The following is a 57,120-nucleotide window of genomic DNA, read 5'->3' on the forward strand; positions in this document are numbered from 1 at the left end:
TGGCTTCCGGCCGGAAGATCTCGAGGTTGTGGCTGGAAGCCAGCAACATATCGGCGGGTTGCTATTGGACCTGACCGTTCGCGGCGTTGAGCCGGTCGGTGCGGAGAGCTACGTCTACGGCGATATAGGCGGTGACAAAGTGGTTGTGCGGGTGGCCGGGCGATCCGTCGTTGAGCCAGGCGATCATTTGCGGGTGATCGTCCCAAAGGAAAAGCTCCACCTGTTCGACGCCAAGGGGAAGCGCATCTGAGGCGAGGCGCCTCCTTTTGGGAGATGCCTCTATTTGGTGGATTACCAGCTGGGAACAGCTGCACCCTTGTACTTGTCGAGGATGAACTGCTTGACCGGATCGGAGTGGTAGGACTCGATCAGGGTCTTCACCCAGGGCTTATCCTTGTCGGCCGTGCGAACCGCGATCAGGTTGACGTAAGGCGCCTTTTCACCTTCCTTGAGGATGGTGCCGTTCATCGGATCGAGGCCAGCCTCGAGCGCGTAATTGGTGTTGATCGCTGCCGCATCCACGTCGTCGATCGAGCGCGGCAATTGCGCGGCGTCGAGTTCGACGAACTTGAAGTTCTTCGGGTTCTCGGCGATATCGTTGACGGTGACCTTCAGACCGGCGCCTTCCTTCAGCTTGATCGCACCCTTGTCGGCAAGGATCAGCAGAGCCCGGCCGCCATTGGTAGGATCGTTCGGAATGGCGATCGTCGCGCCTTCGGCGAGTTCATCGAAGCTTTTGACCTTCTTCGAATAAACGCCCATCGGGAAATTGACCGTGTAGGCGACATCGACAATGTCAAACTTGCGATCGGCGATCTGGTTGTCGAGATAGGGCTTATGCTGGAAGGAATTGGCATCGAGTTCGCCGTCGTTGAGCGCCTGGTTCGGCACGACATAGTCTGAAAACTCGAAGATTTCGATATCGAGACCCTTCGGCTTGGCGATCTCCTTGACCTTTTCCATGATCTGCGCGTGCTCGCCCGGCGTGACGCCGATCTTGATCGTTTCGGCCCAGGCGCTGGATGCACCCAGAACAGCCGCGAAAGCAGCGGTGGCAAGAAATCTCTTCAACATTTCTAACTCCTGTCTTTTGAAGAATAACAAGCTCAGCGCGGACGCGTGCGCTTGTCGAACTGGCGCGCCAGCCTGTCGCCGGCGCTTTGGACGAGTTGCACGAGGACGATGAGAACAACGACGACAACGGCCATCACATCGGGCATGAAACGCTGGTAGCCATAGCGGATGCCGAGGTCGCCAAGTCCGCCGCCGCCCACGGCTCCGACCATGGCCGAATAGCCGATCAGGCTGACGACGGTGAGCGTCAAGGCCGAGGCGATACCGGGGCGCGCTTCTGCAAGCAGAACCTTGAATACGATCTGTATCGGACTTGCGCCCATGGCGCGGGCAGCTTCCGTCAGTCCGGGATCGACTTCGCGGATCGCCGTCTCAACGAGGCGGGCAACAAAGGGGATGGTCGCAATAGTCAGGGGAACGATCGCGGCGCTGGTGCCGATGGAAGTCCCCGCCACAAGGCGCGTGAACGGAATGATCGCGACGACGAGAATGATGAACGGCGTCGAGCGGGTCGCGTTGACGATCGCGCCCAGAACCTTGTTGACCGAGGGCGCGGGAAAGAGTTCGCCCCGCCCGCTCGTGGCCAGAAATACGCCGAGCGGAATGCCAAACAACGAGCCGACGAGACCGGCAACCGCAACCATGTAGAGCGTCTGGCCCGTCGCCTTGACGATAAGCGCGATAATATCAGGCGACATAGCCAACCACCTCCGATGCCAGGCCATGTTCGGCAAGGAATTGCCGCGCCTCGGCGATCTTCGCCGCGTCGGCACGCAGCGAAACGACGAGCATGCCGAACGGACGCCCGGCGATTTCGTCCACGGCGCCAGCCAGAATGTTGACTTCGATGCCAAGATCGCTTCCGAGCCTCGCCAACATCGGCTCGGTGGCATTTTCGCCCTTGAAGATAACGCGCAATATCGTGCGCGAACCATCATGCGGTTCGCTCGACATGCGCTTGGTCAGAAATTCGGGAAGGCGCATGCCGGCAAGACCGCCAAGCAATGCCCGGGTCGTTGCATGGGTATGGCCGGTAAAGACGTCAAATGTCGGCCCTGACTCGACGATTCGGCCGCCGTCGATCACTGCGACATGGTCGGCAATCGTCTTCACGACCTCCATCTCATGAGTGATCAACAGGACGGTCAGGCCGAGCTCCTTGTTGATCTTCCGCAGGAGGTCGAGAATCGAGCGCGTCGTTTCCGGATCGAGCGCCGAGGTCGCCTCGTCGGAGAGTAACAGCTTCGGCTCGGTCGCAAGCGCTCTGGCAATGCCGACGCGCTGCTTCTGTCCGCCGGAAAGTTCCGATGGATAACGGTCGCGCTTGTCGGAGAGTCCCACGAGCTCAAGGAGCGGCGTCACCCGCTTCTCGATGGCTTGCCTGTCCACACCCGCGATTTCAAGCGGCAAAGCGATGTTGTCGAAGGCAGTGCGCGACGACAGCAGATTGAAATGCTGGAAGACCATGCCGATGGCGCGGCGCACGGAACGGAGGTCCTTCTCGCCTAACCCCGCAACATCAACGCCGTCGACAAGCACGCGGCCGGCGGTCGGCCTTTCCAGCCCATTGACGAGGCGGATCAAGGTCGACTTGCCAGCGCCGGAACGACCGATGATTCCGGTCACCGACCCGCGCGGCACGACAAGGTCAACATTGTCGAGCGCGACCACTTCGTTGCTGCTGCGGCCGGCCGCGAAGCGTTTGGAGACCTGCTCGAATGCGACCATCGGTTTGGTGGCTTGCGTGGCCGGCTCATCATTTGCCGCCACGGCAACCGGGCCGTTAGCCCTGTTTTTCACAATTGCCATGTTCATTTGCGGTGCTCGCACACCCGCCCTGTTGCCTGTTTGCGACCGTCTATACAGACCATCTGCAATTTTCGATAGAGGTTGAACACGGGCATGAACATTTCAGGTTGAGCGACCAGGCAGGTTGGAATGAGATGGCGCGGCATTTGCCGGTGCCCGAACATAAGCAAAGGCCGCCTCAGACGACACGAAGCCTGTTTCATATTTTGGCAGGTTTCAGGATTCGCGTTCTAAAACAACCGAAGAGCTTATGGTTTTCAATGCGCAAGCGCAGAGCCAGCAGCTGCGTCGGGGAGAGCCCCCCGACCGTGGCAACGGCCTTGTTCTCGAATCTGGGGGCATCGCTTCGGTTTTCGCCGTTCGGCGTCACTCTAACCCGGACGAGTCGGCAAGCCACAAACCGGGCAACTTCCAGAAAGAGAGGGACGGGCGAAAGCTCGTTCCTCTCTCCGAAGCCTGGTCACGACACTGCGTTTCCAAGCATCCCAGGATCTAGTCGCAGAGCTCGCAACGGCTATGCCGCCCGGTAGCGATTGAGCCAATGCGCATAGGGCGCTGGCAGAATCCAGGCAGGCTTTTCTACGCCGAGTTCCGTCGCCGCCTTGTACGGCCAGTGCGGATCGGCGAGCAATGGACGTGCCAGCATGACGAGATCGACCGAACCATCGCGCACAAGCCCCTCGGCCTGTTGCGGCGTGCTGATGTACCAGGAGGTCGAAGCCGGCAACGCCGTTTCGCGGCGCACGCGCGCTGCGATCGGACCGAGGAACGCCGGTCCCCAGGGAATATCGGCCTTGCCTAGGGAGAAGCCGATGCTGACATCGATGAAATCGAGCCCTTCCGCCTTCATCTGCTTGATCAGCTCAATTGCCTCGCCCAGGGTTTCCTCGTCATTGCCGTCAAACTCGATGACGCCGAGACGCGCAGCGAGCGGCAGGTTTTCCGGCCAGACGGCGCGCACTGCCTTCAGTGTCTCAAGCAGGAAGCGGCTGCGGTTTTCAAAACTGCCGCCATATTCGTCGGTGCGCTGGTTCGAGTGCTTGGAAAGAAAGCTCTGCGCCAGATAGCCGTGGGCGAAATGCAGCACCAGCCATTGAAAGCCGCTCGCCAACGCGCGCTTGGCGCTATCGACGAATGCCTGCTTGACGCGTTCGATATCGGCCTTGGTCATTTCATGCGGAACCTTGCTGAGGCCTCCGCCATAGGCGATCGGTGATGGCGCGATTGTTTCCCAGCCACGCGGATCGCCGGCCGGGATATGGTCGTCGCCTTCCCAGGGCCGGTTCGCACTGGCCTTGCGCCCTGCATGACCGATCTGGATTCCCGGAACAGCACCAGCATCCTTGATCAACTGCACATTCGGTGCGAGGGCAGCGGCTTGTTCGTCGTTCCACAGACCCACGCAATTCGGGGTGATCCGCCCTTCAGGCGAGACGCCGGTTGCCTCGACCAAAACGAGACCTGCGCCACCGCGCGCGAGCGACCCGAGATGCACGTTGTGCCAATCGTTGACGAGACCGTCATTGGCGGAATACTGGCACATGGGCGATGCAGCGATGCGATTGCGCAGCGTGACGTCCTTGAGGGTGAATGGGTCAAAAAGCGATGCCATATATTATTCTCCAATCTGGCTTGCCGAATTTCTTTGATAGTTCGATAATATTCGAACAATAGCAATACACAAAATTTTGTGGTACTTTATCGGCCATGAGACAGTTCCGTCATCCATCAGTTTCCGAATTGCAGGTCGCGTCAGTTCTATATGCCCTGAGCGACCCGGTGCGCCTCTCCATAGTGCGGCAACTTGCGCGCGAGGGTGAGGCGACATGCGCGGCTCTTGACGGCGGGCGCCCCAAATCCAGCATGTCGCACCATTTCCGGGTGCTGCGCGAGTCGGGCATCGTCCACACCCGCAATGATGGGACGTCACACATGAATACCCTACGCCGAGACGATCTGGACAGCGCTTTTCCAGGACTGCTGGGGGCCATTCTCTCGGTCCCGCGCTGAACAAAATGATATTTCTGCGAACAAAGGTCTATAATTTATCAGACCTTGGGGCGGCCGAACTTCATCGGCGATCAAATGACCAATTATTAATGAAGTACACGCGAACGCTTACAGCTAGTTGTGTTATCTCATGGTCGCGACGCCAGCCACCCATCGACGCGCTTCGAAAATACAAATCCAATCAAATGGAACATTCTACAATGTTATACTTATATAATTAATAGATATACCAAATCAATATGAAATAGTACTTTTTAGAACTGGAACCACATATTTTTTCATACATGACTTGAAAATATCATCTTAATGAAAATGTACTATGAGGCGATAAAGACATTGGTAACTATTAAAAAAAATGCTAAGTACATTAACGAATGCCGAACGTAAAAAATCTAACATGGGGAATTACGAACTCACGTATTTGAGGGCTTTGCGTGTCGTCCAAGTTCCACACAGTTGACGCGATCCGATCGATCTTCGGAATGCGCGGCGCCATAAATCCGGCAGTCAAACGCCGTGTTTATGCCGAGCAGATGGACGTCGCCCTGCGACTGGCGCCATTCACGGTGCTTGTTGCGATGTGCGTGGTATTTGTCGTTGCCTATGTCTTCTGGAATCTCGGACCCCGCCCGTATCTCGCCGGTGTCGCGACGGTGGTGGCGCTGTTGACCGTTGGTTCGCTGTTCGCGTGCACGCAATGGTACAAGCTGCCGAAGGTGAAAGAGCTTGGCTTCGATGCCATCAAGTACCTTATTATCGTCTCGGCGCTCTACGGTATTTGCCTCGCCAGCATACCGCTTATGCTGTTCCTCGACGCCGACCCATATCACCGGTTGTTGATCGCCTGTACTGCGGCGGGTCTCATGGCCACGGGTATCGGTGTCGCGGTCGTGCCGCTTGCGGCAATCGCCTATTCCGGCACGATCATCACGGGGTCCTTCTTCGCCCTCGCCTCTACCGGCGAAGATTTCTTTCTTTTCATTGCAATCCTGCTCGCGTTCTACGCGCTTTTTATACTGTTCACGATCGTGCACATGAGCAACCTCATCGTCATGCGCACGCTGGATCAGATCAAGGTTGAACAGCAGAAGGAAGTGATCAGTCTCCTGCTCTATGATTTCGAAGAGAATGCCAGCGACTGGATTTGGGAAACGGATGCTGACCTCAAGCTGCAGCACACCTCCCCCCGCCTTGCCCAGATCGCCGCCAAGACGACGAAGGAATTGCAGGGCATGCCCTTCGCGCAACTTTTCAAGGTCGATCAGTCGCATGCGGAAGAAGCGACGCAGGTCGGTTCCATCTGGCAGGCCATCGAGAACCGCACCACATTCCGCAACCATATTCTCCCGGTCAATATTCGCGGCGAGACACGCTGGTGGTCACTGACTGGCAAGGCCATATTCGATAATGCCGGCAAGTTTGTCGGCTACCGCGGCGTTGGTTCCGATGTGACGGCTGCCAAGCAGTCCGACGACCAGCTTTCCTATCTTGCCCGCTACGATGTGCTGACCGACCTGCCGAACCGCACGCTGTTTACCGATCAGCTCGGCCAAGCGACCAAGGACCTCGAGAAAGGCCTGCGCAGCTTCGCCGTATTCTGCATCGATCTCGACGAGTTCAAGACTGTCAATGACAGTTTCGGTCACGGCATTGGCGACCAGTTGCTAAAGCAGGTGGCCGACCGGCTGCGCGGCACCTCGCCAGCCACCTACACGGTGGCACGCCTTTCCGGAGATGAATTCGCGCTGCTTGCGCGCGGAGCGGACCAGGCCGCGGCGACTGAACTTGCCGAACAATTGGTGCAGAGCATCTCCCAGCCCTTCTGGATCGATGGTATCCAGATCAACATTCACATCAGCATCGGTATCGCGATAGCGCCGACCGACAGCGTCAACGACATCATGCGCTGTGCTGACCTTGCGCTCTATCGCACCAAGAACGAGGGCCGCAACAGCTACCGGTTCTACGAAGTCGAAATGGATGCACGCATCGAGGCAAAACGCGCCCTGGCCATGGATCTGCGCGGGGCGTTGGCCCGGCAGGAATTTATCCTGCATTTCCAGCCCATCGTTTCGGCCCAGACGCTGAAGACAGTCGGCTTCGAGACACTCTTGCGCTGGAAACACCCGGTTCATGGCTTCATCTCGCCAACGATCTTCATTCCGATCGCGGAAGAATCGGGCAATATCATCCCGCTTGGCGAATGGATCATCCAGGAAGCGTGCCGCATCGCCGCCGGTTGGCCACAGGATATCCACGTGGCCGTCAATATTTCAGCGATCCAGTTTCGCCATTCCGATCTCGCCTCGATCGTTCGCGACGCGCTCAGCAAGAACAACCTCAAGCCGAACCGTCTTGAGCTTGAAATCACGGAATCGGTCTTTCTCGAAGCCAATGTCGCCGCGATCTCGCTGCTGCGCCAGTTCCGCGCCATGGGCGTCAGCATAGCGCTCGACGATTTCGGTACCGGCTATTCCAGCTTGAGCTATCTGCGCAAGATGCCGTTCGACAAGATCAAGATCGACCAGTCCTTCGTGCGCGATCTACCGCACAATCGCGGAAGTCTCGCCATCATCCGGGCGGTGATGGGCCTTGGCGCCAGCATGGGCATGAAGATCACCGCCGAGGGCGTCGAAACCCGCGAGCAGCTCGCCTGCCTGCAAAAGGAAGGCTGCGATCAGGTACAGGGCTTCCTCTTCAGCCCCGCCGAGCCGGTGGAGAAGACCTTCGAACTCCTGACGTTCGACAGCGAGCGCTATCAGGTCGCAAGCTGAGCAGCGTGATCGTTGAGCTTCCCGCTAAGCATTCCCTGTTAAAATAGAAACAATTCTGTTTCCCGGATGGCTAGACAATCCACGCGGAAGGCAGCAAAGCCGATGTTCACGCATCGGACAAAGGCACCTCGGAAAGTTGCAGAACGCCAGCCGGAAACCCGGAGGCCCGAGACCGCCCCTCCCCCGGTTGAATAGGAACAACCTACTCGACGCCTCTGTGCGGACACTGATGTCGTTGCGCACTCTCAACTGGAACGAACAAGCCGGCAATGCGACCCTTGGGGCTATCGCAGGGATGATTGAGTTAAGCCTGCCGCTTTGCCTTGACGTCAGCGATGTTCGGCCGGTGGTTGGGTGACAGGCGCGAGTCTTTCGGCCAATAGGCAAGGAAACCCTTGATCACTTCGCCCGGAATATCCAGTGGGCTGTAGTTCTCCCGATCGACGAACATCAGCGATTGCTCGCCATGGCCGAGCAGGCCCTGCGTCGCGCTGTGGATCTCATGTTCGAGCGTGACGAACTTGCGATTGTGTCTGGCGATCTTGATGCGCACGCTGATCTGCTCGAACTCCTTCGATTCACGCCGGTAATCATGAGTGAACGAGCGCGTCAGGATATAGAAGCGTGTCGTCGCCAGGTCGAAATCCGGCATGCAAACATTGAAGAAAAGTTCGCGGGCCTTGCCAACCCAGCGCACATAGTTGGCGAAGTAGACGTTGCCGACCGAATTCGTATCGTCATAGGTGGGAATGAGTTGCATGACGAACCATTCGCCGTCGAACCCATGCGAAGGCGACATCTCATCGCCCTGGGCGACAGGCGTGCCAATCGGCGAAGGCGACATCATGCGGATTGGCTGATCGACAATCTCGACCGGTATCGCCTTCGAGGCCGGACCGAATATTTCGATGATCACGGGTAGCGCGCCGATCAAGCCGATCAACGGCGAAAGGGCCAGGAATTCCGGTATTGGCTGGACATAACCGATTACGAAGATAACCGCCGATCCGCAGCCGATCAGAAAGCTCAGAACCGGATCAAACTTCGGCTTCGCGCCCAATGCCTCACAGGCGAGATTTGCCGCAGCGCTCACGAAAAGCGTCGCGAACGGCATCATGAAATACATGAGCGAGAAGTTCGCGGGTACGGCCGTAAAGGCAACCCAGACAGCACCGATCAGCAGCCAGAGCGGCGACGAAGCAATCCCGTCGGGGATTAGGGCCAGCAACGGACTGTTGCTGCGCATGTTCTTTCCCTTCAAGAACCATGCCGTCGCGCAGTAGTAGCTGTCGACAGTCGAAGCAAGAGCGATCGTCGTCCAGATGACAAAGGCAATGGCGAGATAGGACTGGCCGTTTTCGGCGGCGAGTACCGTCGCTGCCGATACAGCGCCCTGCGCGCTCGGCAAGCCGTCGATAGAAAGAATGCTGCCGATCGGGCCGACTGCCGACGCCGTCAAGGCGTTCAGAAACAGAAAGCCGAAGAATATGAGGGCGCCGACGCCATAGGCGAGGCCGACATTCCCGCCTTCACGCTTGATTGTGACTGCACGCTGCCAATGCTGGATATCGAGCCAGGGCCCGAGCAGGAAGCCAATGATCGTGGGCAGGACCAGGCCGTAAAAGCGGCTATCGAACTGGGCAAGCGGCACGCCGGGATAGGTGGACGTTTCACGCAGGCCAACAAGAAGAACGATCCCAGCGGAAACGCCGACGACCGTATAGACGATGTGCAAGAGTTTGATCTGCTGCAACGTCAGCGCGTGGCCGATGGCGCAGGCAAAGAGCAACAGCATCGCAACACCGATCGACGAGCCTTCGCCGACGATCGGCTGCCAGAGATAGGCCACGAAGCCGAAAATGGTGACGACGAGCGCCGCCATCTGGAAGAGGAGGAAAACCCCCGCGTAGCGGCCCTCTATGTCCTTCATGATCTGGTCCGGCGAGCGCTTGGTGCGCCCCAGGATAAAGCCGAACAGCCAAAGGCCCGCGACATTGGAGATGGCAAAGCCGAAGAATCCGAGCCAGCCATAGGTGAGGGTCACGTGGATCGAATAAAAGAACCCCAGACCCCATAGCCAGGACAAGCCAATTGTTGGCGCCCACAAAAGATTCCGCACGACTGTCATGACTATCCAGCTTTAAAAACGCAACTCTACAGCTTCAAACTTTAGTCGATGTTATTCGCTCCGATAAGTCAATGATCGTGCTTGTTGTGGCAAGTTGGAGAACCAGAATTTCTCGTCCTGTTCAGCGAAGCACCATCAACGACCCGGCGGTAATGTCGACCGGTGCAGCATAGGATCCATTAGTGTCAAAATCGTTGCAATCGATCTCGGCGGAATTCGCGTATGAGTTGCAGTGCCCGCCGGATTTTGAGCGAGGGCTAAAGCCCGGCGATTGCCCGCAGGTCGTCCACGGCGCCCTCGGCGGCGGCAAGCACCGGCGATCCCTTGGTCAACGCCTCGCCTTGAACCGGGAAGGGGTGATGCCAGCCCCCCGCCTCCTTGACGAGGCAATAACCCGCCATGCAATCCCACGCATGCATATAGGGCTCATAGTAGCCGACGAGGCGTCCGGCCGCGACATAGGCGAGCATCAGCGCACCCGAACCGTTGCGGATGAAATTTCCCCCGGCATCAAGCAGGCGCTCCACGATCCCCGCCAGCGCTGCTGGCGCAACGTGACTGTTGGCTCCGATGCCCGTCACCGCATTGCGGACGGTCCGGTCGGAGCCGAGTTTCAACGGCCGGCCGTTGAGGGTAGCGCCGAGCCCCTGAGCCGCAGCGTATAATTCGTCGTTGCACGGGACATGAATGACGCCTATCGCGATCTCTTCTCCTGCAAGGACGGCGATGGAGACGCACCAGGTCGGCATGCCGTTGACGAACGGGCTCGTGCCGTCGATCGGATCGACGACCCAGGTGAAACCGGAGGCTCCCGCGCTCAGGCCATGTTCCTCGCCGAGGATCGCATCTTGCGGAAAAGCGGCTGCGATTTTTTGGCGGATGAGATCTTCAACCTCGCGATCGGCGATCGAAACAACGTCATGCGGATCGGCCTTGGTCTCGATCACGAGCCGTTCCCGCGCATTGAAGTAGGCAAGAGCCTTCGCTCCGGCCTCTGCGGCCATTGTCTTGGCAAGGGCAAAGCGAGCCTCAAGCTCCGCTTGGGTATGCGATGTCATGTCTTTTCCTCGGTACGAGCGATCAGTTGTTGATAATGGCGATTCCGCGGTGATGGAAGCCGATGCTCACATTGGTCGCCGGTGCAAGATTCCTGTCGATTGCCGGATCGACGACGAAAAGCGTTCCGGCTTCGGTTTCAACCTCATACTCGACGTGGTCGCCGAGATAGGCAGCATGGCGGATGCTGCCCGGAAATGCCGCCTCCTCCGCCGCTTCAAGTGTAATGGCATTGGGGCGTACGGCAATCCTGGCCGGCCCGGGACGCGCGCTGCGCGCCGGCACCCTGTGTTCCAACCTGGCGACACGGATGATCGCCTCTGTCCCGTCATTGCCCAGCACCTCGCAAGGCACCACATTGGCCTCGCCGATGAAATCGGCGATGAACGACGACGCCGGCGCCTCGTAGAGTTCGCGTGGCGATCCCTGCTGCGCGATGACGCCATCCTGCATCACGATGATACGATCGGAGACCGCGAGCGCTTCTTCCTGATCGTGCGTCACGTAGACGGCAGTGAATCCAAGCCTTTGCTGAAGCTCGCGAATCTCCGTCCGCACGCGGCGGCGAAGGCGCGCATCGAGGTTGGACAACGGCTCGTCAAGCAACAGGACCTGTGGCTCAAGCACCAGGGCGCGGGCAACGGCGACGCGCTGCTGCTGTCCGCCCGAAAGCTCTGCCGGCAGGCGCTGGCCGTATCCGGCGAGACCGACCTGCGTCAGCCCCTCTTCCGCCCGTTGCCGCGCTTCGCTCTTCTTCATCCCGGATGACTCGAGCCCGTAGGCGACGTTCTCGAGCACCGACATATGCGGGAACAAGGCATAGGATTGGAAGACCATGGAGACGTCGCGCTCATTGGCGGGGAGCATCGTTACGTCCTTGCCGCCGATGAGAATGCGCCCCGAAGTCGGGTGCTCGAGACCGGCCAGCATGCGCAGCGTCGTCGTCTTGCCACAACCTGACGGTCCCAGCAGCGTCACAAGGGTTCCCGGCTCTATATCGAGCGACAGGTCGTGAATGGCGGTGAAGCTGCCAAATTGCTTCTTGACGTTGGTAAAGACGACTGACCCGGTACGATTGTTCATGGCGTGGCCTTTTCTTGCGGCACGGCGGCAGGAACGAAGGCGGTGGCGACACGATTCTCGCGCCGCAGCCGGCGTTCCCCGACGAGAAGTTGGAAACCGGTGATTATGACGATCATCACCACGATAAGCATAGACGAATAGGCGACGGCCACGCCGTACTCGCCGTTTTCCACGAGGCCGACGATATAGGACGTAGCCATATTGTACTGTGCACTTACCAGGAAGATGACCGCGCTGATCGAGGTAATGGCCCTCACGAACGAATAGACGAGAGCGGCTACGATTGCCGGGCGCAGCAGCGGCAGGATGACCTTGCGGATGGTGCGGAAGCTCGTCGCCCGCAGGGTCAGCGACGCCTCGTCGAGGCTCTTGTCGAGCTGGCTCATCGCGGCAACCCCGCCGCGTACGCCCACCGGCATGTTGCGGAAGACGAAACAGGCTATCAGGATCAGGGCGGTGCCCGTCATCTCAAGCGGCGGCAAATTATAGGCCATGACATAGCTGATGCCGATGACGGTGCCGGGGATGGCAAAGCTCATCATCAGTGCAAATTCAAAGACGCTGCGTCCGAAAAAGCGCTGGCGAACGATGAGATAGGCCGTGAGCAAGCCGACAGCTGCCGTGAGCGGCGCGGAAATCAGCGCGATCTCCATCGTCGTCCAGAACGAATTCCAGGCAACGCCGGTCCAGGCGATGGCGCCATTCTCGAAAGCGAACGAAAAGGCGCGCTGGTAATGTTCGAAGGTCAAGGTGTTGTCGAGACCCCAGGTCCGGACAAAGCCGCCAACAAGGATCATGCCATAGACGACAAGGGTGAACAGCGCCCATGGGATGACGATGGCGTGGACCCCGATCGACAGGGAACGCGGCAGCGCGATGTGCGCACCGGAGTCGGCCTTGCCGGTAACAGTGGCGAAACTCTTGCCCGCGAGCCAGAGACGCTGTGCCAGGAATGCCGACAGCGTAAAGACCAGCAAGATGATCGCGAGGACAGCGGCGCGTGAAGGATCGTTTTGAGAGCCGACGACGGCGAAGAAGATTTCCGTCGAAAGCACGCCGTGGCTGCCGCCGAGAACGAGCGGGTTGCCGAAATCCGCCATGCTCTCGATGAAGCCAATGAGGAAGGCATTGGCGAGGCCCGGCTTCATAAGCGGCAGCGAAATCCGCCAGAAGGTGCGCCAGCGGTCGGCGCGCAATGTCTGCGACGCCTCTTCCATGGAAGGACTGACCCCTTCGACGACGCCGATGAGGACGAGGAAGGAGATCGGCGTAAACGAAAGGACCTGCGCGATCCAGATGCCAGTCAGGCCGTAGAGCCAGCGGCCGGGCTCAACACCGAAGATATGCGAGATTTGCTGGGTCACGACCCCGGCACGGCCGAACAGAAGGATAAGCGCGAGGCCGATAACGAACGGCGGCGTGATAATCGGCAGAATCGTCAACAGGCGCAGGCCCTTCTTGAAGGGAAAGCGGGTGCGCGTTGCGACAAGTGCGAAGCACAGTCCGAGAATGGTGGATCCCGAGGCGGTGAGGACCGCCAGAAAAAAAGTGCGCCAGGCAATGCCGCACCGATTTCCGCCCACGAGGCAATCGAGGCTCCATATCGATGGATCCTGGATGTTTCGGACAAAGCCCGAAGGATCGAACGACCCGTCAAAGCTCTGGAAAGCGCCGACAAACATGCTGCCGACCGGATAGAACACAAAAATCGCGACAAGGAACACGAGCAGCGTAATCGACGCGACCACGAAGGCATCGCCGCGAAGAACGCCGCGTTCGGCAAGGCCAAAGGCGAAAAAGAGAACAAGGGCCAAAGCCGTCAACCCGGCGCCGGCGCCCATGGATGGCTGACCGTCCGCCAGCGGTCCGAACAGCGTCTCGTTGATCGTCCACGACCAGCCCGTATATCCAATCGCAAGGCCTTGCCAGACAAGGAAAAGGATGCCGGCGCCGCCCGCTGCAATCAACAGGTTCGAACGAAGCGCCGAGACCCTCAAAAACCTCGCGGCAATAGCCACGGCGAAGATCAAGGCAATCAGCGCCAGGTTCCAACGACCGAATTCGAAGGCCTGCAAGATGCCGGGTGCTTCGGCGGAACCCGTCGGAAAATTCTTGAGCCAACTCAGCCCATAGAATCCCGCCTCGATCCTGTACCAGGGCACGAGGACAAGCCCTGCGAGCCCTATGCCGAGCGCAATGTTCAGTCTCCGGTCGCTACGCTCCATCACGCCACCCGCTCATCCCAAACTCATACTTTTATGCACCATATGTCCGGATAAGGCCGGACATATGGTTGACAAGGCGAAGGTAGATCAGTTCGCGCTCGCGCCGATCTCCTTATCCCAGCGATCCAGCAGTTCCTTGCGCTTGGCCGGGTCACCATAGGTCTTGAAGTCGTAATCGATGAGCTTGATGTCTTCGAATTTCGGTGCTTCGGGTGGGACCGTCGCCGACTTGTTGGATGGCAACTGGAAGGACTTGGCATCCTTCATGTGCGACTGCACATCGGCCGTCAGGGCCCAGTCATACCACTTCTTGGCGGCATCGAGATTTCGTGCGCCCTTGATGATCGACATCGAGCCGATTTCGTAGCCCGTGCCCTCGCAGGGAGCCACAGCCTTCACCGGGAAGCCCTCGGCGATCTGTGCGACGGCATCGTGCATGAAGACCACGCCGAGCGCTGTCTCGCCGCGTGCTGCCGCTTTCACCGGAGCCGAACCCGACTTGGTATATTGGGAAACATTGGCGTTGAGCTTCTTCAGATAGTCGTATGCCTGGTCCTCGCCCATGATCTGCACGAGCGACGCAAGCGCGGTGTATGCCGTGCCTGACGAATTGGGATTGGCGATCTGAATTTCGCCCTTGTAAGCAGGGTCGATCAGGTCCGACCAGCACTTTGCTTCCTTGAGGCCCTTCTTCTTGACGATATCGGTGTTGTAGCCCCAGCCGAGCGCGCCGGCATAAACGCCGACCGTCCTGTATCCCGAGCTTTCCGCCTGTTTCTTAGCCCAATCCTGCAATTGATCGAGCATGGGCGACTTGTACTCCAACGTCAGCCCTTCGGATGCCGCCTGCAAATGCGGATCGCCGGTTCCAGCCCACCATATGTCGGTCTTGGGATTGCGCGCTTCGGCACGAATTTTGGCATAGGTCTCGCCCGATGACAGGCGCACCATATTGACCTGGATACCGGTCTCTTTTTCGAACATGCCCTTCATCAATTCGCAGATGACGACGTCGGCAGAGCAGATCAGGTTGAGATTATCTGCGGCGCGCACTTCGGTTGGCATGACTTGCAGGCCCACGGCGAATGCAGCAGCAATGGCGAATACAGAACGCATATCTTTCCTCCCTAGAAAGCGGCACCTCCATGCCGCACGCCATTTTGCAAGCGTGTGCAAAACTTTCACGAGCGCGTCCAATCTGTCAAGCCGGCTCATCAATTATAACCTTTAAATGTTTTGAATGAGGGAGATTGCGAAGGCGCGCAATCGCGTGCAAACTGCGCCGCAGAACTGAAATATGGGTCCTTTGCTTGAACAAGACGTTCGTCAGCGCCGACGATGTGGCAAAACGCGCGGGCGTGTCCCGCTCGGCTGTATCACGCACCTTTACCCCTGGGGCAAGCGTCTCGGAAGAAACGCGTCAGCGTGTCATGCAGGCAGCCGAGGCGCTCGGTTACCACGTCAACCAGCTGGCGCGCGGCCTCATGCGCAGCGAGAGCGGCATCGTCTGCCTCGTCGTCTCCGAAATGGATACGCCCTATCGTGCCCGCCTCGTACGCGCCCTCACCCATGAATTGCAGTTGGCCGGCAAGATCTCGATGCTAATCAACACCGACCGGTCGGACGGAAGCGTCGATACCGCCTTGCGGCAGACACTTCATTATCGTGCGGATGCGTCGATCCTGCTGTCCGGGCTGCCCGACAAGGCGATCACCAAACTCTGCCTCGATAGCGGCCAGCGCATCGTCCTGATCAACCGCGACGATGAGATCGAAGGGCCGTTTCGGATCAACCTCGATGATGGAGTGGCGGCGCGGGTCGCGGTCAGTGCCTTCCTGCGCGCTGGCTGCCGCCGATTGGCTTTTGCAAACTCGGCCGTAGGAACACCAAGCCTCATGGCGCGCGAGCAGGGCTTCGTGGCAGCGGCGAGGGACTTTGGCCTTGATGTAACTGTCGTTCGGCACGGCAACACCGTCTACGAAAGCGGAAGGACGATCGGCAGGACGCTGTTTTCCGGCCTTGAGCCTCCCGATGCGGTGTTCTGCGTCAACGACCTCATGGCGTTTGGCTTGATGGACGCGGCGCGCCATGAATTTGGACGGCGCATTCCTGACGATCTTTGCGTTGTCGGCTTTGACGATATCGAGCAGTCAGGATGGTCATCCTACGCCCTGACGACCTTCACCCAGCCCGTCGACGAGATCGTCAGAAACAGCATTGCCTGGCTGGTCAACGGCGACGCAAGCAGCCGCTCTGCTTTCCTCCATGCCCCGCTGATCTGGCGGAAAACCATCAGGGGCACGCGTAGAAACGGATAGAGCCAACGCCAGGCTAGCTGTCGGACGTCCCGGCGATGGTCAATCGCGCGCGGCCACGATGTTTGGATTGGTAGAGCGCACCATCGGCAAGATTTAGCAACTCTTCCGGCCCCTGCGGCTTCAGGCCCATTGGGGGATCGAACATCGCCATGCCTATGCTGACGGAAATTGCGCCCTGAGGACTTGCGGCGTGTTCGAGTTTCATGGCCGCCACGGCGTCGAGCATGGCGCCGGCGATTTCGGCGGAAGGTTGAAGCGCCCGTCCGGGAATAAGCGTCGCAAACTCCTCGCCGCCGAAACGAGCGACCGAACCGCCGTTCTGCTTGGCGACCTTGTTCAAGGCGCGCCCAACCTGAATGAGGCATTTGTCGCCGGCAAGATGCCCGTAGAAATCATTGTAGGCTTTGAAATGGTCGATATCGACCATGAGAACTGCCAATTGTTCACCAGTCTCGCTGGCGCGCTGAAATGCACGCCTCAACACGTGGTTGAATTTGCGCCGATTCGGAAGATTGGTCAGATGATCGCGCTCGGACTGGTTACGGAGCTTGCGGTTTGCTTCGAGGAGTTTCTGCTCCAGCGCCATGCGTTCCTGGACCATGGCCGAGAGTTCCGTCTCGACCCGCTTTTGCGCCGTAATATCGACGCTCGTTGCCAGCAGTCGCAGCGGGGAACCGTCGGGCCCATATTCGACGATCTTGCCGCGGCTTAATATCCAGATGTCACCGCCATCCGGACGCGACACCCGATAGGTTGCTTCGAACTGCGCCTTGCGCCCGCTGAGAACGTCTTCAAACGCCTCGATCGCCCGCTCCTTGTCGTCGGGATGAACGATATCCCACGCCACGCTTTCGCTCTCATGTCCGGCAGGATCGAGGCCGAGCAGCGTCCGATACTGCGGCGAGCGCCATACCCGCATCGTCGCAATGTTCAAATCCCATATCCATTGCCCCGCACTCTCAAGAGCGTAGGAGGTGCGCAACTCCACCTGTTGCAGCCGTTCCGCAATATCCTTCAGGTGGGTAATGTTGGTGTAAGCGACCGAAATGCCGGCGAATTCGCCAAGATCATTGGTGACGGTCGCCGCAGCAACCATGAACGATTCGCCGGTGACTTCGATCTGTGCGTCGGAAATCGAACCGCCGGAGAGCGCAGTGTTGATGGCTGCGCGCAGCAGTGATGCGTGGTCTGGAACGACGTCTTCCACGGACCGGCCCACGGCATTTTCGCCGGCAATGCCGAAGATACGGGAAAACCGGTCGTTGACCGTGACCAGAAAACCTTGACGATTGACATAGCAGAGCCCGACGGGAACCTTGTCATAGACTGCTTCGATCTGCAGCAGACGGTCGCTTCCGCGCTCATCGCCTCGGTCAAATGGTGCGTTTCGCGATTTGCTGATTGGCATCACTCAGGTATCCGACCACTACGAGATTGCCTCGCAGCACCTCTACCTTGGCGAGCGGAAGGCCAGACCGTCAAGGCAATTACTGAAATTTGAGGTTAATTAATTGTACCGAGCAACGACTGGTGCACCGCTGCCAAGATGATTAAGCTTGCCACGAGCGGAGAAGAAACATGGCGACAGATCACACCCACGAACATGATCACCCCATCGATTGGCGCGAGCACGGCGTCAAGGTTATCCCCGGCGATTCTCTCGACCCGAACACCGCGCAGACGCCTGGCATGAACCGCGCTGCAGCGATCGATCGGGCCCGGGCGGGGGCAGAGAAAATCTGGGCGGGTACCGTCACCATTCACGCCAATGCCAAGACCGGTGCACATCATCACGGCGACCTTGAAAGCATTATCTACGTGGTCAAAGGCCGTGCGCGCATGCGCTGGGGCGAGCGGCTGGAATATGTCGCCGAAGCCGGTCCGGGCGATTTCATTTTCGTGCCGCCTTACGTGCCGCATCAGGAAATCAATGCGAACGCGGACGAAACGCTGGAGTGCGTGGTGGTCCGCTCCGGTCAGGAGCCGATCGTGGTCAATCTCGACATCGATCCGGTGGAAAAACCGGAAGGGGTTGCATGGATCGATCCCATCCATCGCTGAGCGGCTGAATCAGCCAAGCCGCTGCAACTTCTCGAACCGCTTGACGAGCCGCTCGCGTTTCAATCGCGACAGGCGGAAAATCCAGAACATGCCGTCCAACTGATCGATCTCATGCTGCAGGCAAGTGGCAAGCAGACCACTCGCCTCTTCGCTCAACATGTTCCCGGCGAGATCCTGATAGCGCGCGCGGATCGTGGCTGGTCGCTCGATCTCGTCCGAGATGCCCGGCATCGACACACTGGCCTCCTCCCGCCGCGCAAGATCGCCTGACGACCATTCGATTTCCGGATTGATGTAGAAGCGCGGCCGACCGGACTCGATCTCGATCACGACGAGACGCAGTGGCACGCCGACATGCGGTGCCGTGATGCCAATGCCGGGGGCAGCACGCATTATAGCGAGAAGGTCCTGCGCCAATTCTTGCGTTGCCTCGCCGAAATCTGCAATGCGGTCGGCGGGCCTTCGCAAGGCTGGATCAGGGAACGTCAGGATTGGCCGAATCGCCATGAACATGCTCCAATGTGCGAACGCGACAGCGCGTCCATCCTGTTGCCTCAATTCCCGCCGAGGAAGCAAGCTTTACAAGCGTCGTCGCTACCGATAATCGACAAGGAAACCATGCGGCCATCCCTGCACTGTCGCGGAGGGCCCAACGAGGCGATTGAATGCCCGCCAGCAAGACGATAACCAAGCCGCAGGTGCTGCCGCGAGGAGCCGTGATCATGACGCTCCTCGTCCTTGCGACGATGATCGTCTCGTTCCTGGTCATGATGGGCATAACCAATATTTCGCCCACCAAACAGACGACCCAGCTGATCATTGCGGCCAATGCGGTATCGATTCTCGTCCTGATCTATTTGTCCTACGCGACGCTGAAGAAGCTCTTTCTGTTCAAGAGCAAGGCAAAGCACAACGACCTTCACACCAATGTCGCGATGATCTTCGCCTTGATCGCCTCGATACCGTCGATCATCGTCGCCTGTTTCTCGCTCATCGTCCTCGACCAGCGAATGGATTCATGGATCAACAACCAGAACAACCAGATTATCGACATGTCCATCAAGGCGGCGCAGTCCTACACCGAGGACAACGCCCAAAGCCTGCTGACGACGACGCTTTCCATGGTGATCGATCTCGACCAGCGCCGCATGCTCTACAGTCTCGACCGCGGCGCCTTTTCGGACTGGCTCACCTACGACGCCGGCCGCAACAATCTGCTCGGCGCGTCCCTGGTCAAATCGGATGGGGAGGTTGTGGTCGCGGCCAACCTCATCAACGATCATTCCCTGCCGGACGCCCCGATCGAGGCCCTGCGAAGTGCCGCGGGCGACAAGCCGGTTCTGATACCGCCGGGCGACACCAATCTTGTCGGCGCGGTGATCAAGACACATGCCCTGCCCGATCTTTACCTCTACACCATTCGCTCGGTCGATCGCTCTGCGCTCGAAAATATGCGGGTGATGACAGACAATAATGCCGAATACCAGGCGCTGGCGAGCAACCGGTCCACTACCCAGATCGCCTATGCCTTGCTGTACATCGAACTCACCCTGCTCTTGCTGCTCACCGCCGTGTGGAGCGGCATTGCTGTTGCCAATCGCGTCGTCCTGCCGATCCGCCAGCTGATCGGCGCTGCCGAAGACGTCGCGACCGGCAATTTCGACGTTTCCGTCCCCGTACGCGGTTCGGATGGCGATATCGGCTCTCTGTCGCACACGTTCAACAAGATGGTCGAGCAGTTGAAAACGCAACACAGCGACCTGATTTCGGCCAAGGACGAGATTGACGAGCGGCGGCGCTTTACGGAAGCGGTCCTATCGGGCGTTACCGCAGGCGTCATCAGCGTCAACAGCGAGGGGATCATCGCGGGTCTTAACCGTCCGGCCGAACAGATGTTGGCGGTCGACGCATCGCAGGCCGTTGGCCAGAGCCTCGGCCTTATCCTGCCGGAAATCGGCGCCGTCTTCGACGTGGCGCGGGATAATGGACGTTCATCCAGCCGCAAGCAGATCAGCATTACCCGCAGCGGCGTCGCGCGTTCGTTGAACGTACAGATCACGCGCGAAGACGCCGACATCAAGAACACCTCATATGTGGTGACGGTCGATGACATTACCGATCTCGTCGCCGCGCACCGCTCGTCCGCCTGGGCGGATGTAGCGCGCCGGATCGCCCACGAGATCAAGAATCCGCTGACGCCCATCCAGCTTTCGGCGGAACGCATCCGCCGTCGCTACGGCAAAGTCATTGTCGAGGATCGTGCGGTATTCGACCAATGCACCGAGACGATCATTCGCCAGGTTGGCGATATTGGTCGGATGGTCGATGAATTCTCCGAGTTTGCTCGTATGCCCAAGCCGCAGCTGGCGGCAACAGATATTCGCACTGTATTGCGCGATGCCTCGTTCCTCGTCGAGATCAGCAACAATCAGATCAAGTTCGAACATGAGATAGCCGACGAACCGCTGGTCGGCAATTTCGACAGCCGCCTGCTCGGCCAGGCATTTGGCAACATCATCAAGAATGCATCCGAGTCCATCGAGGCGGCGTTGCAATCCGGCGCTGTCGAGACCGGCTATATTCTCGTTCGCGCAAAGAGTGCAGGCGCTTCCATCACCGTCGAGGTGCTCGACAATGGCAAGGGCCTGCCCAGCGAGAACCGTCACCAGCTTTTGGAACCTTATGTGACGACGCGCGAAAAAGGGACCGGCCTCGGGCTCGCCATCGTCAAGAAGATCGTCGAGGACCATGGTGGGCATCTCGAAATGCTCGATGCGCCGGCTAATTTCCACGGCGGTCGGGGCGCCCTCGTGCGCATGGTTTTTCCGCGCCTGGCCGAGGCAGCTGCCGCCTGAAAACCGCCAATATCGGAATCTTTTCATTCGCTATCAAAATGTGATTATCGCCATTGCAACACAAATTGAACGCCTAGATTGAAAGCGCTATAATCCGAAACGTTGAGACCGGAATGACGGAATTAAGCCTTCTGCCACGCCGGTTTGAGCAATGATCATGACAATTTGAAATACAAGCTGGAAGCCAAAATCAGCGGTGGTTGTTCGTGATTTTTTTGAGAACGGGCCGGTTAACCGGTTTTGCTCAGGAGGATACAGGGCGATGATGTTGCGGCATACAAAGGAAAACGGCGATATCGCCAATTGGATGACCTGCTCTATCTGCCTGTTCGGCGCTTTGGCAGTTGCAGCGATCATCCTCGCGATTTGATCTCCGGATAACGTCCGGTTGGCTTTCGTTGCGGCGCAAGTCGATTGCGCCTAACAAATTTGTGCGGGTCAGGTTTCCTTGGAGACTTGGCCCGTATGGCTTTGTAGGCCGCGGCGCATTTGAATCTCGACCGATTTCGCTGCCCTCCAGACGTGCGATAAACCATTTTAATCGGTACGATTGATGGAACCAATGCAACCATAAATAGTTTAATGTGCGCGATTGACCGGAAGTCTGCTCTCCAGCATGCGCTTTCGCGACGAGACATAATGTTGAATTGGGGAAATCGTGGACATTCCACAAAGCAATTTTGCGGCTTCTCTCGAAGCACTGCACGGATTGGACAGCTACAGCCGGGACTCGATCATCATGGAGTTGCCGGTGGCCGTGTATACGACGGACAAGTCCGGCATCCTTACATTCTATAACAAGGCGGCGGCGGAACTTTGGGGCCGCATGCCTGAAATCGGCAAGGAACGCTGGTCTGGAGCGCTCCGCCTGTATTGGCCGGATGGAACGGCAATGCAGCACGATGAATGCCCCTTGGCGACTACCTTGCGCGAGGAGTGCGAGGTGCGCGACGTCGATGCCATCGCCGAGAGGCCCGATGGAAGCCGCATCGCTTTCATGCCGTTCCCTGTGCTGCTGCGCAACAAGCAAGGGGAGATTGTCGGCGCGCTCAATATGTTGCGCGATATCACTGAACAGAGACGTGATGAAGCGATGGCCGAACGCCTCGCCGCTATTGTTGAATCGTCCGACGATGCGATTATCAGCAAGGATCTTTCGGGCATGGTCACGACGTGGAACAAGGCGGCCGAGAGGATATTCGGCTACACCGCCGAAGACATGATCGGCCGATCTATCACGACAGTTATCCCGCCCGATCGGCTATACGAAGAACCCGGCATTGTAGAGCGCGTACGCAACGGCCAGAGGATCGATCACTATGAGACAGTCCGGCAGCGCAAGGACGGCACGCGCATCCATGTCTCACTCACTGTATCACCTGTAAAAAACGCTTCCGGACGCGTGGTCGGTGCATCGAAAATCGCCCGCGATATTACCGACAAGAAGGAGAGCGAAGAGCGGATTTTGATGTTGATGCGGGAGGTAAATCACCGCGTCAAAAATCAGTACGCCGTCATTCTTTCGATGATCCGCGAAACCAGCAGCCGGACCACCGATGTCGTCGAATTCGAACAGCAGATCCGCGAGCGGATCATGGCACTTGCCCGGTCTCACGATTTGTTGGTTCACGCGACGTGGCGCGGAGCGACGCTTTCCGATCTTTTGCTTGAGCAGATCAAGCCTTTCGGCGACGAAAATCGGCTTACCATGACCGGACCGTCCATGGTTCTGCAACCCAACGCCGTCCAGTATCTCGGGATTGCATTCCACGAACTGGCGACGAATTCTGCGAAATACGGCGTCTTCTCATCGGAAACCGGTGAGATCAATGTGGACTGGTTCGTTGGCGACGAGGGCAAGACCTTCTACCTCGCCTGGACCGAAACAGGCGGGCCACCGGTCAAGCTCGGCCGCACGCGCGGCTTTGGCAAGACGGTACTCGAGCGGATAACGCCCTTGTCGCTGGGCGGCGAAGGCATGCTCGAACAGTCCGTCAATCGCATTGTCTGGACAGTGCGTGCGCCCATGGAGAATATCCGGGCAGCTTCCGTCTAACCAGGCGTCTTCACCCCTTTTGATTAGGTCGGCACGCTGGAAAGAGGTTGTGGGCGCGTGTATCCTCCGCTGCACAAAAATGGGGGACTACAATGCCGAATATTTCTCAACTCTTCTTCAAGTCTGCCGTCATCTGGTTGCTGATTGGCATAGCCGCCGGCCTGCAGATGGGAATGTCGGGCAATCACACGGTGATCGCGGCCCACGCCCACATCAACCTGCTCGGATGGGTCACGAGCGCCATTTTCGGCGGTTACTACGCACTCAATCCGGCCAAGGCAGCCAAGCGATTGGCCTTCGTCCATTATGCCGTTTACATGCTCGGCCTTATCGTGATGCTGCCGTCGCTTTACTTCATGGAGCGTGGCAACATGCAGCTTGAGCCGTTGGTCGGGATAGGTTCGATGGTTACTTTCCTCGGTGTCCTGATCTTCGCGGTCGTGATGTTCTCGCGCGAGAGCGTGGCGGTCCGCCAGGCCCGCGCTTGAGAAAGTCGGATCGGCTCAGGCCGGTCCGACGGATTTGCCGATCTCATCGACATGATGCTGGATGCTGAGCCGATCCAGTGACGCAAGCGGAAGATTGACGAATATCTTCAGGCGCCGGTCGAGTTCGCTCATCATGCGGCTGAACGCCTGCTTGCGCTCCCAGGGTTCGTCCTCGGACAGGAGCGGGTCCGGGCATTCCCAGTGCGCAGTCACGGGGACGCCCGGCCATTCGGGCATGGCTTCGCCATGGGCGCCATCATGCAGGGTGAAAACGAAATCGAGTTCACGGGCTCCTTCCAGCCCAAACTCGCTATAATGCTTGGGACGCAGGCCCTCGACCGAAAAGCCCGTCTGCTCGAGCAATTCGCGCGCTTCAGGGTTTATTTCGACATCAGGATCCGTTCCGGCGCTGTAGGCGACGAAATGCGGCTTGCCCAGCCGGTTGAGCAGTGTCTCGGCAACGACGCCCCTGACCGAATCGCGATGCGAAAGAAACAAGACATGAAATACTTTATCGTCGCCCATCGCTCACTCTCTCCAAATAAAATGCGCGTAGTGCGTATCATGCTGCAGTAATGTGACAGCCGTTCAACAACGGCCAGCGCTGCGATCGCACGTCACCGGAGCCATGTTTGTAGCCCCCCAAACCGCCTGATCGGATCGGACAACGGTTCAACGCCGCGGTTTTTTAATTGCTGCGTTCAGGTTGGTGTCAGGAAACCAGTGAATGCCCCTCCTTTCGAAGAGCCTGGACAGAACCGGCTCGCGCATCAACCAGGAGTGCGGGGTAGTTCACCTTGTCAGTTACAACGCGTCAATTCGACAGACGTCTTGCACGTCCGAAAATCGGAAGCGTTCCGCTCACTATCATAACCGCGGTGTTTATTCTCGCGTCCGCGAACTGGACGTTCTGGGAGAAATCGGCTGCCTATTTGCACGGTCAGCCGGCCGCCCTCGCATTTCTGGTCGTTGGCATCGCTTGTGGATATGTAGCGCTCTTTCTCGCCTTCTCGGTCAAGTTCGTCATCAAGCCTGCCCTGATCTTCTTCGTGGTCGTCAGCGCGCTTGGCGCCTGGTTCATGGATCACTACGGCGTCATAATTGACGTCGAAATGCTGCAAAGCGCCGTGGATACCACCAATGCGGAGGCCGGCCATTTTCTGAACATTCCGTTTGTCGTTCATATGATCACATGTGCGTTGATCCCCTCGGCAATCATCGCCTGGCCGCGTATTGTACATCGACCCTATCTTCAGAAATTGAAGTGGAACCTTGCGGTCATCGTGCCTGCGCTCCTCGTTCTGGGCGTCGCGGCCCTGATCAATGCCAGCACCTACATGTCGCTGATACGTGAACACCGGGATTGGTTCGGAACGCTCAATCCGCTCGCCCCGATCGTGAACACCGTGAAGCTTGCCATCCGGGAAACCAAGGACAACAACATTATTGTCAAGCCGCTTGGCCAGGACGCGCACGTGGTTGGGCCGGCCGCCGGCACGCGCAAGCCGCGCGTCACCATAGTCATTGCCGGCGAAACCGCGCGCGCCGAGAGCTTTTCGCTTGGCGGCTATGGCCCAGATACCAATCCGGAACTCGCCAGGCAGGACATCACCTATTTCAGCGATACGTCGAGCTGTGGCACGATTACGTCGGTTTCGCTGCCCTGCATGTTCTCGCAATTTACCCGCAAGGAATATACGCATCAGAAGGGCATCGAGAACGAGAACCTTGTCGACGTACTGACGCACGCGGGCATCAATGTCGAATGGTGGGACAATAATACGGGCGACAAGGGCGTGGCGGCCCGCATCAAATCCCAACAATTGTTCAAGTCGGATGATCCGAAATTCTGCAAGGGCGGCGAATGCCTCGACGCGATCTTCCTCGACCGCCTCGATGCGTGGCTCGACAGCGTCAAGACCGACTCGGTGCTCGTCATGCACCAGTTGGGCAGCCACGGCCCCGCCTACTATCTCCGCTATCCGGATGAGTTCCGGCGCTTCACGCCGGACTGCAGGACCGCCGAATTTGCCACATGCTCGCGCGAAGAAATCATCAATGCCTATGACAACTCAATCCTTTACACCGATCATTTGCTGTCCACAGTGATCGACCGGCTCAAGTCGCGGGAGACACAAATTTCACCGTCCATGATCTACATGTCCGACCATGGCGAATCGACCGGCGAGTTCGGCCTCTATTTGCACGGCGCGCCCTATATCGTCGCGCCGTCACAGCAGACCCATGTTCCCTACGTATTGTGGCTCGGCAAGGACGAGAAGGCGCAGATCGACGGCGCGTGCTTGCAGAGCGAGGCGGTGAAGAAGCAATCGCACGACAACCTCTTCCACACGGTGCTCGGGATGATGCATGTCGAGACGTCGGTCCATGACAACGACCTCGATACGCTCGCCCCCTGTCGCAGCGGAACGAGTTGACCGAGGGCAGCAGCCCAAAACTTGACTTGAAAAGGTTTCCCGCGCGGTCGATCCTGTGAGCAGGAAAAATCGCAGAAGGGAATGAGGCATTTGCGGGTCCTTCTTGTTGAAGACGACGCGACTCTCGGGGCGGCCGTGCGCGACCACGTGATGCACGGCAATCACGCCGTCGACTGGATGCAGCATCTGGAAGACGCAAAGGTGTCGATGCGCGTAACGAACTACGATCTCGTGCTCCTGGACATCAGACTACCGGACGGGAACGGGGTCGATTTCCTGACAGAGCTCAGGGCCAACGGCGACGCGACGCCGGTGATAATCCTTACGGCGCACGACCAGATTTCCGAGCGTATCCGCGGACTCAACGCCGGCGCAGACGACTATCTCGTCAAACCCTTCAATCTCGATGAATTGACGGCGCGCATGCATGCCGTGGCGCGGCGCCATTCCGGACGCCCCGACGAGGTCATACGGCTCGGCTCGCTGCACATTCACATCGCCGACCGCAGGGTGACCTCGGCCAACCAGGAGATTACGCTTTCAGGGCGGGAATGGGCGGTGCTCGAACGGCTGCTTGCCCGCATTGGCGCCATCGTTTCAAAAGCGCAGATCGAAGAAACGCTCTATGCGTTCGGCTGGGAAATCGAAAGCAATACCGTCGAAGTCTATATCAGCCGCCTGCGCAAGAAGCTCGGGCGGCAATATGTGGCAACTGTGCGGGGCGTCGGCTACCGGATTGAAGGTCGCACATGAAACGCTATGGCATGACGCGCCGCCTGATCTTGTCCCTTACGGCTACGCTCATCGCGTTCTGGCTCATTGCGGTAACGGCCGGGGTCCTCGTCATGCAGGATGAATTCGGTGAAATATTCGACAGTTCCTTGAAGGAAACCGCGGAAAGACTGACGCCCCTTGTCGTCGATGATATTCTTCAGAGCAAAACCACCACCGTGCCGAGGCGCTTGCAGAATCTGACGGCGTCTCCAGAGTCGAGTTATCTCACCTACCAGGTCAGGGACGCGGAGGGGGGGGTGATTCTGCACTCGGAGGACATTCCACCCACGCCATTTGCGGCCCCGCTCAAGCGAGGATTCTGGGAAAACGACGCATCTCGCTTCTATACCGTGCAAGCAGTCAACGACACGATTTTCGTTCAGGTCGCGGATGACAATGCGCATCGCGAAGAAGCAGCGATCGAGGGCGGGCTTGCCCTGTTGCTTCCTCTCCTCGTGCTTATTCCGGTCGGCATATTCGTCGTCTGGTTGGTCGTTCGCCTGTCGTTGCGGCCAGTCAACGAGTTGCGCGAGGCCATCGCCAGCAAGGATGGCGGCAACCTTGCTCCCATTGCTTCGATCGCCCTCCCCCGCGAACTGCAGCCGATCGTCCATTCCGTTAACCGGCTGCTGGCGCGATTGCGTTCCACACTCGCGGCCGAACGGGAATTTACCGCCAACAGCGCGCACGAACTGCGAACCCCCCTCGCCGGCGCACTCGCGCAGACGCAGCTCTTGAAGAAACACGTTCGTAGCGAAGAAGCCAAATCACGCACCGTGCACATCGAACAGTCGCTCCAGGAGTTGAGCGGACTTGTCGAAAAGCTCATGCAGCTGGCCCGGGCCGAGGCGGGGCTTGGCTCCGCGGACGAGGTGGTTGATCTCGCAAAGGTCCTTGACGTGGTGGTCGGTGATTTCCAGCGCGCAAGCATAGCGCCAGATCGCATCAACTATGTGCGCGACGCGGGCGCTAAGCTCAAGCGCCGGATAAACGAGGATATCTTTGCCATCGCGCTGCGCAACCTGATCGAAAACGCGCTTCATCATGGAAATCAGAACGAGCCTGTGCTTGTGCATCTCGAAAGGGGCGGCAAGATTCGCATTGCCAATGGCAGCCCCATATTGGGCAAGGAAGAGATTGTGCGAATCCAGAAGCGCTTCAGTCGCGGCGAAACCTCCCGCGGTTCAGGGCTTGGCCTTGCTATCGTTATCGCTCTCGCAGCACAGATGAACGCGACCTTGAACCTGTTGTCGCCGGCAACGGGTCGCAGCGACGGGTTCGAAGCGGTTCTGACCTTCAATGGCGACAGGGAGGAAGTTGGCTAGACCTGTTGATTCTCAGCATCAGGAGCCGGCTATTCTTATCAGCCACAACCAAGGTGACTTTGCCGCCCGTTTCTGGAATGCTAGGTTGCAGAAGTGGCGTCGACTCCTTTCGAAGCAGGTGGACATGAACGATGTGAAGATTGCTCGCCGGGGACTGTTAATGTCCGGCCTGGCACTGATGGCTACGGGTTGCGCACCCATTTCCTTTGCCTACCCGGTCGGCGGAGGCGGCTCCTACTATCTCGAGCCCCGTCTCCGGCGCCAGCGCGTTGCTTATACGGGAGGCGAAGCGCCAGGTTCGCTGGTCATCAATACGGATGAGCGCTACCTCTATGCTGTCGAGGGCGACGGATCTGCAATGCGCTACGGCATTGCCGTCGGCCAGGAAGGGCTCACCCTCAAGGGACGGGCAGAGGTGGGCCGCAAGCAGGAGTGGCCCTCATGGACGCCGACGGCCAGCATGATCCAGCGCAAGCCGCGCCTCGCCCAATATGCTGGCGGTGTTCCCGGCGGCCCCGAAAACCCGCTCGGCTCGCGTGCCCTCTATCTCTACCAGAACGGCAAGGACACGCTCTTCCGCGTGCACGGGACCAACGAGCCGTGGTTGATCGGACAGGCCGTTTCGAACGGGTGCATAAGATTGACCAATGAGGACGTTGAGTATCTCTACGATGCCACGCCCGTTGGTACGCCGGTACTGATCATCTAGCGGCTTCCATCAGGGTTCTGACATGGACAGCATATGTTTGGGACTGCATGCTTCGCGGTCCCAAATGCTGCGGAATGTCGACAATCGGCAAATTAACCCTGATGTGGCAAATCGGACACTATGCCAGTGATTCCGGCACCTTACCCTAGCGTTCATTACTATTTATGGTAGCATGACATTGTTGGCCTACTCGCCTTTGAGGAGAAAGGATTGTCACATGAAGAGAATTCTGATCACTGCAGTTGCCGTGATGACGGTCGCCAGTTTGAGTGCCTGCGGGTCAATCGGTAAGGGCAAAGCCCCGCCGCCTGAGCCAGCTCCGGCTGTAATTACCAAGTAATTGATTCGCTCGTCCGCATGGGGGAAGTTTCACGCGATTCTTTCCCCATCGGCACGTGATTCGGGCTGAACGCGTCTCACGGTTCCAGGCGGTCTTACATAGAATTATAGCAGGCATGTTTTGCCTTCATGCCTACGCTCTTCGGAGTTCAGGAAAGATATGACGCTGTACAGTGGTCGTCTGTCGGTTGCGGTTCTGTTTGCTGTCGCAGTAGCAGGATGTGCGCCGGATGCTGCAATTAAGCCGAATGTCGTGTCCTATAATAATACGGGTTCCGTGGGTGCTCCGCCTTCCACGTCGGCCCAGGGCACTACAACACGAACGTTACCGCAGGCCCAAGGGCCTTATTATATCGAGTTCCGTTCTCGTTACGCACTTAGCTACGGTCACACCTACGTTATCTTCGGGCGGCTCGACAAGTCGGGACGCGTGCTTGATCGCGAGGTTGCAGGCCTTCATCCGGCCTCCAACAGTGCCGTTCCCTATGTGCTTGGCCACTATATTCCCGTGCCGGCGGAAACCGGGGCGAGCGATGGCGACCTTGACGACAGATACAGGTCCGCAAGCTGGCGTGTCACGCTGAGCGAGGCCGAATACACCAAGGTGGTTGCGTTTATACACGATCTGCAAAAGCGCTCCCATTACTGGCAAGCGACAGTGTATAACTGCAACGCATTCGTTGGTGAAATCGCCCGGTCGATGGGTTACAAGACGCCCGGCATCTGGCTACGCCCCCAACAGTTCGTGACGCGGCTGCGCGAGATGAACGGCGGACCTAATGCCGTCGGATATACAGGACCGGCAGGTTAGATTTTGAGAGGAGCGCATTGTTCCAGGGTCTCGCGGCCCACAAAAGTCGTGGCTGTTGCCATTCGTGCGGCTTATGTTGGCCGGGATCGCAGAAAAGGCGCCAGTGACCTAGCGTGAACATGTCCATTGCCTCAATCGGCGAGATCATATGGGTGCTCGGCATCGTTGCCTGGTACGTGATCCGCTATCCGTTCGAGCGCCGTGCGCGGCGGGTTCAAGTCACGCGCAATGCGCGCACCCTCACCGACAGGATGGGGCTTGGCATCGCATTCTTTGGCCTTGCCATCGTCCCCGGCTTCTACGTAGCGACCGGCATTCCCAAATCCGCCGATTATAGCCCCTACGCCTTCGCGATCGTGCTTGGAGCGATCACAATGCTGCTCGCATTGTGGGTGTTCCGCAGGTCGCACAAGGAGCTCGGTCGCAACTGGTCGATCACGCTGGAGATACGCGAAAAGCACAAGCTCGTCTCATCGGGGCCCTATGCTTTCGTCCGCCACCCCATGTATACGTCGTTCCTTCTCATCGCGCTTGGCCAGGCGTTCCTGCTGGGGAACTGGGTTGCGGGCCTTGCCGGCCTCGTTGGCTTTTCGATCCTGTTTTTTCTGAGGGTAACCAAGGAAGAGCGTATGATGCTGGAGAATTTCGGCCCAGAATACCGCGACTACATGGAAAGGACGAAGCGACTTATCCCTTATCTCTATTAGAGGTCACAATATGCGAGGCCGAGCCCTCAAGCTTTCAGCGCCCCGGCGCCTGGTCAACGACCTCATGCGGTTCTCGATCGCTGTACCAAGGGTGACCGTACAGCGACAGATGAACCTTGGTCCGCTGTTGCGGGCAAGGATGTCGCAAAGCGTCAAGCCTTCCTGGACCGTTCTTTTCCTGAAGGGTTATGCGCTTCTGTCGCAGGAAACGCCGGACCTGCGCCGCGCCTATGTCAAATTGCCATGGCCGCAACTTTATGAATATCCGGTCAGCGTCGCATCCATTGCGCATGAGCGCGACTATAATGGCGAACAGGCGGTCCTGCTCAGCCGGATCAAGGACCCGGAGCACCGCTCGATCCCCGAGCTCGACGCCTCGATCAGGGACGTGCGCTCGCGGCCGGTGCTTGAAGTCAAGGAGTTTCGTCGTGCCTTGAAGATTGCACGTTTGCCGGGCCTTATCCGCTGGCCGATGATGTGGCTGGGTCTTAATATCGGCCGGCAGCGGCCGAATTACTTTGGCACGTTTCAACTCTCCGTCTATTCCGGCCTCGGCGCCGAATCGCTCAATCCGCTGACTCCCCTGACGACGATCTTCAACTACGGCCTGATCGGCGAGGATGGATCGGTGACCGTGCGTATTCATTACGACCACCGGGTCATGGACGGAGCCAACGTCGCCCGCGCGCTCGAGCGGTTCGAAGCCATCCTCAACGGGGCTGTGGCTGACGAGGTAAAGCAGCTTGCGCAGGGTGGCGTCGTTAAAGTACTGCGGGAGGACCGAAGCCAGTGACATCGACGCGCTGGCTTCTCGATGAAGCGATGAAAAGAATGAGTTGGGAAGGTGCCGAAGCTGCCCCAAGGGTGGTTTCGCGGGCAATGACATGAATTCACAGGCAGATTTTAGACCCGCCGTTGTCGTCATCGGGGCGTCTGGCGGCATAGGTCGCGCCATAGCGCGCGTGGCCGCCCGCGATGGCGGACCGGTTGTCCTCACTGCGCGTTCGATCGAGGGATTGAACGCGGCCGCGGCAGAGGTGCGCGATGCGGGCGGCGAACCCTTCACCCTGGCGTTGGACGTGCTCGCCCACGACTCGACCACGCAGGTTGCGGAATTCCTCGCGAGGAACGGGCTTTATTGCGATGTGCTCGTCAACAGCGCCGGTTACGGCCTGCGCGGCGCAGCGATTGGTCTTCCCATGGACGATCAACTCGGTATCGTCGACCTCAACATTCGCGCCCTCACCGAGCTTACCCTGTATTTCCTGCCGCAGATGGTGGCCCGCAAGCGTGGCGGCGTGATCAATCTGAGTTCCGTGGCAAGCTTCACGGCCGGGCCCTACATGGCGCTGTATTATGCCAGCAAGGGTTTCGTGCGATCGTTCTCGCAGGCGGTGCATCAGGAAGTGCGCCGGTCCGGCGTCACCGTCATGTGCCTTGCGCCTGGTCCGGTATCGACGGAATTTTACGCAACGGCCGGGGCGAGACATGCCTCGATCTTCACGCTCCTGCCCATGCTCGACGCCCAATACGTCGCCGAACAGGCGTGGCGCGGCTTCAGGTCGGGTCGTCGGATCGTCATTCCGGGGCTGTCGGCCAAGCTTGCCGTCTATGCGGCAAGGCTATTGCCTGCGAGCTTGCTCTTGCCGCTGATTGCCCGCCTGCAGCGCAGCGGCAACGATCCATGCCCCTGCGGATCGGGCAAGAAATACAAGAAATGCCACGGCGCACGCCATAAATAGCGGCCGAAACCGGCGACCAAGGCCGCATTTCCCCTGCGACAATAAAGTTAGCCCGCGAATAGATTTTCGCGTTGCCGTGCCCATTCTTGCCGAAATTCTAGTGTAACGGCTGACTCAACACGAAAACAGAGTGCGCGTCATTCAACGCGCTTCACATGACAATTTTTGGACTGGAGAGACCCTTGTTGAACGCAAGACAAGCCCTTTGCACCCTTCTCCTGGCCGGTGCGCTGACGACTGCAGCGATGGCCGAAGCACAGGAGATCGCAGGGACCTATGTGAATGAAACCGGCCGCACGAAAGTGAAGATCAGCGACTGCAATAGCGGCGTTTGCGGGACGATCGTGTGGATGAACCAGCCGGTCAACGACATCAATAACCCTGACGCGTCCAAGCGTGACCGCCCGGTTGTCGGCCTGCAGGCCGTGTCGATGAAAGCCACCGGCCCCGGAACCTATGCCGGAACGCTCTACGATCCGGAAACCGGCAAGACCTATTCAGGCAAGGCAAGGGTTGCCGGCAACGCTGTGGAACTTTCCGGCTGCGTTCTGGGTGGCCTCATCTGCAAGTCAGCTACCTGGCGTCGCGACTAGCACTTCAGCCGCCGTTACGGACAACCGGCACCAGAGTGCGCTTTTCCAGGCGGCCAGCGACGGTAAAGATCAGCACCTCGGTCTCTCTGCCGATCGTCTCGCCATGCATCAGGCGGACGATGTCATCGACGCCGCCGACAGGCTTGCCGTCGATCGCGAGAACGAAATCGCCTTCCTTGAGCCCGCCGAGTTCGGCGGGCCCTGCGGGCTCGATGCGCCGGATGCGCACCGACGTTGCGAGGCTCGTCCCCGCCTCAAGCGCAATCCTTCGCGGCAGTTCGATCGTATCGCCGGCTATGCCGATATAGGCGCGCCTGACGCGTCCATAGCGAAGTATCTCCGACACCACGAAGTTTGCGGTATTCGAGGCGACGGCAAAGGCAATGCTCTGTGCGCCCTGAATAACCGCCGTATTCACCCCGATTACCTCACCCTGTGACGAAACCAGCGGCCCACCGGAATTGCCGGGATTGAGCGCAGCATCCGTCTGGATGACGTCATCCATCAGCCTTCCGCTTGCAGCTCGCATCGACCGGCCCAGCGCCGATACAATGCCGGCCGTCACCGTCCATTCAAAGCCGAGCGGATTGCCGATGGCAATCGCAATATGGCCCCGGCGCAGCAGCTTCGAATTGCCAAGGCGCGCCCAGGCTTCGCCGCTCGTATTGGCCCGAATCAGCGCGATATCCGTGTCGACGTCGCTGCCGAGCACGGTGCCCTCGGTGACGAACCCGTCCGGCCGCGTGATACGCACGTGCCCGCTATCGCCGACGACGTGATTATTGGTGATGATCAGCCCGTCAGGCGAAATGGCAAAGCCCGAACCATGGCCGGCGCGGCCGCCGATACGCTCGATGCGATTGACCGCAGGCCCGACAATATCGACCGCCCGCGCTATCGATTGTGAATATGCATCCGTCAGCGCGCCGTCATCGACGGGCGCAATGTCCTTGTCTATGTAACCCATTATTGGATCCTCGCGCAGCGGCGACCATCGCCCCTGCCGCCAGCGGATCCATCGCATCGGATGGACCCGTCAAGGCATCGTTGTAATCCAATAAATGGAGAGGCCGCACGGAACGTTCAAGGTTTGGATATCCGCGCGGCTCGCCCGCCTTACAACGGAACCAGATCGTCAGGCTTCCACGTCTGGTCGTAGAACGTCTGGTCCGTCCCGTAGAGCCGCACGGCGACAAGAAACGCACGCTTTTCCAGGGTCTGGATCCAGTTGCGTTCCGGCGCCTGCGCCGGTTTCGTCGGTCCAAGATAGAGTTCGACCGACCCATCGGGATTGGTCTCCACCTTGTCGAACTGGTTGCGCGACGGAAAGGCCTGGCTCGTTTCTGGCATGGTACCATCGTGCGGGTTATAGACTGTCACCGCCCAATAGAGATGCGCCGGGATCTTCGGTGGCAGCCGCAGGCGATAACTGCGGCTACCCTCCAAAAGCTCGCCCTTCTCGTCGCGGAACGCGATCGGATATTTCGAGCCGAGCCCGACAATATCCGCCACCATGGCCGGCGCCGAGGAATAGGCCGCCTGGAAATAGGCGGCGCGGCTATCGAGCGATTGATAGCTTGAGCCGAAGAAGGCGTCATCGACGCCGCCCCAGCCATTCACATAATGCCGGTCCGAGTAGTAGGGCGCATTGGGGAGCCCTTCAGGCGTGATGCGCAGCGCGAAAATCGTGCGGGCGGCGGTCTCGACCGCATTGGTCAATATTTCCTTGCGCCTTGCATCCGGCGCGAAGGGCTGGCCCTTGATGATGCCGATGCTTGCGAGCATACCGCGCGTGACCGGATCGAGGCTTTCGGCCGGCTCGTAATCGATAAAGGCCTTCAGTTTTTCCCAATAGGCGAAATCGGTCGGATACATCATGTTGACGCGTACCGGCGACGCATTCGGAAACTCCATGCGCGGACGGTTGCGCTCGAGGCTGTAGAGCGGATAGACCCGGGTTCTCTCGGCCGTCGCCACCGCAACGGTCGTGTCCGGACCATCAGGGCCAGGCGCAAGCACCGTGCGGAAGAACAGGAACACATTGTACGTGCGCGAGCGGAAGGCGAAATAGCCTCCCGGAACCTGGTCATTGTAATCTGGCGGCAGGAGCAGATAGAGGCCGCCCCCGGCCTTGTCCGGTCCCGCCGCACCGACATCGGTCAAGGTGCGCTGGAAGAAATCCGTGAACATGCCGATGACGTTCGGCGGCGCGTAGACGACGAGCGGACCCGTCTCCTTCAGGTTGAGATAGCTCATCGAATAGACGACGTCGCAGTTCGGCGTCGGCACCAGCGTCTTGGCGTTCATGCGATCCTTCCAGATCGGCAGCACGTTATAACCTTTGCCGAAGGTCGCCTCCGAACCATCGCGCATGCCGATGACATTGAGTGTCGGCAAAGTGAGCATGTAGGACTGGATGGCACGCTGCGTGAGCAGATCCTCGTAGAGCTTCTTGACCGTTGCGTCACTCGGCCAGGCGCCGTGATCGAGCTGTTCGACGAGGGGGGAAACAACCTCTGCTTCCGCCGTTTGCGGCAGCGCCTGCAGCGCCGCGAGCGCGCCGCCGCCGAGCATGAGGTTGCGGCGGGATATCCAATGTAGGCCCTGTTTTGAAACCATGGTCGTACCTCAAATTATGCCGTTCAATATGTTCTTGTCCGGCGATGTTGTAATCATAGTCCTGTCTTCAAATTCATTTTGCCTTGAGCACCGGTGGCGGCGACCAGCTATTGTCCATGATTTCGGCCTTCGGCGAATAGGCACGGATAAAGAGTTCGAAATCGCCCTTCGGCGCCGGCAACCAATTGGCAGCCTTGTCGCCTGCGGGCTTGCCATGCTGGACATAGATCGTCAGCGAACCATCTTCGCCATAGACGAGATCCTTGTTCTTGGTGCCGAGCGAGAAGCGGTTGATCTCATTGGGTGCGAAGAAGTGCTCGGCATCGTAGAGCGTCAGTGACCAGAACCCGTCAACGGGCGGAAGCTGACCCTTAGGGAAGGTAACGGTGTAGGCATGCTCGCCGTTGAGACGTTTCTTCTGCGAATCATATTCCTGGCCGAAATAGGCAGATTCGCGCCGGGGATTGACGAAGATATTGGCCTTGGCAGCCGCAGCGCGGCTGAAGTAGTCGGTACCGAACTCGGCGCCGTTCATCGGCGCGACCCAGTCATTGCCAACCGGCACGCCGGCATAGGAATAGCTGTGGATCTGCTTCATCAATTCCTTTTCGGTCTCGATGGCGGTTTCCTTCAGCGTGGCTGCCACCTCCGGATTCTTCGACGCGGCCTCGAGCAGCGAACCGAACCAGGCGTAAAGCGCTTCTTCGCCGGGCTGCGGCGGCACTTCCTTGAGGATCAGCGGCAACTCCTCGAAGAAGAGCTCGGGCTTGACCCACTGCGTCTCGCCACCGGCTCCCGCCTTGCCGCCGGCAGGATCGGCAAGCACCGGTATCTTGCTCCAGTCCTTGGTCTTCATCTTGCCGTCGAATTCGCTGAGCGGATAGGTCATGATCTGGCTGATGAGGGGCTGGATCGCGGCACGATCTTCCTTGGTGTCATCGAGAAATGCGCGCGGAATGATGTAGGCGAGATTCGTCGGCGAGCGGAAGACACCGGAAATTCCTGACGGCACGTCGCCTTTCCATTCCGGCCCGACGATCATGTAGAAGCCGGGCTTGCTGCCATAGAGCTTGCCCATGCCGCCGATGGTGTCGGTGCGTTGGTTTCCGAGCTGGTAGACCCAGAAGCGGTCGCCGAAATCCGGCACCTGAAAGACGATCGGTTCCTTTTCAAGCGCAAAGATGCCGAAACCGTAGACGACGTCCTGGTTGGGCGTGGCGACGCCGCGTTCCTCGGGCTTGATGTAATCGGTCAGCATCGTCACGCGGCCGATCGGCCCGACAGGCAGGATGCCATCGCCAAGGCCATTCTCCGGCACCTTGGAAAATACCATCTGGCGATTGTGCATGTTGACCATCGGCCAGCCCCAGAGATAGGCGATGCGAGCCATGTCCCGCACGTAGGCTTTCGGAAGGGTCGTGCCGGATATCGGGCCCTTGGGGATTTCCTTGCTGATCTCCGGAACAGCCGGCGACTGGGCGAAGGAGGAGACCGGAAAGACTGCAATCGATGAAGCTAAAATCAAAGTGCGTAATGAAATAGACCTGGTTGAAACCTGCATCTTGCTACCCTTTTTCCAACGTTTCCTGTCCGCGCCGAAACCGGCGCAGATAACATGCCAAACCTAACGATCCGCGACGATAACCAAAGTACGTAACAGTAACAAAATGCTGCAAAAGCGCATTTGCGCCCCGCATGCACGCTCCGGCAGACAGCCTCATCGGACCGTGAACTTCGGTCATATTTTGCTCAAGAGAAGTTGAACAACATTACACGTAATTCATTGTTTTCATGACGTTTTAGGGCGTAACGTCCGCTAACCGGCACGGTGGGTGCCGGTATGGGGACGGGACGAAACGGGTCCTTGTCTTGAACAATTGGCAAAGGCTCTTCTCGGTCTCGTCCGGCATAGATCAGGAGGAGATAAATGATGAAGAAATTGCTTCTGGTAATCTCTGCGCTGGCATTGACGACAGGCCTAGCCTCAGCCCAGGGACAACGCACCTACACCTCCACGGTGAAATCGGTTAGGGCCATGCACAGCCCCGATATGTTCAGCACGACGGGGACGATCGAATGGGTCAGTCCGCAATCAAGGACGGTGCAGCTGACGACGGGTACGAAGTACCAGTTGCCCGCAAATGCCGATTTCCGCGGCATCGCCGCCGGCGAGAAGGTGCGCATCACCTGGAAGGGCCAAGACCCCTATAATACGTCCTTCGGCAATGGTGAATCGGATGAATTCCACGCCGCGAAGATGGTGGTGGTTCACTGATCAATGGATAAGGGTTGAGCGGTGGTCGGAGGCCAAGAGGCCAACGGCCACCGGTCGATCTGGGAGTGTTTGGACGGGAAGAAAATGGTGGGCCCGGAGGGACAATCAAAAATTACTTCGGAATCAAGCGTTTAAGGTTCCGTATTCGCTCTTTTTGTAGCGAGGTTTTGTAGCTAGAATCAAGCGAATTACGAATTCAACGGAGCGGTGGATAGCCCAACGATCACCAGCACGGGCAACGCTGAATTGAATTTGAATAATTTTTGTTGAAATTACAAAAAATGTGATGATACTACAGCAGCGACCACGTGGAGATTCGTTGCCAATGACCAGCATGTCCCAGGAAGATGTAAAATCGGCTTTGTCACCCTATCACAGTCAGCTCAAGCAGGTTGTCGCAGACGGATACGATGAGTGGCAGCGTGTCTCGGATTTCCGCGCAAGGAGCGGTTACAGTCCGGTGCTGTATTCCCGGACTATGGCAAATTATGTCTTCGACGCCATCGCTCGCAACGCCCAGAAAACCTTCAGTCGCGATAAGACCGTGCGCATCCGCCAAGAGACGCAGACAGTCAAGTTTATCTTTGCCGGTAAGGTGATTGTGCGTTTCAAGAAAGGGGATGATGATCACCTTGGCAAGAACATCCCTACGCAAGCCGTGTTGGATTATCTTGATCCGCAGCAAACTCTTCCGGGATTTCCACCAGAGGCTGCGAAGGTTGAGATTGTATGGTCCGCCAACGATATCGGCACGGGAATTGAAGAGGTCCTAGTTGTGGCGCGAGACGGTAACGCCTCGCTTTGGTCTTACAGCATCGACGATGACGCTAGCGAGAGTGCTGGTTCTGGCGTATTGCCGTTCCCCGATGGTTCCCGACTCGGTGGTTTCTCTCCGCTGGTCGTGGTTAAACCTCGAAAGTCCGAACGCGAAAGCGAATAAGTTATGGCCGCATTTGGTGATCTACTGCGCCTCGCAAGGCAATTGCGGGGCTACACGCAAAAGAAAAGTTCTGAAGATTTGGGTATTGCTCAAACCGTGCTTTCACGGCTTGAGAATGGCCTTATCGAACCTGACGTGGATCTTGTCGCCCGGGCAGCACAAACATTCGATGTCCCAGTCGACTTCTTCGCTATTACGGATACCGTTTATGGCCCGCCGGTAAGCGTTCACGCTATGCTCCGTGGCAAGGCCGATGTATCTGCGCGGGACATTGATATGATCACCGCAGAGCTAAACGTCCGACTTATGCATCTGCGTGTCTTTTTGGAAAATGTGGACTTCAACGCGGTTTTGTCCGTCCCAAGCTTGGACATCGAACGATACGAATCGCCTGAAAAAGTTGCGGCAATTGTTCGTACGCATTGGAAGCTGCCACGCGGTCCCATTAAAAATTTGACCCGCATTATCGAGCAAGCCGGTGTTATCGTAGCGGACAGTAATTTTCACGGAGCTGGGGTGAGCGGGGTTACCTTTGCTGTACCCGGGCGTCCACCCATTGTCCTGATCAATCGGGACCATCCAGCGGATCGCCTGCGTTTCACGTTGGCGCACGAACTAGGCCATCTCGTTATGCATCGATTTCCAACACCCGAGATGGAAGAAGAAGCCAATCGCTTTGCATCAGCATTTTTGTTGCCGCCGGAAGATATGAAGGAAGCGTTTTCTGGCAGGCGTGTGACACTCGAGTTGCTAGCATCCATGAAGAAAGAATGGAAAGTCTCGATGCAGAGCCTTCTTATGAGCGCTCAAACTCAGAAAGCCGTTTCGGACAACCAAGCTCGATACCTATGGCAACAGATCAGTATGAGAGGGTGGCGCACGAGGGAACCAGCAAGCTTAGACTTTCCTCACGACCCTCCAACTGTGCTGCCGACGATCATAAAAGCACATCTCAGTGACCTTGGCTTCAAACCAGATGAACTTCTCCAGATGTCGCGGGTGTTTGTTAGGGACTTCGTCGGCATGTATGGCGACTTTCATTCAGAGGGGCCAAGCAGGCCCCGTTTGCGAATTGTCACATAACAGTGACGCGGGGCGAATTCCTACTGATTTCATTGGCCGTGAAATGGTTGGTCGAGAAGATTCCCGCATTCAATGACGTTATAGACGCGGCGTCTAAAATCCCGTGCGTTTTCGAGGTAGAGGTTGAATAGTGCCCCCCGCGGGCTTCCTCACGGTCGAGGACAGCATTTGTGTGTTTTTTGACTAGCGCGGCGATTCTGTATCGCCGCGCCGTTACCAACGTCGGTTGAACTCCAAAACTCCAGAGCGACCTTATGCGCCTCTCTTTTCGCTTCTGATTCTGTGGTCGCCTTCAGGGTACGCCATCGCTTGCGTTGAGTGCCGTAAACGCATGAAGGTCTCCTGGCACGTTTGCGCGGTACACAAATGAGCCGCCCCGCCTCATCAAGCCAGGTATTTTTTGCCATCTTGTCCGTTCCCCGATTGTTGCAACAAATCGTAGATCGGACCTCAACAACACCTTAAGAATGCAGGAGCTCTTTTATTTCAGAGGGTTTAGAGGAAAATGGTGGGCCCGGAGGGCAGGTCCCGATCCTTGAAATCATTGGGCTTTTCGTGGGGCCAAAGTGACGGTGTTCCCGCCACGTTCCGTGTGGGCCCACGCCCCCGTGGGCTCAGGAAACGATCCTGAGATTGCCACGGCGACGCATCTGATCGCGCTTGTCCTCGCGGGCGTTGATGGCGTTGGCGACGTCGACCATCATCCGCTTCTTGTTGGCCCGCTTCGGACGCTGTGGGCCCGGGGCGTGGGCCCGCCGTGGGCCCAGCCGGTTTTTGTGTAATGATTTCAAAGACTTTGGTGGGCCCGGAGGGACTCGAACCCCCAACCAAGCGGTTATGAGCCGCCGGCTCTAACCAATTGAGCTACAGGCCCCACCTGAAAATACGAACGAGCCGGGCAATACCGGCGTTCGGTCCCGCGATCAATAACGGGAAAAATTGACAATGCAATCCCCGAAAGATCTTAAGTCCATGGCGCAACACAAAATTCCCCGGAAAATGCCATAGGGTCTGCGGCTCAGCGCTTCTGCTGCTCCTGTTCGGCCAAAACTAAAAGCCGCCGCGCACTCTCTTCGTCGGTGATGAACACCGTCGGGCGAATGAGCGCCATCGCGCCATAAAGCGCCCTCACCTTCTCCTTGCCGCCGGAGGTCAGCACCCGCACCGGCACTCGCTGCACCGTATCGATGCCGACCGACATGACGAGATCATGGATCGGATGATCGACGAGCTTGCCTTCCTTGTTATAGAAATGAAACAGCAAGTCGCCCACCGCACCGCGCTCGGCGAGCGAGGCCTGGTGGCCTGCGTTGAGAAAGCCGATGTGATAGGGCGTGCTCGATGCCGTTTCGATGGCGCCGACGCTGAGGAGCACAAGGTCCACATCCTCGGCCATTTCGAAGACGTTCTTTAGCCCGCAGCGCTCGATAAGGGCTGTCTTGGTTTCGATGCTGTCAACCATGGCGGGGGCCGGAATAAGATAGCCATCGCCTTGAAAAAGCTGGGCAAACTGCCAGGCGAATTCCGCCGGGTTGAAGCGGCGCGGCTGGCTGATGCCGCCCAGCAGCGAGATGACCGTGAAATCTTCGAGCGCCTTGGCTTCGAGGTAGGACAGCGTGTTGAGGAGCGTGCGTCCCCAACCGACGCCTACCCGCATGCCATTGGCAACGACGCCCGACAAATAGTCGCCTGTAGCCGCCGCAATCGACGGGATCGGGTCATTGTCGGGATGGGACAGCGGCGCGATGATGACGCGTTCAAGGCCAAACTGCTTCTCGACCTGTCGCTCCAGCGAAATCAAATCGGAAAGATAGCCTTGAATGCCGATCTTGACTTCGTTGCGGGCACGCGCTTCGGCCAGCATGCGCACGATGGTGACGCGCCCGACGCCGAGAATTTCGGCAATCTCGTTTTGCGTCATCTGCTCGATATAGTACATCCAGGCGGCGCGCATGCGCATCCGGCTGATCTTGGTGTCGGGCTGCCCGAAGTCCACCGGCGCCTTCTGGGGGTTCGCAGGCGCACCATTTGTTCGTTTGCGTCGATCGGCCACTCGTCCCCCTGTTTATCCTGCGATTGCCCTGCCGCTTCCGCGGCAGAAATCTGCCTTCTCTACATAAGCGCCCCATTGCCGCTTTTTAAGCCGAAGCGCGGCATAACACCTTGAATCTGCGCATAGTGCTTGCCAAAAATCGATACAGATTTTGGGGTTATGCGCTAGAATGTCATTTAGCAAGGCATCAAAAACGGATAGGAACTCTTATCCACGTGCGAGCAGAGGCTGCGATCATGATTCGTGATATATCGAGCGATATCGTCGTCAACCTGAAAGACCGGTTGCGGGACGTACGCCACCTGATCCGGTCGAGCCGACTCGATGCGAAGCCGCATGCGCAGGACCTGCCGGATATGTTGTTCGGCCAGGCCGCCCGCGTCATGGACAAGGCGTTCACCACGGCCGAAACGATATCCATTTCTCTGGTCTCGCAGGATCCCGCGGCGCACACGGCGACGATCGAAGCCCGCAGTCTTGATGCATATTTTCCGGCCGGTGTTGGCAAGGGCGAGGCGCTGTTCCGGCGCGATGTCTATTACCTGACCAAGCGTATCTTCAGCATATTGGGCTCGGACAATCCGCTTATTCACGAGGCGACGTTCGCCGCCGTCCACGCGGCGATGAGCCGCCGCCATGCGCATCTGCTGCTTGCCGCGCGCGAGGGCGGACTTGCGGAAATTGCCGCTGCCTGCGCCGTGATGACCGTCGAACTGCAGAGCCAATATGATGCCGCTCCCACTGCCTTTCCGGCGCATGTTGCCGCCAAGCCCGACCGGCTCACGCAATATCTGTGCTTTGCCGCAATCGCGCTCGCCATAGGTGTTGCGACCTATGTCGAAGTGGAGCCCTGTGACGAAAAACTGGTCGAAAGCACCCTCCTTGCTTTGCAGGCGCGGCAGGAGAAGTTTGGCGTGGCCATTGCATCTGGCAACCCCGAACCGGCCCTGTCGAGCCTTTATGCGTTTCTCATGCCGCATCTTCCGTAAGCCTGTACTTACGGAAAATGCTGGTCAGGCGCCGCTCCAAGATCGAGCACGCACTTCTTAGCACGCTGGATCGAAGACGGGCTCATGCTGAGCTCGGTCAGGCCCATGTCGACGAAAGCCGGAATAAGATCGGCGCGCCCGGCCGCCTCGCCGCACATGCCGACCATGATCCCGGCCTCCACTGCCGCTTTGGCCGTAAGCGCGATCGCGGCCATGACCGCCGGGTGAGTGACGTCGTTGAGCTTCGCCACCGTCGGGTTAAGCCGGTCGGCGGCCATGATATATTGCGTCAGATCATTGGTGCCGATGGAAAAGAATGCAACCTCGCTGGCCAGCATCGGCGCCACGAGGACTGCTGCAGGCGTCTCGACCATGATGCCGAGATCGAAAGCGGCGTGGTCCCTGCCTTCGGCCTTGAGTTCTGCCGCGCACTCGTCAATCAGAAGGCGCGTCGCGCGCACCTCGTCGACACCCGAAACCATCGGCAGCATTACCTTGATATTGCCATGAACAGCCGCCCTAAGCAGCGCACGCAGCTGCGGCTTGAACACGTCCGGGCGATCGAGGCACATGCGGATGCCGCGCCAACCGAGGAAGGGATTCTCCTCGACGGGAAAATCGATCCCTGAAATGGGCTTGTCGCCGCCGATATCGAGCGTGCGCACGATCACCGGATAGGGCGCGAAGGCCTTGGCGAGGGTGGCATAGGTTTCCGCCTGGAGGTCTTCGGACGGCAGATGGATATGGCGCATGAACAGTAGCTCGGTGCGGAAGAGGCCGACGCCCATCGCTCCGGCTTCCTGCGCGGCTTCTATTTCCTCGAGCGAGCCGAGATTGGCCGCGATCTCGATGACAGTACCGTCGGCGCGCTTCGGCGTTATGTCCTTGTAGGCCTTCAATGATTGCTTCACGGCCTCAGCCTTGGCAATCTCGTCGTGGAACCGCCTGGCGGTCGCTTCATCGGGGTTGGCGAAAACCAATCCACTATTGGCGTCGAGCGCGACTGTGTTCACGGTTTCGAGCTCGTGCACGGCGTGGCCAAGGCCAAGAACGGCGGGAATGCCATGAGCGCGGGCAATGATCGCGACATGCGACGTCGCGCCGCCATGACCGCAGATCACGCCGGCAATACGCTTGAGCGGGGCACGCGCAAGATCCCAGGCACCAATATCTTCGGCGATAAGAATGGCGCCCTCCGGAATTGCTTCGAGATTGGCGTCATCCTGGCCGAGAAGCGCCAGGCAGATTTGACGGCCAACCGCATTCACGTCGTCGGCGCGGGCGTTAAGATAGGGATCGTCCATGGCAGCAAAATCGTCGGCGATCTTCGACGTCGCGCCGATCGCCGCCGAGACGGCATCGATACCGCCAGCGACGAGGGCCGCGGCTGCCTCGGTCAATTCTTCATCGCTGGCAATGTCCTTGAGCGCGGCGATGATGCCGCGGTCGCTTTCGGCGAGATTGGATGCAGCGAGCGAGCGGTCCATGCGCTCCTGAACCGTGGCAAAGGCCTGCCGCAGCCGCGCCGCCTCGGCGGGAATTTCGTCGTGGCCCAGCATCCGGTTTTCCTGCTTGATCTCCTGCGGGAAAAAGCCGAAGGCGGGACCGATGGCAAAGCCTTCGCTGGCAGCAACGCCGCGAATTCCGCCCTGGATGGAGACGGGAGCGGGAGCGGCAACCGGTTCCTTGCGCGGGGCAACGTCCACCGGCGTCGCCTCGGCAGGCGCTGCGCCCTCCTCTCCCGTACCCGATAAGGGGTTTTCGAGGTAGCCGATCAGCGCTTCGATCGCTTCGATCGCATCGGCACCGGTCGCACGAACGGTCACCTCCTCGTTTTCCTTGACGCCGAGCAGCATCAACTTGACCGAACTCTTGGCGCTGACCGATTTCTCCGCCTTGACGAGCTCTATGTCCGCCTCGAAACTCTTTGCAAGCTTGACAAAGCGGGTGGCTGGCCGTGCATGCAGTCCGTCATGCACTCTGACGATCGTCGAGCGTTCCATTCGTTCGTATCTCTCTGTTACTCGTTTGTGGTCGGGCCCTTGCAATTACCCGATGGTAATCGTCGTACCGACTGTCAGGGCTGAAACCAGTTCTTCCGTATCGATTTCCGAAGCACAGATCTCGCCAGGTCGCTCGACCCGGTCCGATCCGTTGAATGTAATAACGACGTGCCCGATATCCTTCACCTTCTGCCAGGCATAGTCGCCGATGCCGGTGATGGTGGCGGAGACATTGCCGATTCTGATGGGCGCACCTACGGGTGGCGTCTCTTCGGAGGGCGGCGTCTCGACACTGTGCAGAATCGAAACTTCGGCGAGTTCGGGCGGCGCGCCATCGGCAAACAGTATGACGACGCCTCCTTCCGCGAGGTCCGCCACCTCAGGCCCAACGGCTGTTACCCGTGTTTTCAATAGGACTGACATATGGCGAACCTCGTCTTCTGTTGGTCGATCTTAGAATACGATCAGGCTGACAACCCAGGCGATCAGCACCGAGACGGGACCCATGATCTGACGGCTGATCAAGACCGCGGGCACACCGATTTCGATGGTTTTAGGCTTGGCCTCACCAAGGGCAAGACCCACGGGAACGAAGTCGCAGCCTACCTGCGTATTATAGGCAAACAGCGCCGGCAGGGCCATGGCGGGTGAAATCGTGCCATTGGCGATCTGCGGACCGATGATCGCCACGCCGATCACCTGCGCAATGACCGCGCCCGGCCCGAGAATGGGCGAGAGGAACGGCAGGCCGCAGATGGCGGAGATGATCAGAAGACCGATGATGTTGTTGGCGAGCGGTCCCATGGGCTGGGCAAGAATGTCACCGATGCCCGTGTAGAGAATGAGACCGATGAGCATGGTGACGAACGCCATGAACGGCAGGACGTTGCGAACGACCTGGTCGATGGTGCGGCGACCGGCATTGAAGAAAATGCCGACGACACGTCCCATGGCGCGGCCGATCGTGCTGATGAAGCCGATCAGGCCACCCTCGCTCGATTCGCTTGCACCGGTGCGGCTCGACATCGAAGCGGCGAGTTCGGCCGGTGTGGGCGGCGATGCCGGTCCCGATGTGGAGGCAGCACCGGCAACGGCGGCTGGCTGCGAACCATCGGCGAGCTCGATATTGCCTTCCTTCACACCGGAGACATAGATGTCTTCCGTGATGAACTGGGCGAGCGGACCTGCCTGTCCGACCGGTGTCAGGTTGACGGTGGGGATGCGCTTGCGCGGATAGACGCCGCAGCGGGCGGTGCCGCCGCAATCGACCACGACCACGCCCATTTCGCCTTCGACCGGCGGTGCCTTGAAGCCGTCGACCGCTTCACCACCGGTGAGTTCGGCAATGCGACGCGCAACGGGATGAATGCCGCCACCCGTAACCGAGACCACTTTGTTGCGTTGCGGCGTCAGCTGGATGACGAGCGGGCCACCCCAGCCGTTCGATCCCCTGGAAATCTTTACTGCCTTGTATGTCTTTGACATTTTCCTGCTCCCACCCCGAATTAAAGCTCGATGCCCTGGCGACGCGCCATAATGGCGGTGATGCGCTCAGTGAGCATGCCCTTGAGCAGGATGACGATCAGACCAACAAGCGCGTACCAGATAGCAACGTTGATGTGATAGCCCGTGGGAACCGCGCCCTTCTTCTCCAGTTCGAGAAGCGCGACGAGAATGCCGCCCCAGACGAAATATTCACCAGGATTGATATGGGGGAAGAGGCCCAGCGGCGGATGCACGTAAGAAACCGCGGCGTCGTAGAATGCGGGCTTGTACTTTTCCTCGAGGAACGAGCCGAAGGTATAGGCCATCGGATTGGTGAGGAAGAAGACCGAAAGCACCGGAAGAACCGTATAGCGGGTCAGGGCAATCTTGCCCGCGCCGCGCGCGATACCATGGACCCGTTCTTCGCCGACGAGTTCGGTCAGCGCGTAGAAGGCGGTCATCAGCACGACCAGGGTCGGAATGATGCCCGTAACGAAACCGGCAAAGACCTCGCCGCCCTTCTGGAAAATACCGATGAAGTATTTGCCGATATTGGCAAGCCAGCCAAGCTGCTCTTCCTGCTGGACGTTCTTGAGCCTGTCCTTGAACTGCTCGACCGAGATATCGCCCGTCGACTGCGCGAGAACGACGAGGTCGTTGCCCGCATGCTCGACGGCGTGCTTGCCGTGCAGCGCCGCGTCCGAGACCATCGTCCCCGCCACAGAAATGTGGTGCGCGGCGATGTCGGCATGTTGCGCCAACATTGTTAGAATTGACATGTTCCCTCTCCTCCTTACCGACCGCGACAAGCGGCCGTCCCTTAAGCGTTGACTGTCCTGATTCCCGATAGGCCCGGCTTGGGCGGATCCGCCCTCGCCCGATCTATTTGTTCAATTGCCCGCTCTGCCGCCTTGGCCAGAGCCGGATCACCCAGGCCGGACATTACCGGGTCTGTACGCAGCGCACTGAGCGAGATGCCCTCGAACTCTTCACGCCGCTTGAACTTCGCAAAAACCGAACGGCCGCTCATGACGAGAAAGCGCTGGATCGTCAGGTCGCGCGTGACAACGATGAGGACGATCACGCCCTTGCCAAGGCGGCCGCGCACATTGCCGGCGCCAACGAATCCATCATTGTACTTGGAGGAGATACCCTTCATGACATCAGTGTAATGCCGCATCTGATACCAGACGCCTAACGACTGCAACGCCCACAAGAATCCGAGGGCCAGCAATCCCCATTGCCACATCGCCATGTAATCAACCTCCCTACGCCCGACCGCCAACATATGCCATGATCGAACGAAAAAATATAGAACATTTGTTTTTCGTAATGTCAATATGTATGATTTTCACACCCACCAAAATCTTGGCTGGGGATGCATGAAAACCTGCAACGTGGTAGCATCGTCGCGAAAGTGAGAGCACATGGATTTTCTGTTTCGGGATGAACTCGTCCACACGCCGGATCTGCGGCATCGGCTGCGGCGGCTGCGGTGGTTTCGCATGGCTTTCCGCAAGAATGCCGCATTGATCGCCGACCACTACGGCTACCAGTTCAGCATCGACGAGACCAAGCTCACCCGCGCCTTCCTCAACTGGATCGAGACGGTCGAGCAGCAGAAGTCGTTTGCGCGTATCGACCGCAAGGATTTCATTATCTTTGCTGCGGGACTGGTCCTCAAGGAACTGATCACCGAAGCGCCCGCATCGGTGTCAGCCAAGGCTCAAGGCGGCGCTGCGGCAAAAACCGAAATGCAGGATATCATCGCGTTTTGGCCCGAGGGTTTTCTCTATACCAACTTCTGCGTCGGTGCGATCGCGGCCATCCATGAGCAGGAATTTGGCACCGCTGCACGCATCGACGATTGTGCCGACGATCTGCGCACTTGGTGGTCTTATCGCGAGAACGTCGAGGAGATGCCGGGCTATGCCATCGCCTTCCTCGACAAGTTCCTTGGAGCCGAGCCCAACTGGGTGATGCCCAATCTCGCCTCCGCCCGCGGCGCTATCCGCCGCGCGATGGTCGCATCAAGAAACGATCGCCACGCGATCAGCGAGTGAGACCCGAAATCAGCCGGCTGACCGGCTGACCTCGGCGAGAATGCGCATGACCTTCTCGCGCTGTTCGAGCTGCGGCATGTGGCCGGTGCCGGCAAAAACATGCACCGCAATCTCGCCCGGCAGCCCCACTGCATGGCTTGCCGGTATGACACGGTCGGCCGCGCCGAAGATCACACGCACCGGGATGAGCAGACTGGCGAGGGTTTGCCTCGTGTCGATCACCTGCGTTCCGTCGGCAAAGAAGCGATCCGCCACCTGCTGCTGCGCCTCACGCAGCGCCGTGTCCTGCGACTGTGCCAGTGTGGCATTGACGAAAGGCTTGGTCAGCAGGCTTTCATCCTGGACAAGCTGCTTCATCCACGCGACGAGGCTCGCCTCGCTGCGCGCCCGAACGAAACCGGAAAGGAAGCCGCCATTGATCTCCGGTCCGAGCCCCGCAGGCGATATAAGTGTCAGCGCACGCACATCGAGATTGTTGCGTGCTGCGACCTCCGTTGCGACGGCGCTGCCGAACGAATGTGCCATGAGGATGACGGGGCCCGAATGATATGCAGCAACGGTCTGCTCGACGAGATCGGCGATGCCGTCGAGATCGTCCGGTATGGCGCGGGTCGAACCGCCATGTCCCGGCAGATCGATGGCGAGGACCGGATTGTCGAGCGTGCCGCCGCCAAGCATCGGCCGCCAGCTATTCAGATCGGAGCCAAAGCCATGGATGAGAACCACCGGTGCATGTCCAGCACCCTTGCCTTCACGCAGCCAGACCGCGTTGAGCAGCGCTTCACCTGTTATCTGGGCAGTCCGCGCCGGTGCAGTCACTGGAGATGATGAAGGCGCCTTGGCCGACGCTCCATCCAACTTGAGCGTACTTGCCTCGACATCCTTCTTCTGGATACGGCCTTTGGGGCCCGATCCCTTGAGCGAGGCAAGGTCGATCCCGGCCTCGCGGGCAACACGGCGCGCCAGCGGCGTGGCGCGGACGCCATTGGTTTCGGCAACAGCGGGCGTCGCCGCAATGGGTGCAGCCTGAACCGGTGCGGTTTGGGCGGGTGCTGCAGCCGGCTTTTCAGACGTGTCAGGTTTGCGTGCATCGGCTTTTGCCGGGGCAGCCGCGTAGGCTTCACCCTCGCCATAGATCCAGGCGACGGCTTGCCCGACCGGCACGGTCGTGCCCTCCTCGGCCTTTACGTCACGCAGTATCCCGGTCGAGGGAGCGTCGACTTCCATGGCTGCCTTGTCAGTTTCGATCTCGAACAGAAGCTGGCCCTTGGAAACGTTGTCGCCTTCCTTGGCATACCAACGCGAAATCTGGCCGCTTTCCATATCCATGTCGACCTTGGGCAGGATCACTTCGACGGGCATGACTAGCGTACCCCTTTGGCGAGATCGCGGGCGCTCGCAATGATGCCGGGCACTTGCGGCACCGTCGCTTTTTCAAGGTCGGGATTGTACGGAATCGGCGTTTCGGCGCCACCGAGACGCACGATCGGCGCATCGAGATAATCGAAGGCTTCGCTCTCGGCGATCATGGCGCTGATCTCGGCGCCTACGCCCAGCGTCTTGACGCCCTCGTAAACGCACATCAGCTTCGACGTCTTCTTGACGCTGGCGATGATTGTCGCCTTGTCCATCGGCCGCACGGTGCGCAGGTCGATTACTTCAATGTTGATGCCTTCCTTGGCCAGCGCCTCGGCAGCTTCCAGCGCCTTGTGCACCATGATCGCCGTAGCAACGATGGTCAGGTCCGTACCTTCGCGCACGATAGCGGCCTTGCCGATCGGTACGGTATAGTGACCCTCAGGAACCGGCCCCTTCATCTTGTAGAGGAGCTTGTGCTCGAAGATCATGACCGGGTCCGGATCCTCGATCGCAGCGAGCAGCATGCCCTTTGCGTCGTATGGTGTAGCCGGCTGGATCACTTTCAGGCCTGGAACGTGGCCAAGCCATGCCTCGAGGCTCTGGCTGTGCTGCGCGGCAGCGCCTGTGCCGGAACCCGCTGGAAACCGCATCACCAGCGGCACAGAAACCGCGCCGCCGAGCATGTACCTGATCTTTGCCGCCTGGTTGACGATCTGCTCCATGGCGAGCGCGGCAAAATCGGAAAACTGGAATTCGAAGATCGGGCGCATGCCGGTCAACGCCGCGCCGACCGCGACGCCGGCACCGCCAAGTTCCGAGATCGGCGTATCCATGACCCGGTCTTCACCAAAGCGATGAACGAGATCGCCGGTCACCTGGAAGGCGCCGCCATAGACGCCGATATCCTCGCCCATGAGGAAAACACGCTCATCCGCCTCCATGGCAATCGCCATGGCTTCCTGGATGGCCTGCGAATAGCTGAGTTCGCGAATGATCTCGTTCATTGAATATCAACCGTATAAACGTCGCGGGTGAGATTGTTCAAATCGGGCGACGGACTGTTCTTGGCAAATTCGATGGCTTCGGCGATTTCCTTCTCGGCGTCGGCGCGGATCGCCTCGATTTCGCCGTCGGTAACGAAGCCGAACTCCTTTAACTGCTCTTGGAAGAGCAGGATCGGATCGCGGTTGGTGATCCAGTCCTCAATCTCCTCCTTGGTGCGGTAACGGTTGCGGTCGCTCTTGGAATGGCCGCGATGCCGGTAGGTCTTGCACTCGATCAGCGTCGGGCCTTCGCCGCGGCGCGCCCGCTCGACAGCCTCATGCGAGGCCTCGGCAACCTCGGAAAGGTTGTTGCCGTCGACAATGACGCCCGGCATGTTGTAGGCCACAGCCCGGTCAGCAACATTTGCAACCGCTGTTGAACGCTTGGTTGAAGTGGACATACCATAGCCGTTGTTTTCGCAGACGAAAACGACAGGCAGTTTCCAGACGGCAGCCATGTTGAGCGCTTCGTGGAAGGCACCCTCATTATTGGCGCCATCGCCGAAATAGGAGATGACGACCTTGCCGTTCTTCTGCTTCTTGGCGGAAAGAGCGGCGCCGACGGCGATCGGAATCCCGCCGCCGACGATCCCGTTGGCGCCGAGGTTGCCCTTGGATACGTCGGCAATATGCATGGAGCCGCCACGGCCCTTGCAGTAGCCCGTTTCCTTCCCGAAGAACTCGGCGAACATTTTCGAGACTTCTGCGCCCTTGGCGATGCAATGCCCGTGGCCGCGATGCGTCGAGGTGATCATGTCGTCATCGGAAAGCGGCAGCGAGATGCCGACGGCGCTTGCTTCCTGGCCGATGGAGAGGTGCATCGTCCCGTGGATCAGGCCGCGTGTATAGGATTCCTCGGCCCCCTCCTCGAAACGGCGGATGAGGTACATCTTGCGCAGCGCTTCCTTCAGCTGTTCCGGCGGATAATGCCGGAATGCGAACGGAAGATTGCTGCCATCGTCCTTCAGTTTGGCATTTGAACTTCTGGCGGAAGCCATTTCGGCGCTCCTTGTCTGATAGTGGCTGGCGTACGAATCTTGTTGCTTCTCGCTCACGCGCCGTAGACGAGCTTGTCCTGGCGGGCGCGCAGTTCGACGATCTTCGAGCCTGGCACCGGCGCGGCATTGGCGCTGGTGATGAGTTCGCCCTTGCGGATCGGTGCCGTGACGCTGCCGCCCTGCAGAAGCCCGCAGGGGATCGCCCCCGCTTCACGCGCTTCCGCCGCGGTCATGATCCAGGCGCGGTAGCAATATTCGCCGATGGCATCGAGCTTCTCGCCCGGCTGCATGTCCTTCTTGGCGACGGCGCAGACTTCGGCAACGGGCTTGGCCAGCGGCACCATGTCGGGCTTGCCGTAAAGGACGACACGGGCGCAGGTCAGCGGCACTTCGAGCGAGGTCAGGTGATAGGGCCGGTGGAAGGTGAAGTACGGGCCCTTGCCCATCTTCAGATCTTCCATGCGCTCGGAAATGCGCGGATGCGACATGTCGGCGACGACGAAGACGCCGGGGGCAACGCCCTTGCCGATCGAATAGTCGACGACGCCGACCCGTGAGAGCACGCCGCCATCCTTTTCCGGGATCAGCGTCTTCGACAGCTGGTCGAGCGTTGCCGCCGGACCGTGCATGCCGGGCTTGTCGGGCACGAGCCCGGTGGCATTGGCGATCGCCGCCATCTCCACCATGGTCTTCGAGCCGTCGACGAACTCGACCAGCATGCGCACGTTCATGTGCCGGCGTTCGGCTTCCTCGGCATAGTCGTCGGGAATGGCGTCGATGTTGAGCGGGTTGTTCTTGCCTTTGCCGGCGGCGACGATCGGATGGCCCATGGCCGAGACGAATTCGATGAGTTCCATGCACGACGACGGCTCGTCGCCGGCGCCGAGCGAATAGGTGACGCCGAGCCGGTCGGCCTCGCTCTTCAGATAGGCGCCGATGGTCACGTCCGCTTCGACATTCATCATCACGAGGTGCTTGCCGTGCTCCATTGCCCGCAGGCCGATCTCGGCTCCGACCGCCGGGACCCCGGTCGCATCGATGACGACGTCGATGAGGTCGTTTTCAAGGATGAGATTGGCATCGTCGGTGACGGCGACCTTGCCGGCCTCCATCGCCGCCGTCAGCGCCGTGGCATTGGCGACCTCGTGGCCATGGCCGCTCTCCTGGTAGGCGATGTCGACGGCTTTCAGCGCATTCGGCAGCTTCAGTTCCGAGATCGCGCCGATCTCGATGCCCGGCATGTGTGCCACGCGCGTCACGATATCGGTGCCCATCTCGCCCGAACCGATCAGCCCGATGCGGATCGGCCGCCCGGCATCCGCCCGCGCCTGCATGTCTCGCGCCAGTCCCGTCAGTGCAACATTGCTCGCCATAACGCCTCCCTCAGCGGTCCCCGCCGCCTTGTGCGGAGCCTTTCAAATTACAATCATCGAATATTGAACATTTGTATTTTAGTCAAGACCTATGTGCATTATAAGAGCGGTAAAGATCGAACATTAAGATGCCCGGAAGGGCCAACAACGAGGATGGAAATGCCGCAGAACCAATTCGAACTGGTGATCTTTGATTGCGATGGCGTGCTTGTGGACAGCGAACCGCTCGCGGCGCTCGCCTATCGCAATATCTATGCCCGGCAGGGCCTGTCGCTGCCGGATGGCACGATCGCTCAATGCATCGGCCTGAAACAGGCCGACATCATCGCCCGCGTCGCTGAACTCACGGGTTTGCAGCTTGCGGACGGAGCGGAGACCGGTCTCTGGCCGGAGACGAAGCGCATCTTCGCAGAGTCGCTGCAGCCGACACCGGGAATCGTCCCATTTTTGGAAGGCCTCGAAACGGCACACTGCGTTGCCTCCGGCTCGTCGCTCGAACGCATCCGATTCAGCCTCGAAATTACCCGGCTGGCTCGCTTTTTCGGCGATGCCGTCTACAGTTCGTTCATGGTCAAGCGCGGCAAGCCGGCGCCCGACCTCTTCTTCCTTGCCGCCGAAAAGATGCAGGCAGACCCAGCCAAATGTGTGGTCGTCGAGGATTCGCCCTTCGGCGTCGAGGGTGCCGTTGCCGCCGGCATGACCGCGATCGGCTACACCGGGGGCACCCACACCCATGAGGATCACGCCCCCGCGCTTATCGCAAAGGGCGCTTCGGCCGTGTTTTCCGACTGGAACGCTATCGGCGCCTGGATGTCTAATCGTTGAAGCGGCGTCCCTCGCGTTCTGGATCGCGCGCGATTTCCAGTTCCTCCTCGTCATCAGGCAGCGCTTCGTCGCTGTTCTGATAGGGATTGTCGTCATCTTCCTCCGATACCTCGCCGGCATCTTCCGGCTCGACCTGACGTTCGCCGAGGATGGAGAGTTCGTCATCCGCGATGACATCGTCGTCGACGATCTCGTCCCGGTCGAACGACTGCGGGCCGGACGTTTCGGTCTCGGGCGATTCGTTCCTGCGGGGCTTTTGCTTGGGCTCGGTCCGGTTCATCGTCAAAACTCCTCTGACATTTGCTTGGTAACGTTCAGGATGCCGTTTGGATGCACAAAACCTATCCTGTTCAAAAGTTTTGTCTTTTGCCCTAATCCACCCATAATCACCTGCGACGCAGCAACGTCACTTCATCTGGGGAGTTATCCATGACATCGAAAATCCTGACGCTGGCCCTTGCAGTAACCACCATGGTTGCGGTGCCTATGGCTGCCTATGCCGAGGACGCGCCGCGCCCGCGTATCACGGTCACAGGTGAAGGCGAAGCCGCTGCTGCGCCCGACACCGCGATCCTTTCGCTGGTCGTCATGCAGGAAAAGCCAACAGCCCGCGAGGCGCTGACCGCCAACAATGAAGCCATGGCGAAGGTACTCGACGCCATGAAAAAGGCCGGGATAGCCGAACGCGATCTGCAGACCTCCGGCTTTAGCATCGACCCGCGCTATGTGTTCCCGGAAAACAATAATAACCAGCCGCCCAAACCGCCGTCGATCGTCGGCTATGCCGTGTCAAATTCCCTGACGGTGCGCGTACGCGACCTCGCGAAGGTCGGCGACATCCTCGACCAGTCGGTCACGCTCGGCGTCAATCAGGGCGGCAACATCACCTTCACCAACGACAAGCCGGACACAATTCTTGAAGAAGCGCGCAAGAACGCCGTTGCAAATGCCGTTGCGCGCGCAAAGACGCTGACTGCCGCGGCCGGCGTCGAACTTGGCCGGGTCATCGAAATCAACGAACAGAGCTTCAGTCCGCGCCCGGTTCCGATGGCGGCGCGCGGCAAGATGATGGCGATGGATGCGGCATCACCCGTTCCCGTTGCTACCGGCGAGAACACCTACAACGTCAATGTGAATATGACGTTTGAGCTTAAGAACTGAGTTCAACGTAGAGCGGAAATAAAAAAGGGTGCCGACCGGCGCCCTTTTTCATTGTTATGTTACGCTTAGCGGACGACCGGGCAACCCGGCGCGCGGGCAAAGACGACTGCCGTGCGGTAGCCGCGCTTCCAGCCGGCGACGCGAACGACATTGCGGTTGACGACGACGCGGGTGTTATACAGGCCCATGCGGCTTGCCTTGCTCGCAGCCTGTCCCGGCGTGCAGGCGGGAGCCGGCCGATAGGGCGGACGGTAATAGTCGCGGCGATAATAATCGACCTTCACCAGCGGCGAAGCGCCATCCGTCATTGGTGCTGCCGTGATCGGCGCTGCTGAAGCGGCATTGACGCCGAGAATTGAACCAAGGGCGATGGTCGCGGTAACAGCCAACGTTTTGAATGAAACAGCCATTTGGCGTTCTCCTGTTTTTGTGTCCGGGATGGGGGGAATTTCCAAGCTTACTGGAATCCGGACAGGAGCGCTTTGTTCCACATTCGATCTGAACAATTCCTCAACGGAGCATTCACATTCGGTTTATCTCAGTCGGATTCTTCGAGCGTCATCATGTGATCGAAATAATCCTCGTCGCTCTTCATCTCATGATCATAGGCGGTGACCTTGCCGCGCACTGATATCCCGGCCTCGTGCACGGTTTCCCGGCTTCCGGAGACGAGCGGATGCCACCAGTAGAGGTCGCGCCCCTCGTCGATCAGGCGATAGCCGCATGTTTCCGGCAGCCAGTCCACCGTGCGCACGATCTCGGGGGTCAGGAAGACGCAGTCCGGGACTTTGGCCTTGCGGTGTACGTAATCCGAACATTGGCAAGTGCCGGCATCGAGCAGAGTGCAGGCGACGGTGGTGAAATAAATCTCTTCGGTGTCTTCGTCTTCGAGCTTGTGCAGGCAACAGCGGCCGCAGCCATCGCACAGGCTTTCCCATTCGGAGCGGTTGAGCTCATCGAGGATCTTTGTCTTCCAGAAGGGTTCAGAGGGCATGCGCTGAAATACATCGCCAGCCGAGCCGCGTCCATTCTTAAAACATGAATGCCAGATGAACGGCGCCTTCATGGGGGATACAGGCGAAAGCTGCAAACGTGGGGTCGATCAGTTCGGTCAACGTCGGACCGACGCATTGCCACGGGCAATGAAAACTGAAACGAAGATCGCAATGGTCAAGCCGTTGCCACAAACCGGAACAAGGTTGCGATCGCGAACTTTTGACGTGTTTCAACAAGAAGGAACGCGAGACAGGGATGACAATGAAACGTACAGCGCTCTTTTTTGCTTCAACAGCAATTCTCTTTTCCTCGCCTTATGCCATGGCGGAACAGCCGCCCCTTAACCGGCCCTATATTTCCTCCAACTCCAATATGCCGGTGGTGGTCGCGCAGGCCGAACAGCCCGCGCCCGCCCAAGAGGACCCGGCACAGGAGGAATTGAAGCGCAAGGCGGCGCAACAGGCTGAAGAGCAGGCCAAG

The 57,120-nt window shown here is 58.8% G+C and carries 55 protein-coding genes and 1 tRNA gene (2 of these 56 cut by a window edge); 26 read left to right on the plus strand and 30 right to left on the minus strand.

Going from position 1 to position 57,120, the window contains the following annotated elements; genetic code table 11:
* Positions 1-250, plus strand: the 3' end of a protein-coding gene (locus tag HQ945_RS11260) for a sn-glycerol-3-phosphate import ATP-binding protein UgpC (protein ID WP_174208084.1). It extends 821 nt beyond the left edge of the window; only the last 250 of its 1,071 coding nucleotides appear in the window; the start codon falls outside the window, past its left edge; it ends in the stop codon at positions 248-250.
* Between the two features lie 41 nt (positions 251-291).
* On the opposite strand, the gene HQ945_RS11265 is transcribed toward HQ945_RS11260, so the two are convergent.
* The 4 genes from HQ945_RS11265 to HQ945_RS11280 form a co-directional block, all read right to left on the minus strand.
* Positions 292-1,074 carry a MetQ/NlpA family ABC transporter substrate-binding protein gene (locus tag HQ945_RS11265; RefSeq protein ID WP_153668585.1) on the minus strand — a complete coding sequence of 261 codons (783 nt, stop codon included), beginning with the start codon at positions 1,072-1,074 and terminating at the stop codon, positions 292-294.
* Between the two features lie 32 nt (positions 1,075-1,106).
* On the minus strand, positions 1,107-1,772 hold the full coding sequence (locus tag HQ945_RS11270) for a methionine ABC transporter permease (protein WP_027231961.1): 666 nt from the start codon (positions 1,770-1,772) through the stop codon (positions 1,107-1,109).
* The gene (locus HQ945_RS11275; protein WP_174208169.1) at positions 1,762-2,802 is read right to left on the minus strand and encodes a methionine ABC transporter ATP-binding protein; all 1,041 of its coding nucleotides are present in this window, start codon (positions 2,800-2,802) and stop codon (positions 1,762-1,764) included. Before HQ945_RS11275 ends, HQ945_RS11270 begins: the two co-directional genes overlap by 11 nt.
* 595 nt (positions 2,803-3,397) lie before the next feature.
* On the minus strand, positions 3,398-4,495 hold the full coding sequence (locus HQ945_RS11280; RefSeq protein WP_174208085.1) for an NADH:flavin oxidoreductase/NADH oxidase: 1,098 nt from the start codon (positions 4,493-4,495) through the stop codon (positions 3,398-3,400).
* Positions 4,496-4,590: 95 nt separating this feature from the next.
* Between HQ945_RS11280 and HQ945_RS11285 the strand changes: the two genes are divergently transcribed.
* Entirely contained in the window at positions 4,591-4,893 is a 303-nt protein-coding gene (locus HQ945_RS11285) for an ArsR/SmtB family transcription factor (RefSeq protein ID WP_174208086.1), read from the plus strand.
* A gap of 482 nt (positions 4,894-5,375) precedes the next feature.
* Positions 5,376-7,667, plus strand: coding sequence for a putative bifunctional diguanylate cyclase/phosphodiesterase (locus HQ945_RS11290; RefSeq protein WP_051615021.1), 2,292 nt, complete (start codon positions 5,376-5,378; stop codon positions 7,665-7,667).
* A 304-nt stretch (positions 7,668-7,971) separates the two neighbouring features.
* Here HQ945_RS11290 and HQ945_RS11295 read toward each other — a convergent pair whose 3' ends face one another.
* From HQ945_RS11295 to HQ945_RS11315, 5 genes are all read right to left on the minus strand, one after another.
* Positions 7,972-9,795 carry an acyl-CoA thioesterase gene (locus HQ945_RS11295; protein WP_091923688.1) on the minus strand — a complete coding sequence of 608 codons (1,824 nt, stop codon included), beginning with the start codon at positions 9,793-9,795 and terminating at the stop codon, positions 7,972-7,974.
* Positions 9,796-10,052: 257 nt separating this feature from the next.
* Positions 10,053-10,853 carry an inositol monophosphatase family protein gene (locus tag HQ945_RS11300; protein WP_027231967.1) on the minus strand — a complete coding sequence of 267 codons (801 nt, stop codon included), beginning with the start codon at positions 10,851-10,853 and terminating at the stop codon, positions 10,053-10,055.
* 22 nt (positions 10,854-10,875) lie between these two features.
* On the minus strand, positions 10,876-11,934 hold the full coding sequence (locus tag HQ945_RS11305) for an ABC transporter ATP-binding protein (RefSeq protein WP_027231968.1): 1,059 nt from the start codon (positions 11,932-11,934) through the stop codon (positions 10,876-10,878).
* Entirely contained in the window at positions 11,931-14,159 is a 2,229-nt protein-coding gene (locus HQ945_RS11310; RefSeq protein WP_091944909.1) for an ABC transporter permease, read from the minus strand. The genes HQ945_RS11305 and HQ945_RS11310 overlap by 4 nt, the downstream gene beginning before the upstream one ends.
* 87 nt (positions 14,160-14,246) lie before the next feature.
* Positions 14,247-15,275, minus strand: coding sequence for an ABC transporter substrate-binding protein (locus tag HQ945_RS11315; RefSeq protein WP_091923692.1), 1,029 nt, complete (start codon positions 15,273-15,275; stop codon positions 14,247-14,249).
* Positions 15,276-15,469: 194 nt separating this feature from the next.
* Here HQ945_RS11315 and HQ945_RS11320 point away from each other — a divergent pair, with 194 nt between their 5' ends.
* The gene (locus HQ945_RS11320; protein ID WP_174208087.1) at positions 15,470-16,477 is read left to right on the plus strand and encodes a LacI family DNA-binding transcriptional regulator; all 1,008 of its coding nucleotides are present in this window, start codon (positions 15,470-15,472) and stop codon (positions 16,475-16,477) included.
* Between the two features lie 13 nt (positions 16,478-16,490).
* Here HQ945_RS11320 and HQ945_RS11325 read toward each other — a convergent pair whose 3' ends face one another.
* Positions 16,491-17,885: a sensor domain-containing diguanylate cyclase gene (locus HQ945_RS11325; protein ID WP_174208088.1), complete on the minus strand. Its 1,395-nt coding sequence runs from the start codon at positions 17,883-17,885 to the stop codon at positions 16,491-16,493.
* 170 nt (positions 17,886-18,055) lie between these two features.
* On the opposite strand from HQ945_RS11325, the gene HQ945_RS11330 reads away from it, so the two are divergent.
* A complete protein-coding gene (locus HQ945_RS11330) occupies positions 18,056-18,538 on the plus strand; it encodes a cupin domain-containing protein (RefSeq protein ID WP_091923697.1) in 483 nt (160 codons plus the stop codon).
* 9 nt (positions 18,539-18,547) lie between these two features.
* Here the strand turns inward: HQ945_RS11330 and HQ945_RS11335 are convergent, their stop codons facing one another.
* A complete protein-coding gene (locus HQ945_RS11335; protein ID WP_174208089.1) occupies positions 18,548-19,045 on the minus strand; it encodes a peptide deformylase in 498 nt (165 codons plus the stop codon).
* Between the two features lie 158 nt (positions 19,046-19,203).
* Between HQ945_RS11335 and HQ945_RS11340 the strand changes: the two genes are divergently transcribed.
* Entirely contained in the window at positions 19,204-21,393 is a 2,190-nt protein-coding gene (locus HQ945_RS11340) for a sensor histidine kinase (RefSeq protein ID WP_174208090.1), read from the plus strand.
* 87 nt (positions 21,394-21,480) lie between these two features.
* Here the strand turns inward: HQ945_RS11340 and HQ945_RS11345 are convergent, their stop codons facing one another.
* Positions 21,481-21,750, minus strand: coding sequence for a hypothetical protein (locus HQ945_RS11345; protein ID WP_162737317.1), 270 nt, complete (start codon positions 21,748-21,750; stop codon positions 21,481-21,483).
* A 301-nt stretch (positions 21,751-22,051) separates the two neighbouring features.
* Here HQ945_RS11345 and HQ945_RS11350 point away from each other — a divergent pair, with 301 nt between their 5' ends.
* Complete coding sequence (locus tag HQ945_RS11350) at positions 22,052-23,449, plus strand: PAS domain S-box protein (protein ID WP_113282373.1); 1,398 nt, start codon at positions 22,052-22,054, stop codon at positions 23,447-23,449.
* Between the two features lie 92 nt (positions 23,450-23,541).
* Entirely contained in the window at positions 23,542-23,937 is a 396-nt protein-coding gene (locus HQ945_RS11355) for a hypothetical protein (RefSeq protein WP_027231976.1), read from the plus strand.
* A gap of 15 nt (positions 23,938-23,952) precedes the next feature.
* Here the strand turns inward: HQ945_RS11355 and HQ945_RS11360 are convergent, their stop codons facing one another.
* Complete coding sequence (locus HQ945_RS11360) at positions 23,953-24,462, minus strand: arsenate-mycothiol transferase ArsC (RefSeq protein WP_113282374.1); 510 nt, start codon at positions 24,460-24,462, stop codon at positions 23,953-23,955.
* A 272-nt stretch (positions 24,463-24,734) separates the two neighbouring features.
* Between HQ945_RS11360 and HQ945_RS11365 the strand changes: the two genes are divergently transcribed.
* From HQ945_RS11365 to HQ945_RS11405, 10 genes are all read left to right on the plus strand, one after another.
* Complete coding sequence (locus HQ945_RS11365; protein ID WP_027231978.1) at positions 24,735-26,375, plus strand: phosphoethanolamine transferase; 1,641 nt, start codon at positions 24,735-24,737, stop codon at positions 26,373-26,375.
* 90 nt (positions 26,376-26,465) lie between these two features.
* Positions 26,466-27,128 carry a response regulator gene (locus HQ945_RS11370; RefSeq protein WP_091923998.1) on the plus strand — a complete coding sequence of 221 codons (663 nt, stop codon included), beginning with the start codon at positions 26,466-26,468 and terminating at the stop codon, positions 27,126-27,128.
* Positions 27,125-28,474, plus strand: coding sequence for a sensor histidine kinase (locus HQ945_RS11375; RefSeq protein ID WP_113282375.1), 1,350 nt, complete (start codon positions 27,125-27,127; stop codon positions 28,472-28,474). The genes HQ945_RS11370 and HQ945_RS11375 overlap by 4 nt, the downstream gene beginning before the upstream one ends.
* Before the next feature lie 124 nt (positions 28,475-28,598).
* The gene (locus HQ945_RS11380; protein ID WP_113282395.1) at positions 28,599-29,183 is read left to right on the plus strand and encodes a L,D-transpeptidase; all 585 of its coding nucleotides are present in this window, start codon (positions 28,599-28,601) and stop codon (positions 29,181-29,183) included.
* Between the two features lie 217 nt (positions 29,184-29,400).
* Positions 29,401-29,523, plus strand: a complete 123-nt coding sequence (locus HQ945_RS22875; RefSeq protein WP_113282376.1) for an ABC transporter — start codon at positions 29,401-29,403, stop codon at positions 29,521-29,523.
* A gap of 159 nt (positions 29,524-29,682) precedes the next feature.
* Positions 29,683-30,333 carry a hypothetical protein gene (locus tag HQ945_RS11385; RefSeq protein ID WP_113282377.1) on the plus strand — a complete coding sequence of 217 codons (651 nt, stop codon included), beginning with the start codon at positions 29,683-29,685 and terminating at the stop codon, positions 30,331-30,333.
* 119 nt (positions 30,334-30,452) lie between these two features.
* On the plus strand, positions 30,453-31,040 hold the full coding sequence (locus tag HQ945_RS11390; protein ID WP_113282378.1) for a protein-S-isoprenylcysteine O-methyltransferase: 588 nt from the start codon (positions 30,453-30,455) through the stop codon (positions 31,038-31,040).
* 10 nt (positions 31,041-31,050) lie between these two features.
* Positions 31,051-31,833, plus strand: coding sequence for a lipoamide acyltransferase component of branched-chain alpha-keto acid dehydrogenase complex (locus HQ945_RS11395; protein WP_113282379.1), 783 nt, complete (start codon positions 31,051-31,053; stop codon positions 31,831-31,833).
* A 91-nt stretch (positions 31,834-31,924) separates the two neighbouring features.
* On the plus strand, positions 31,925-32,782 hold the full coding sequence (locus HQ945_RS11400; RefSeq protein WP_113282380.1) for an SDR family NAD(P)-dependent oxidoreductase: 858 nt from the start codon (positions 31,925-31,927) through the stop codon (positions 32,780-32,782).
* A gap of 185 nt (positions 32,783-32,967) precedes the next feature.
* The gene (locus HQ945_RS11405; RefSeq protein ID WP_246272641.1) at positions 32,968-33,375 is read left to right on the plus strand and encodes a DUF2147 domain-containing protein; all 408 of its coding nucleotides are present in this window, start codon (positions 32,968-32,970) and stop codon (positions 33,373-33,375) included.
* 4 nt (positions 33,376-33,379) lie between these two features.
* Here HQ945_RS11405 and HQ945_RS11410 read toward each other — a convergent pair whose 3' ends face one another.
* From HQ945_RS11410 to HQ945_RS11420, 3 genes are all read right to left on the minus strand, one after another.
* Positions 33,380-34,342 (minus strand): S1C family serine protease, encoded by a 963-nt coding sequence (locus HQ945_RS11410; RefSeq protein WP_113282382.1) that lies wholly within the window; start codon positions 34,340-34,342, stop codon positions 33,380-33,382.
* Between the two features lie 149 nt (positions 34,343-34,491).
* On the minus strand, positions 34,492-35,949 hold the full coding sequence (locus HQ945_RS11415; protein ID WP_113282396.1) for a DUF1254 domain-containing protein: 1,458 nt from the start codon (positions 35,947-35,949) through the stop codon (positions 34,492-34,494).
* A 118-nt stretch (positions 35,950-36,067) separates the two neighbouring features.
* On the minus strand, positions 36,068-37,519 hold the full coding sequence (locus HQ945_RS11420) for a DUF1254 domain-containing protein (RefSeq protein WP_246272643.1): 1,452 nt from the start codon (positions 37,517-37,519) through the stop codon (positions 36,068-36,070).
* Positions 37,520-37,921: 402 nt separating this feature from the next.
* Here HQ945_RS11420 and HQ945_RS11425 point away from each other — a divergent pair, with 402 nt between their 5' ends.
* The 3 genes from HQ945_RS11425 to HQ945_RS11435 all read left to right on the plus strand — a co-directional run bounded on the left by HQ945_RS11425 (position 37,922) and on the right by HQ945_RS11435 (position 40,292).
* Positions 37,922-38,269 carry a DUF1344 domain-containing protein gene (locus tag HQ945_RS11425; protein ID WP_027231989.1) on the plus strand — a complete coding sequence of 116 codons (348 nt, stop codon included), beginning with the start codon at positions 37,922-37,924 and terminating at the stop codon, positions 38,267-38,269.
* A 325-nt stretch (positions 38,270-38,594) separates the two neighbouring features.
* Entirely contained in the window at positions 38,595-39,209 is a 615-nt protein-coding gene (locus HQ945_RS11430) for a hypothetical protein (RefSeq protein ID WP_246272644.1), read from the plus strand.
* 3 nt (positions 39,210-39,212) lie between these two features.
* Positions 39,213-40,292 (plus strand): helix-turn-helix domain-containing protein, encoded by a 1,080-nt coding sequence (locus tag HQ945_RS11435; RefSeq protein ID WP_113282385.1) that lies wholly within the window; start codon positions 39,213-39,215, stop codon positions 40,290-40,292.
* Positions 40,293-41,089: 797 nt separating this feature from the next.
* Here HQ945_RS11435 and HQ945_RS11445 read toward each other — a convergent pair.
* Together HQ945_RS11445 and HQ945_RS11450 are read right to left on the minus strand one after the other, a co-directional pair.
* Positions 41,090-41,166, minus strand: a tRNA-Ile gene (locus tag HQ945_RS11445).
* 144 nt (positions 41,167-41,310) lie between these two features.
* Positions 41,311-42,288, minus strand: a complete 978-nt coding sequence (locus tag HQ945_RS11450) for a sugar-binding transcriptional regulator (protein ID WP_425500644.1) — start codon at positions 42,286-42,288, stop codon at positions 41,311-41,313.
* Between the two features lie 293 nt (positions 42,289-42,581).
* On the opposite strand from HQ945_RS11450, the gene HQ945_RS11455 reads away from it, so the two are divergent.
* On the plus strand, positions 42,582-43,334 hold the full coding sequence (locus HQ945_RS11455) for a hypothetical protein (RefSeq protein WP_113282417.1): 753 nt from the start codon (positions 42,582-42,584) through the stop codon (positions 43,332-43,334).
* An 8-nt stretch (positions 43,335-43,342) separates the two neighbouring features.
* Here the strand turns inward: HQ945_RS11455 and ptsP are convergent, their stop codons facing one another.
* Genes ptsP through HQ945_RS11480 form a run of 5 tightly spaced genes read right to left on the minus strand, consistent with a single transcriptional unit; the run spans position 43,343 to position 48,077 of the window.
* Positions 43,343-45,337: a phosphoenolpyruvate--protein phosphotransferase gene (ptsP, locus tag HQ945_RS11460; RefSeq protein ID WP_113282418.1), complete on the minus strand. Its 1,995-nt coding sequence runs from the start codon at positions 45,335-45,337 to the stop codon at positions 43,343-43,345.
* Between the two features lie 45 nt (positions 45,338-45,382).
* Positions 45,383-45,760: a PTS glucitol/sorbitol transporter subunit IIA gene (locus HQ945_RS11465; protein ID WP_113282419.1), complete on the minus strand. Its 378-nt coding sequence runs from the start codon at positions 45,758-45,760 to the stop codon at positions 45,383-45,385.
* Between the two features lie 30 nt (positions 45,761-45,790).
* Entirely contained in the window at positions 45,791-46,822 is a 1,032-nt protein-coding gene (gene srlE, locus HQ945_RS11470) for a PTS glucitol/sorbitol transporter subunit IIB (RefSeq protein ID WP_027231994.1), read from the minus strand.
* 20 nt (positions 46,823-46,842) lie between these two features.
* Positions 46,843-47,601: a PTS glucitol/sorbitol transporter subunit IIC gene (srlA, locus tag HQ945_RS11475; RefSeq protein WP_027231995.1), complete on the minus strand. Its 759-nt coding sequence runs from the start codon at positions 47,599-47,601 to the stop codon at positions 46,843-46,845.
* 41 nt (positions 47,602-47,642) lie between these two features.
* On the minus strand, positions 47,643-48,077 hold the full coding sequence (locus tag HQ945_RS11480) for a transcriptional regulator GutM (protein WP_027231996.1): 435 nt from the start codon (positions 48,075-48,077) through the stop codon (positions 47,643-47,645).
* A gap of 172 nt (positions 48,078-48,249) precedes the next feature.
* On the opposite strand from HQ945_RS11480, the gene HQ945_RS11485 reads away from it, so the two are divergent.
* Entirely contained in the window at positions 48,250-48,885 is a 636-nt protein-coding gene (locus HQ945_RS11485) for a hypothetical protein (protein ID WP_027231997.1), read from the plus strand.
* Between the two features lie 9 nt (positions 48,886-48,894).
* Here HQ945_RS11485 and HQ945_RS11490 read toward each other — a convergent pair whose 3' ends face one another.
* Genes HQ945_RS11490 through HQ945_RS11505 form a run of 4 tightly spaced genes read right to left on the minus strand, consistent with a single transcriptional unit; the run spans position 48,895 to position 53,658 of the window.
* Positions 48,895-50,247, minus strand: a complete 1,353-nt coding sequence (locus HQ945_RS11490; protein ID WP_113282420.1) for an acetoin dehydrogenase dihydrolipoyllysine-residue acetyltransferase subunit — start codon at positions 50,245-50,247, stop codon at positions 48,895-48,897.
* A gap of 2 nt (positions 50,248-50,249) precedes the next feature.
* Positions 50,250-51,248 carry an alpha-ketoacid dehydrogenase subunit beta gene (locus HQ945_RS11495; RefSeq protein WP_027231999.1) on the minus strand — a complete coding sequence of 333 codons (999 nt, stop codon included), beginning with the start codon at positions 51,246-51,248 and terminating at the stop codon, positions 50,250-50,252.
* Entirely contained in the window at positions 51,245-52,285 is a 1,041-nt protein-coding gene (pdhA, locus tag HQ945_RS11500) for a pyruvate dehydrogenase (acetyl-transferring) E1 component subunit alpha (protein ID WP_027232000.1), read from the minus strand. The genes HQ945_RS11495 and pdhA overlap by 4 nt, the downstream gene beginning before the upstream one ends.
* A gap of 53 nt (positions 52,286-52,338) precedes the next feature.
* Positions 52,339-53,658, minus strand: a complete 1,320-nt coding sequence (locus tag HQ945_RS11505) for an NAD(P)H-dependent oxidoreductase (protein WP_174208091.1) — start codon at positions 53,656-53,658, stop codon at positions 52,339-52,341.
* A gap of 159 nt (positions 53,659-53,817) precedes the next feature.
* Between HQ945_RS11505 and HQ945_RS11510 the strand changes: the two genes are divergently transcribed.
* A complete protein-coding gene (locus HQ945_RS11510; RefSeq protein ID WP_113282147.1) occupies positions 53,818-54,483 on the plus strand; it encodes an HAD family hydrolase in 666 nt (221 codons plus the stop codon).
* Here the strand turns inward: HQ945_RS11510 and HQ945_RS11515 are convergent.
* Positions 54,473-54,763, minus strand: coding sequence for a hypothetical protein (locus HQ945_RS11515; protein ID WP_113282138.1), 291 nt, complete (start codon positions 54,761-54,763; stop codon positions 54,473-54,475). The two genes, HQ945_RS11510 and HQ945_RS11515, sit on opposite strands and share 11 nt — an antisense overlap.
* A gap of 191 nt (positions 54,764-54,954) precedes the next feature.
* Between HQ945_RS11515 and HQ945_RS11520 the strand changes: the two genes are divergently transcribed.
* Entirely contained in the window at positions 54,955-55,644 is a 690-nt protein-coding gene (locus HQ945_RS11520; RefSeq protein WP_425500652.1) for an SIMPL domain-containing protein, read from the plus strand.
* 65 nt (positions 55,645-55,709) lie between these two features.
* Here the strand turns inward: HQ945_RS11520 and HQ945_RS11525 are convergent, their stop codons facing one another.
* Both HQ945_RS11525 and HQ945_RS11530 read right to left on the minus strand, forming a co-directional pair.
* Positions 55,710-56,054 (minus strand): hypothetical protein, encoded by a 345-nt coding sequence (locus tag HQ945_RS11525; protein WP_091923726.1) that lies wholly within the window; start codon positions 56,052-56,054, stop codon positions 55,710-55,712.
* Positions 56,055-56,182: 128 nt separating this feature from the next.
* Entirely contained in the window at positions 56,183-56,638 is a 456-nt protein-coding gene (locus HQ945_RS11530) for a YcgN family cysteine cluster protein (RefSeq protein ID WP_113282146.1), read from the minus strand.
* A 263-nt stretch (positions 56,639-56,901) separates the two neighbouring features.
* Here HQ945_RS11530 and HQ945_RS11535 point away from each other — a divergent pair, with 263 nt between their 5' ends.
* Positions 56,902-57,120: the 5' portion of an OmpA family protein gene (locus tag HQ945_RS11535; protein WP_174208092.1), read on the plus strand. It continues 1,923 nt past the right edge of the window; 219 of the gene's 2,142 nt are visible here — the first part of the coding sequence; its start codon is at positions 56,902-56,904; its stop codon lies off the right edge, out of view.

It is taken from the genome of Phyllobacterium pellucidum (genome assembly GCF_013327855.1).
In the GTDB taxonomy this organism is placed as follows: Bacteria; Pseudomonadota; Alphaproteobacteria; order Rhizobiales; family Rhizobiaceae; genus Phyllobacterium; species Phyllobacterium pellucidum.

Bases quoted from the DNA above. Each gene is read 5' to 3' on its own strand.
- HQ945_RS11385 (WP_113282377.1), top strand. From the start codon at position 29,683: ATGACGCTGTACAGTGGTCGTCTGTCGGTTGCGGTTCTGTTTGCTGTC.
- HQ945_RS11290 (WP_051615021.1), top strand. From the start codon at position 5,376: ATGCGCGGCGCCATAAATCCGGCAGTCAAACGCCGTGTTTATGCCGAG.
- HQ945_RS11505 (WP_174208091.1), bottom strand. From the start codon at position 53,658: ATGGCGAGCAATGTTGCACTGACGGGACTGGCGCGAGACATGCAGGCG.
- HQ945_RS11435 (WP_113282385.1), top strand. From the start codon at position 39,213: ATGGCCGCATTTGGTGATCTACTGCGCCTCGCAAGGCAATTGCGGGGC.
- HQ945_RS11525 (WP_091923726.1), bottom strand. From the start codon at position 56,054: ATGGCTGTTTCATTCAAAACGTTGGCTGTTACCGCGACCATCGCCCTT.
- HQ945_RS11395 (WP_113282379.1), top strand. From the start codon at position 31,051: ATGCGAGGCCGAGCCCTCAAGCTTTCAGCGCCCCGGCGCCTGGTCAAC.
- srlE (WP_027231994.1), bottom strand. From the start codon at position 46,822: ATGTCAAAGACATACAAGGCAGTAAAGATTTCCAGGGGATCGAACGGC.
- HQ945_RS11295 (WP_091923688.1), bottom strand. From the start codon at position 9,795: ATGACAGTCGTGCGGAATCTTTTGTGGGCGCCAACAATTGGCTTGTCC.
- HQ945_RS11530 (WP_113282146.1), bottom strand. From the start codon at position 56,638: ATGCCCTCTGAACCCTTCTGGAAGACAAAGATCCTCGATGAGCTCAAC.
- HQ945_RS11455 (WP_113282417.1), top strand. From the start codon at position 42,582: ATGATTCGTGATATATCGAGCGATATCGTCGTCAACCTGAAAGACCGG.
- HQ945_RS11265 (WP_153668585.1), bottom strand. From the start codon at position 1,074: ATGTTGAAGAGATTTCTTGCCACCGCTGCTTTCGCGGCTGTTCTGGGT.
- HQ945_RS11325 (WP_174208088.1), bottom strand. From the start codon at position 17,885: ATGCCAATCAGCAAATCGCGAAACGCACCATTTGACCGAGGCGATGAG.
- HQ945_RS11380 (WP_113282395.1), top strand. From the start codon at position 28,599: ATGAACGATGTGAAGATTGCTCGCCGGGGACTGTTAATGTCCGGCCTG.
- HQ945_RS11490 (WP_113282420.1), bottom strand. From the start codon at position 50,247: ATGCCCGTCGAAGTGATCCTGCCCAAGGTCGACATGGATATGGAAAGC.
- HQ945_RS11375 (WP_113282375.1), top strand. From the start codon at position 27,125: ATGAAACGCTATGGCATGACGCGCCGCCTGATCTTGTCCCTTACGGCT.
- HQ945_RS11315 (WP_091923692.1), bottom strand. From the start codon at position 15,275: ATGCGTTCTGTATTCGCCATTGCTGCTGCATTCGCCGTGGGCCTGCAA.
- HQ945_RS11520 (WP_425500652.1), top strand. From the start codon at position 54,955: ATGGTTGCGGTGCCTATGGCTGCCTATGCCGAGGACGCGCCGCGCCCG.
- HQ945_RS11430 (WP_246272644.1), top strand. From the start codon at position 38,595: ATGACCAGCATGTCCCAGGAAGATGTAAAATCGGCTTTGTCACCCTAT.
- HQ945_RS11285 (WP_174208086.1), top strand. From the start codon at position 4,591: ATGAGACAGTTCCGTCATCCATCAGTTTCCGAATTGCAGGTCGCGTCA.
- HQ945_RS11465 (WP_113282419.1), bottom strand. From the start codon at position 45,760: ATGTCAGTCCTATTGAAAACACGGGTAACAGCCGTTGGGCCTGAGGTG.
- HQ945_RS11510 (WP_113282147.1), top strand. From the start codon at position 53,818: ATGCCGCAGAACCAATTCGAACTGGTGATCTTTGATTGCGATGGCGTG.
- pdhA (WP_027232000.1), bottom strand. From the start codon at position 52,285: ATGGCTTCCGCCAGAAGTTCAAATGCCAAACTGAAGGACGATGGCAGC.
- HQ945_RS11345 (WP_162737317.1), bottom strand. From the start codon at position 21,750: ATGATCGCTGCAACTGCCAAAGCGCCGAACAGGCAGATAGAGCAGGTC.
- HQ945_RS11355 (WP_027231976.1), top strand. From the start codon at position 23,542: ATGCCGAATATTTCTCAACTCTTCTTCAAGTCTGCCGTCATCTGGTTG.
- srlA (WP_027231995.1), bottom strand. From the start codon at position 47,601: ATGTCAATTCTAACAATGTTGGCGCAACATGCCGACATCGCCGCGCAC.
- HQ945_RS11335 (WP_174208089.1), bottom strand. From the start codon at position 19,045: ATGGCGATTCGGCCAATCCTGACGTTCCCTGATCCAGCCTTGCGAAGG.
- HQ945_RS11485 (WP_027231997.1), top strand. From the start codon at position 48,250: ATGGATTTTCTGTTTCGGGATGAACTCGTCCACACGCCGGATCTGCGG.
- HQ945_RS11425 (WP_027231989.1), top strand. From the start codon at position 37,922: ATGATGAAGAAATTGCTTCTGGTAATCTCTGCGCTGGCATTGACGACA.
- HQ945_RS22875 (WP_113282376.1), top strand. From the start codon at position 29,401: ATGAAGAGAATTCTGATCACTGCAGTTGCCGTGATGACGGTCGCCAGT.
- HQ945_RS11330 (WP_091923697.1), top strand. From the start codon at position 18,056: ATGGCGACAGATCACACCCACGAACATGATCACCCCATCGATTGGCGC.
- HQ945_RS11480 (WP_027231996.1), bottom strand. From the start codon at position 48,077: ATGGCGATGTGGCAATGGGGATTGCTGGCCCTCGGATTCTTGTGGGCG.
- HQ945_RS11310 (WP_091944909.1), bottom strand. From the start codon at position 14,159: ATGGAGCGTAGCGACCGGAGACTGAACATTGCGCTCGGCATAGGGCTC.
- HQ945_RS11515 (WP_113282138.1), bottom strand. From the start codon at position 54,763: ATGAACCGGACCGAGCCCAAGCAAAAGCCCCGCAGGAACGAATCGCCC.
- ptsP (WP_113282418.1), bottom strand. From the start codon at position 45,337: ATGGAACGCTCGACGATCGTCAGAGTGCATGACGGACTGCATGCACGG.
- HQ945_RS11410 (WP_113282382.1), bottom strand. From the start codon at position 34,342: ATGGGTTACATAGACAAGGACATTGCGCCCGTCGATGACGGCGCGCTG.
- HQ945_RS11275 (WP_174208169.1), bottom strand. From the start codon at position 2,802: ATGGTCGCATTCGAGCAGGTCTCCAAACGCTTCGCGGCCGGCCGCAGC.
- HQ945_RS11390 (WP_113282378.1), top strand. From the start codon at position 30,453: ATGTCCATTGCCTCAATCGGCGAGATCATATGGGTGCTCGGCATCGTT.
- HQ945_RS11340 (WP_174208090.1), top strand. From the start codon at position 19,204: ATGCCCGCCAGCAAGACGATAACCAAGCCGCAGGTGCTGCCGCGAGGA.
- HQ945_RS11415 (WP_113282396.1), bottom strand. From the start codon at position 35,949: ATGCTCGGCGGCGGCGCGCTCGCGGCGCTGCAGGCGCTGCCGCAAACG.
- HQ945_RS11360 (WP_113282374.1), bottom strand. From the start codon at position 24,462: ATGGGCGACGATAAAGTATTTCATGTCTTGTTTCTTTCGCATCGCGAT.
- HQ945_RS11270 (WP_027231961.1), bottom strand. From the start codon at position 1,772: ATGTCGCCTGATATTATCGCGCTTATCGTCAAGGCGACGGGCCAGACG.
- HQ945_RS11280 (WP_174208085.1), bottom strand. From the start codon at position 4,495: ATGGCATCGCTTTTTGACCCATTCACCCTCAAGGACGTCACGCTGCGC.
- HQ945_RS11495 (WP_027231999.1), bottom strand. From the start codon at position 51,248: ATGAACGAGATCATTCGCGAACTCAGCTATTCGCAGGCCATCCAGGAA.
- HQ945_RS11305 (WP_027231968.1), bottom strand. From the start codon at position 11,934: ATGAACAATCGTACCGGGTCAGTCGTCTTTACCAACGTCAAGAAGCAA.
- HQ945_RS11300 (WP_027231967.1), bottom strand. From the start codon at position 10,853: ATGACATCGCATACCCAAGCGGAGCTTGAGGCTCGCTTTGCCCTTGCC.
- HQ945_RS11400 (WP_113282380.1), top strand. From the start codon at position 31,925: ATGAATTCACAGGCAGATTTTAGACCCGCCGTTGTCGTCATCGGGGCG.